Origin of the sequence: Paraburkholderia sp. BL10I2N1 (genome assembly GCF_004361815.1) — a bacterium.
Classification (GTDB): domain Bacteria; phylum Pseudomonadota; class Gammaproteobacteria; order Burkholderiales; family Burkholderiaceae; genus Paraburkholderia.
The window spans coordinates 1713162-1768242 of the sequence record NZ_SNWA01000001.1; the positions used below are offsets into that span (position 1 = coordinate 1713162).

57 protein-coding genes (2 of these 57 only partly in view) are annotated in these 55081 nt (G+C 63.4%); 38 read left to right on the forward strand and 19 right to left on the reverse strand.

Going from position 1 to position 55081, the window contains the following annotated elements:
- The 6 genes from metH to B0G77_RS08015 all read right to left on the reverse strand — a co-directional run.
- Window positions 1-509 carry the 5' portion of a methionine synthase gene (gene metH / locus B0G77_RS07990; protein ID WP_279571346.1) on the reverse strand. 2248 nt of this gene lie to the left of the window's left edge, so the window shows 509 of its 2757 coding nt (coding positions 1-509); its start codon is at window positions 507-509; the stop codon falls past the left edge of the window.
- Between the two features lie 24 nt (window positions 510-533).
- The gene (locus B0G77_RS07995) at window positions 534-1604 is read right to left on the reverse strand and encodes a homocysteine S-methyltransferase family protein (protein WP_133661639.1); all 1071 of its coding nucleotides are present in this window, start codon (window positions 1602-1604) and stop codon (window positions 534-536) included.
- Between the two features lie 182 nt (window positions 1605-1786).
- Window positions 1787-2044, reverse strand: a complete 258-nt coding sequence (locus tag B0G77_RS08000; RefSeq protein WP_090527467.1) for a DUF3567 domain-containing protein — start codon at window positions 2042-2044, stop codon at window positions 1787-1789.
- Between the two features lie 123 nt (window positions 2045-2167).
- The gene (pcaD, locus tag B0G77_RS08005; RefSeq protein ID WP_133661640.1) at window positions 2168-2956 is read right to left on the reverse strand and encodes a 3-oxoadipate enol-lactonase; all 789 of its coding nucleotides are present in this window, start codon (window positions 2954-2956) and stop codon (window positions 2168-2170) included.
- A 146-nt stretch (window positions 2957-3102) separates the two neighbouring features.
- Window positions 3103-4275, reverse strand: coding sequence for a DUF3108 domain-containing protein (locus tag B0G77_RS08010; RefSeq protein WP_133661641.1), 1173 nt, complete (start codon window positions 4273-4275; stop codon window positions 3103-3105).
- Between the two features lie 177 nt (window positions 4276-4452).
- Window positions 4453-5355, reverse strand: a complete 903-nt coding sequence (locus B0G77_RS08015; protein ID WP_133661642.1) for an IclR family transcriptional regulator — start codon at window positions 5353-5355, stop codon at window positions 4453-4455.
- A 280-nt stretch (window positions 5356-5635) separates the two neighbouring features.
- On the opposite strand from B0G77_RS08015, the gene B0G77_RS08020 reads away from it, so the two are divergent.
- The 6 genes from B0G77_RS08020 (at window position 5636) to rfaE2 (ending at window position 12093) form a co-directional block, all read left to right on the forward strand.
- The gene (locus B0G77_RS08020) at window positions 5636-6628 is read left to right on the forward strand and encodes a fumarylacetoacetate hydrolase family protein (protein WP_133661643.1); all 993 of its coding nucleotides are present in this window, start codon (window positions 5636-5638) and stop codon (window positions 6626-6628) included.
- 186 nt (window positions 6629-6814) lie between these two features.
- Window positions 6815-8035, forward strand: coding sequence for an ABC transporter substrate-binding protein (locus B0G77_RS08025; protein ID WP_133661644.1), 1221 nt, complete (start codon window positions 6815-6817; stop codon window positions 8033-8035).
- A gap of 89 nt (window positions 8036-8124) precedes the next feature.
- Window positions 8125-8970, forward strand: coding sequence for an enoyl-CoA hydratase/isomerase family protein (locus tag B0G77_RS08030; RefSeq protein WP_133661645.1), 846 nt, complete (start codon window positions 8125-8127; stop codon window positions 8968-8970).
- Between the two features lie 82 nt (window positions 8971-9052).
- Entirely contained in the window at window positions 9053-9859 is an 807-nt protein-coding gene (locus B0G77_RS08035; protein ID WP_133661646.1) for a PhaM family polyhydroxyalkanoate granule multifunctional regulatory protein, read from the forward strand.
- 687 nt (window positions 9860-10546) lie between these two features.
- Window positions 10547-11425: a ferritin-like domain-containing protein gene (locus B0G77_RS08040; RefSeq protein WP_133661647.1), complete on the forward strand. Its 879-nt coding sequence runs from the start codon at window positions 10547-10549 to the stop codon at window positions 11423-11425.
- 185 nt (window positions 11426-11610) lie between these two features.
- Entirely contained in the window at window positions 11611-12093 is a 483-nt protein-coding gene (rfaE2, locus tag B0G77_RS08045) for a D-glycero-beta-D-manno-heptose 1-phosphate adenylyltransferase (RefSeq protein ID WP_133661648.1), read from the forward strand.
- A gap of 6 nt (window positions 12094-12099) precedes the next feature.
- Here rfaE2 and B0G77_RS08050 read toward each other — a convergent pair whose 3' ends face one another.
- From B0G77_RS08050 to B0G77_RS08060, 4 genes are read right to left on the reverse strand one after another with little or no spacing between them, the layout of a single operon-like run.
- The gene (locus tag B0G77_RS08050; RefSeq protein ID WP_133661649.1) at window positions 12100-12339 is read right to left on the reverse strand and encodes a hypothetical protein; all 240 of its coding nucleotides are present in this window, start codon (window positions 12337-12339) and stop codon (window positions 12100-12102) included.
- Window positions 12340-12370: 31 nt separating this feature from the next.
- Window positions 12371-12508: a hypothetical protein gene (locus tag B0G77_RS43095; RefSeq protein ID WP_166656124.1), complete on the reverse strand. Its 138-nt coding sequence runs from the start codon at window positions 12506-12508 to the stop codon at window positions 12371-12373.
- An 11-nt stretch (window positions 12509-12519) separates the two neighbouring features.
- Complete coding sequence (locus B0G77_RS08055) at window positions 12520-13353, reverse strand: type III pantothenate kinase (RefSeq protein WP_133661650.1); 834 nt, start codon at window positions 13351-13353, stop codon at window positions 12520-12522.
- The gene (locus B0G77_RS08060) at window positions 13350-14255 is read right to left on the reverse strand and encodes a biotin--[acetyl-CoA-carboxylase] ligase (RefSeq protein ID WP_133661651.1); all 906 of its coding nucleotides are present in this window, start codon (window positions 14253-14255) and stop codon (window positions 13350-13352) included. Before B0G77_RS08060 ends, B0G77_RS08055 begins: the two co-directional genes overlap by 4 nt.
- A 213-nt stretch (window positions 14256-14468) precedes the next feature.
- On the opposite strand from B0G77_RS08060, the gene B0G77_RS08065 reads away from it, so the two are divergent.
- From B0G77_RS08065 to B0G77_RS08105, 9 genes are all read left to right on the forward strand, one after another.
- A complete protein-coding gene (locus tag B0G77_RS08065) occupies window positions 14469-15602 on the forward strand; it encodes an ABC transporter permease (RefSeq protein WP_133661652.1) in 1134 nt (377 codons plus the stop codon).
- Complete coding sequence (locus B0G77_RS08070; RefSeq protein ID WP_133661653.1) at window positions 15602-16480, forward strand: ATP-binding cassette domain-containing protein; 879 nt, start codon at window positions 15602-15604, stop codon at window positions 16478-16480. Before B0G77_RS08065 ends, B0G77_RS08070 begins: the two co-directional genes overlap by 1 nt.
- A gap of 19 nt (window positions 16481-16499) precedes the next feature.
- Complete coding sequence (locus tag B0G77_RS08075; RefSeq protein WP_133661654.1) at window positions 16500-17462, forward strand: MlaD family protein; 963 nt, start codon at window positions 16500-16502, stop codon at window positions 17460-17462.
- Between the two features lie 19 nt (window positions 17463-17481).
- The gene (locus tag B0G77_RS08080; protein ID WP_133661655.1) at window positions 17482-18105 is read left to right on the forward strand and encodes an ABC-type transport auxiliary lipoprotein family protein; all 624 of its coding nucleotides are present in this window, start codon (window positions 17482-17484) and stop codon (window positions 18103-18105) included.
- A gap of 32 nt (window positions 18106-18137) precedes the next feature.
- Window positions 18138-19295, forward strand: a complete 1158-nt coding sequence (locus tag B0G77_RS08085) for a VanZ family protein (RefSeq protein WP_133661656.1) — start codon at window positions 18138-18140, stop codon at window positions 19293-19295.
- A 100-nt stretch (window positions 19296-19395) separates the two neighbouring features.
- Window positions 19396-19713 carry a (2Fe-2S) ferredoxin domain-containing protein gene (locus tag B0G77_RS08090; protein ID WP_133661657.1) on the forward strand — a complete coding sequence of 106 codons (318 nt, stop codon included), beginning with the start codon at window positions 19396-19398 and terminating at the stop codon, window positions 19711-19713.
- Window positions 19714-19720: 7 nt separating this feature from the next.
- On the forward strand, window positions 19721-20365 hold the full coding sequence (locus tag B0G77_RS08095) for an alpha/beta hydrolase (protein ID WP_133661658.1): 645 nt from the start codon (window positions 19721-19723) through the stop codon (window positions 20363-20365).
- Between the two features lie 311 nt (window positions 20366-20676).
- Window positions 20677-21894 carry a D-alanyl-D-alanine carboxypeptidase family protein gene (locus tag B0G77_RS08100; RefSeq protein ID WP_133661659.1) on the forward strand — a complete coding sequence of 406 codons (1218 nt, stop codon included), beginning with the start codon at window positions 20677-20679 and terminating at the stop codon, window positions 21892-21894.
- Window positions 21895-22079: 185 nt separating this feature from the next.
- Window positions 22080-22349, forward strand: coding sequence for a DUF493 family protein (locus B0G77_RS08105; protein WP_133661660.1), 270 nt, complete (start codon window positions 22080-22082; stop codon window positions 22347-22349).
- Window positions 22350-22382: 33 nt separating this feature from the next.
- Here the strand turns inward: B0G77_RS08105 and B0G77_RS08110 are convergent, their stop codons facing one another.
- Window positions 22383-23345, reverse strand: coding sequence for a transcriptional regulator GcvA (locus B0G77_RS08110; RefSeq protein WP_133661661.1), 963 nt, complete (start codon window positions 23343-23345; stop codon window positions 22383-22385).
- Window positions 23346-23445: 100 nt separating this feature from the next.
- On the opposite strand from B0G77_RS08110, the gene B0G77_RS08115 reads away from it, so the two are divergent.
- The 6 genes from B0G77_RS08115 to B0G77_RS08140 all read left to right on the forward strand — a co-directional run bounded on the left by B0G77_RS08115 (window position 23446) and on the right by B0G77_RS08140 (window position 30932).
- The gene (locus tag B0G77_RS08115) at window positions 23446-23772 is read left to right on the forward strand and encodes a DUF2917 domain-containing protein (RefSeq protein ID WP_133661662.1); all 327 of its coding nucleotides are present in this window, start codon (window positions 23446-23448) and stop codon (window positions 23770-23772) included.
- Between the two features lie 174 nt (window positions 23773-23946).
- On the forward strand, window positions 23947-24642 hold the full coding sequence (lipB, locus tag B0G77_RS08120; RefSeq protein WP_243750954.1) for a lipoyl(octanoyl) transferase LipB: 696 nt from the start codon (window positions 23947-23949) through the stop codon (window positions 24640-24642).
- Window positions 24643-24655: 13 nt separating this feature from the next.
- A complete protein-coding gene (lipA, locus tag B0G77_RS08125; RefSeq protein ID WP_133661664.1) occupies window positions 24656-25669 on the forward strand; it encodes a lipoyl synthase in 1014 nt (337 codons plus the stop codon).
- A gap of 628 nt (window positions 25670-26297) precedes the next feature.
- Window positions 26298-27581, forward strand: coding sequence for a dicarboxylate/amino acid:cation symporter (locus B0G77_RS08130; protein ID WP_208116455.1), 1284 nt, complete (start codon window positions 26298-26300; stop codon window positions 27579-27581).
- Window positions 27582-27585: 4 nt separating this feature from the next.
- Window positions 27586-29565: a sensor histidine kinase gene (locus tag B0G77_RS08135; protein ID WP_133661666.1), complete on the forward strand. Its 1980-nt coding sequence runs from the start codon at window positions 27586-27588 to the stop codon at window positions 29563-29565.
- A gap of 17 nt (window positions 29566-29582) precedes the next feature.
- Entirely contained in the window at window positions 29583-30932 is a 1350-nt protein-coding gene (locus tag B0G77_RS08140) for a sigma-54 dependent transcriptional regulator (RefSeq protein ID WP_133661667.1), read from the forward strand.
- A gap of 96 nt (window positions 30933-31028) precedes the next feature.
- Here the strand turns inward: B0G77_RS08140 and B0G77_RS08145 are convergent, their stop codons facing one another.
- Window positions 31029-31550: a TlpA disulfide reductase family protein gene (locus B0G77_RS08145; protein WP_133661668.1), complete on the reverse strand. Its 522-nt coding sequence runs from the start codon at window positions 31548-31550 to the stop codon at window positions 31029-31031.
- Between the two features lie 307 nt (window positions 31551-31857).
- Here B0G77_RS08145 and B0G77_RS08150 point away from each other — a divergent pair, with 307 nt between their 5' ends.
- On the forward strand, window positions 31858-32307 hold the full coding sequence (locus B0G77_RS08150; RefSeq protein ID WP_243750955.1) for a hypothetical protein: 450 nt from the start codon (window positions 31858-31860) through the stop codon (window positions 32305-32307).
- Between the two features lie 330 nt (window positions 32308-32637).
- On the opposite strand, the gene B0G77_RS08155 is transcribed toward B0G77_RS08150, so the two are convergent.
- Both B0G77_RS08155 and B0G77_RS08160 read right to left on the reverse strand, forming a co-directional pair.
- Window positions 32638-34173 carry a YifB family Mg chelatase-like AAA ATPase gene (locus B0G77_RS08155; protein ID WP_133661669.1) on the reverse strand — a complete coding sequence of 512 codons (1536 nt, stop codon included), beginning with the start codon at window positions 34171-34173 and terminating at the stop codon, window positions 32638-32640.
- Window positions 34174-34293: 120 nt separating this feature from the next.
- On the reverse strand, window positions 34294-34548 hold the full coding sequence (locus B0G77_RS08160) for an accessory factor UbiK family protein (RefSeq protein ID WP_133661670.1): 255 nt from the start codon (window positions 34546-34548) through the stop codon (window positions 34294-34296).
- 403 nt (window positions 34549-34951) lie between these two features.
- On the opposite strand from B0G77_RS08160, the gene B0G77_RS08165 reads away from it, so the two are divergent.
- The 7 genes from B0G77_RS08165 (at window position 34952) to ptsP (ending at window position 42407) form a co-directional block, all read left to right on the forward strand.
- A complete protein-coding gene (locus tag B0G77_RS08165; RefSeq protein ID WP_006048089.1) occupies window positions 34952-35290 on the forward strand; it encodes a P-II family nitrogen regulator in 339 nt (112 codons plus the stop codon).
- 28 nt (window positions 35291-35318) lie between these two features.
- Complete coding sequence (locus B0G77_RS08170) at window positions 35319-36812, forward strand: ammonium transporter (RefSeq protein ID WP_133661671.1); 1494 nt, start codon at window positions 35319-35321, stop codon at window positions 36810-36812.
- 231 nt (window positions 36813-37043) lie between these two features.
- A complete protein-coding gene (gshA, locus tag B0G77_RS08175; protein WP_133661672.1) occupies window positions 37044-38333 on the forward strand; it encodes a glutamate--cysteine ligase in 1290 nt (429 codons plus the stop codon).
- Window positions 38334-38448: 115 nt separating this feature from the next.
- A complete protein-coding gene (gene gshB, locus B0G77_RS08180) occupies window positions 38449-39405 on the forward strand; it encodes a glutathione synthase (RefSeq protein ID WP_133661673.1) in 957 nt (318 codons plus the stop codon).
- A 159-nt stretch (window positions 39406-39564) separates the two neighbouring features.
- Window positions 39565-40029 (forward strand): PTS mannose transporter subunit IIA, encoded by a 465-nt coding sequence (locus tag B0G77_RS08185; protein ID WP_133661674.1) that lies wholly within the window; start codon window positions 39565-39567, stop codon window positions 40027-40029.
- A gap of 41 nt (window positions 40030-40070) precedes the next feature.
- Window positions 40071-40340 carry an HPr family phosphocarrier protein gene (locus tag B0G77_RS08190; protein WP_133661675.1) on the forward strand — a complete coding sequence of 90 codons (270 nt, stop codon included), beginning with the start codon at window positions 40071-40073 and terminating at the stop codon, window positions 40338-40340.
- Between the two features lie 315 nt (window positions 40341-40655).
- Entirely contained in the window at window positions 40656-42407 is a 1752-nt protein-coding gene (ptsP, locus tag B0G77_RS08195) for a phosphoenolpyruvate--protein phosphotransferase (RefSeq protein ID WP_133661676.1), read from the forward strand.
- On the opposite strand, the gene moeB is transcribed toward ptsP, so the two are convergent.
- The 3 genes from moeB to gpmA form a co-directional block, all read right to left on the reverse strand.
- Window positions 42404-43168 (reverse strand): molybdopterin-synthase adenylyltransferase MoeB, encoded by a 765-nt coding sequence (gene moeB, locus B0G77_RS08200; RefSeq protein WP_133661677.1) that lies wholly within the window; start codon window positions 43166-43168, stop codon window positions 42404-42406. The two genes, ptsP and moeB, sit on opposite strands and share 4 nt — an antisense overlap.
- A gap of 136 nt (window positions 43169-43304) precedes the next feature.
- The gene (locus B0G77_RS08205; protein ID WP_133661678.1) at window positions 43305-44894 is read right to left on the reverse strand and encodes a S41 family peptidase; all 1590 of its coding nucleotides are present in this window, start codon (window positions 44892-44894) and stop codon (window positions 43305-43307) included.
- 284 nt (window positions 44895-45178) lie between these two features.
- Window positions 45179-45925 carry a 2,3-diphosphoglycerate-dependent phosphoglycerate mutase gene (gene gpmA / locus B0G77_RS08210; RefSeq protein WP_133661679.1) on the reverse strand — a complete coding sequence of 249 codons (747 nt, stop codon included), beginning with the start codon at window positions 45923-45925 and terminating at the stop codon, window positions 45179-45181.
- A 137-nt stretch (window positions 45926-46062) separates the two neighbouring features.
- Here gpmA and B0G77_RS08215 point away from each other — a divergent pair, with 137 nt between their 5' ends.
- The 5 genes from B0G77_RS08215 (at window position 46063) to B0G77_RS08235 (ending at window position 49053) form a co-directional block, all read left to right on the forward strand.
- A complete protein-coding gene (locus B0G77_RS08215) occupies window positions 46063-46488 on the forward strand; it encodes a rhodanese-like domain-containing protein (protein WP_133664073.1) in 426 nt (141 codons plus the stop codon).
- Window positions 46485-46748 (forward strand): glutaredoxin 3, encoded by a 264-nt coding sequence (gene grxC / locus B0G77_RS08220; protein WP_133661680.1) that lies wholly within the window; start codon window positions 46485-46487, stop codon window positions 46746-46748. The genes B0G77_RS08215 and grxC overlap by 4 nt, the downstream gene beginning before the upstream one ends.
- Window positions 46749-46875: 127 nt before the next feature.
- On the forward strand, window positions 46876-47346 hold the full coding sequence (gene secB / locus B0G77_RS08225) for a protein-export chaperone SecB (protein ID WP_133661681.1): 471 nt from the start codon (window positions 46876-46878) through the stop codon (window positions 47344-47346).
- 21 nt (window positions 47347-47367) lie between these two features.
- Window positions 47368-48366 carry an NAD(P)H-dependent glycerol-3-phosphate dehydrogenase gene (locus B0G77_RS08230; protein WP_133661682.1) on the forward strand — a complete coding sequence of 333 codons (999 nt, stop codon included), beginning with the start codon at window positions 47368-47370 and terminating at the stop codon, window positions 48364-48366.
- Between the two features lie 138 nt (window positions 48367-48504).
- Window positions 48505-49053 carry an O-acetyl-ADP-ribose deacetylase gene (locus tag B0G77_RS08235; protein ID WP_133661683.1) on the forward strand — a complete coding sequence of 183 codons (549 nt, stop codon included), beginning with the start codon at window positions 48505-48507 and terminating at the stop codon, window positions 49051-49053.
- On the opposite strand, the gene trmL is transcribed toward B0G77_RS08235, so the two are convergent.
- Together trmL and B0G77_RS08245 are read right to left on the reverse strand one after the other, a co-directional pair.
- A complete protein-coding gene (trmL, locus tag B0G77_RS08240; RefSeq protein WP_133661684.1) occupies window positions 49026-49496 on the reverse strand; it encodes a tRNA (uridine(34)/cytosine(34)/5-carboxymethylaminomethyluridine(34)-2'-O)-methyltransferase TrmL in 471 nt (156 codons plus the stop codon). The genes B0G77_RS08235 and trmL overlap by 28 nt on opposite strands.
- Before the next feature lie 19 nt (window positions 49497-49515).
- Window positions 49516-50298, reverse strand: a complete 783-nt coding sequence (locus tag B0G77_RS08245; RefSeq protein WP_133661685.1) for a ComF family protein — start codon at window positions 50296-50298, stop codon at window positions 49516-49518.
- A gap of 84 nt (window positions 50299-50382) precedes the next feature.
- Here B0G77_RS08245 and B0G77_RS08250 point away from each other — a divergent pair, with 84 nt between their 5' ends.
- The 4 genes from B0G77_RS08250 to ctaD form a co-directional block, all read left to right on the forward strand.
- Entirely contained in the window at window positions 50383-51348 is a 966-nt protein-coding gene (locus B0G77_RS08250; RefSeq protein WP_133661686.1) for a methyltransferase domain-containing protein, read from the forward strand.
- 234 nt (window positions 51349-51582) lie between these two features.
- Window positions 51583-52059: a DUF2244 domain-containing protein gene (locus B0G77_RS08255; protein WP_133661687.1), complete on the forward strand. Its 477-nt coding sequence runs from the start codon at window positions 51583-51585 to the stop codon at window positions 52057-52059.
- A gap of 66 nt (window positions 52060-52125) precedes the next feature.
- The gene (gene coxB, locus B0G77_RS08260; RefSeq protein ID WP_133661688.1) at window positions 52126-53760 is read left to right on the forward strand and encodes a cytochrome c oxidase subunit II; all 1635 of its coding nucleotides are present in this window, start codon (window positions 52126-52128) and stop codon (window positions 53758-53760) included.
- Between the two features lie 43 nt (window positions 53761-53803).
- Window positions 53804-55081: the 5' portion of a cytochrome c oxidase subunit I gene (gene ctaD / locus B0G77_RS08265; RefSeq protein ID WP_133661689.1), read on the forward strand. 336 nt of this gene lie beyond the right edge of the window; the window shows 1278 of its 1614 coding nt (coding positions 1-1278); its start codon is at window positions 53804-53806; its stop codon lies beyond the right edge, outside the window.

Genomic DNA, 55081 nt, shown 5'->3' on the forward strand with positions numbered 1-55081 from the left:
GCCTGCCCCTGTTCGTCGAAGGCCATCACGACGGCGGCCGCGCCATAGCGGCGGATCAGGTTCGCGTGATGACGGAATGCCTCTTCGCCTTCCTTCAGCGAGATCGAGTTGACGATCGCCTTGCCCTGCACGCACTTCAAACCCGCTTCGATCACTTCCCATTTCGACGAGTCGATCATGATCGGCACGCGCGCGATGTCCGGCTCCGACGCGATCAGATTCATGAAGCGCACCATGGCCGCTTTCGAATCGAGCATCGCTTCGTCCATGTTGACGTCGATGACCTGCGCGCCGTTCTCGACCTGCTGACGTGCAACCGCAAGCGCTTCGTCGAACTGGCCGTTGAGAATCATGCGGGCAAACGCCTTCGAGCCGGTCACGTTGGTCCGTTCGCCGACGTTGATGAAGAGCGCGCCAGAGGTGACGTTGAACGGCTCGAGGCCGGAGAGGCGCATGGTGTGATCGGTCATGTCTTGTGCCTGATTCGGTTGTGTGCGTCGGTGCGGTATTGAGGGTAAGGCGTGAAGCGCTCGTCAGGCGGCGTCGCGGTATTGGGTTGGCCATTTGCGCGGCTTGATGTCCGCCAGCGCCTGCGCGATTGCGGCGATGTGCTCCGGCGTCGTGCCGCAGCAGCCGCCCGCGATGTTCACCAGTCCCGCTTCGGCGAATTCCTTAAGCAAGCCGGACGTATCGGCGGGCAGCTCGTCGAAACCGGTGTCGCTCATCGGATTCGGCAGGCCAGCGTTCGGATAGCACGATACGTACGTGTCGCACAGCTTCGACAGTTCCGCGATGTACGGGCGCATCAGCGCCGCACCCAATGCGCAGTTCAGACCAAAGGTGAGCGGTCTCGCGTGGCGCAGCGAATTCCAGAACGCTTCGACCGTCTGCCCTGACAGGATCCGGCCCGACGCGTCGGTTACCGTGCCCGAGATCATGATCGGCAGACGCTCGCCTGTGTTTTCGAACAGTTCGTCAAGAGCGAACAGGGCAGCTTTGGCGTTCAGCGTATCGAAGATCGTTTCGACGAGGAACAGATCGACGCCGCCGTCTAGCAGCGCCTTCGCCTGCTCGTAATACGCGGTGCGCAGTTCGTCGAACGTCACGTTGCGAGCTGCCGGATCGTTCACGTCTGGAGAAATGCTCGCGGTCTTCGGCGTCGGTCCGATTGCGCCCGCAACGAAGCGCGGCTTGTCGGCTGTCGAGTATTTGTCACAGGCTGCGCGCGCGAGCCTTGCCGACTCGAGATTCATCTCGGCCGCAAGGCTCTCCATCCCGTAGTCGGCCTGCGCGACGGTCGTTGCACCGAACGTATTTGTTTCGACGATATCGGCGCCCGCCGCGAGATATTGTTCGTGGATCTCGCTGATGATCTGCGGCTGGGTGATCGATAGCAGTTCGTTGTTGCCCTTGATGTCGCGTGAAGAGTCTTTGAAACGCTCGCCGCGATAGCGCGCCTCGTCGAGCTTGTAGCGCTGGATCATCGTGCCCATCGCGCCGTCCAGGATCAGGATGCGCGACTTCAGAAGCGCGGGCAGCGTCGCGCCGCGTGTATAAGCGGCGCCGGGTCCGGCTGGAACAACGGATGGAGCAGGCTGGTTCATGGCTGGCAAGGGCTTGCGCCGAAATATGCGGGAAACTCGTCATTGTAGCCGCAGCACGGCGGCTCCGCCCCGCCCGTGCCCGCATGGCGGGCGGGCACGGGGTGTCGTTTGCGGGAATGCAATAAAAACCCCCCGTCCGGCGTGCCGAACGGGGGTTCAGGGGGTGTCGCCAGGGCGACGTGTCAATGAAGGATGACCGGCTGATGCATCAGGCTGTCGAACTGTCCGAGGAATTCGTCTACTTCGTCGAGTGACGGCTCGTCTTCGATCAGCTTTTGCACATGTTCACGAAAACGCGCCGCCATTGCGCCGTCGATGTAGATTTCGCGCTGCATGGTCTTGTCAACAATCTCGTAGCCACCGGAACGCATGGCGAGATGCCCGTCTTCGGGCGGAAACTCGACAACACAATAGTTGGGGCTGTTATAGATCATCTGCATGGCGACACTCCTTATATTTCCGTTGGCTCCTTGGCCGTTCCTGTGCCGTATATGGAGCATAGGGTTTGGAATTCAAGGGGTGGACCCGGAGTAACGCGCATAGAAGAGGTCCGAATCTACAGTTTAGACCCCAGTTGCAAGAAACGTTTCAAGTAATGCGGCAAAACGATGCGATTGTTCGATCGGCGCCAGGTGGGCGGCGTCGAGCAGTTCGAAACGGCTTCCGGGAATGGCATTTGCGATGGCTTCCGTGACGGAGGGCGGTATGCCTGTGTCGTGGCGGCCTGCAACCACGAGAGCGGGCACCCGGATGGCATTGGCCATCTCGCGTACGTCGAAATCGCGCAGGGCCTCGCAGGCGAGTGCATACCCCTGCGGCGATGTGCGCAGCAGGACATCGCGGATCTGTTCGACCGCTTCCGGATGCGATGTCTGAAAATCGGACGTGAGCCAGCGGTCAAGCGTCGCGGGCGCAAGCGCGGTCATGCCGTCGCAGCGCGCCGCGGCCGCGCGCTGATCCCATATCGCGCGGCCTTCGGGTGGTGTGCCGCTTGATGTGTCAGCGAGCGTCAGGGTGTCGACGCGCGCCGGGTAATCGAGCGCGAACTGCTGCCCGATCATGCCGCCCATCGACATGCCGACGAGATGGGTATGCGGCGCGCCAAGTGCGTCGAGTAGCGCGGCGAGATCGCGGGACAGATCGGCAACGCTAAACGGCCGGTCGGGAACCGCTGTTGCGCCGTGTCCACGCACATCGTAGCGAAGCACGGTGAAATCGTCGCGGAAGTAGCCCGCGAGCTGGTCCCAGATCGACAGGTCGCCGCCGAGCTGGTGAATGAAAGTCAGCCAGGGGCCGCCGCCCTCGTTGCTCAGCACATATCGGGTCTCGATGCCGTTGATGTCTAGTTGCATGCTGGCTCCATCAGAAATGACACGGTGGAAGAGCCGTTTGCGGCTCGCAGGCGAGCTCGGCCGTGAAGCTGCAAACGGGTGCTGCTCATCGTGCGAGTGACGGATTGCGCAGAAGTTTCGGCACTCGAATGAAGCGCCGGTTCTGTTCAGGGCTTTTCGGGCGCGTTGTCGGGCTGAGTGGCGCTGTCGTCAGTGGCGCTGTCCGTGTTGCCGCTTGAATCCGCCGGCGCAAGCTTTCCGCGCCAGACAAGCTCGACCTGCGTACCGTTCGGTTCGGTTTGCAGGATCCGCGCCGGCAACCAGCCGAGCGACGGCGCGAGCCATACGTCGATACGCCGGCGGTCGCCTTCGTGGCGCGGCAGGCGCATGAAATGGCGCGCATCGACAAAGCCTCCCGGGATGCGAAGCGTTTCATCGCCAACTGTCTCGATCGGCCAGATTTCGCCGCTGTCGTTGTCGGCGACATAGAACTCGCGCGTGACGCCCGGCTTGTATGCGCCCGGATCGCCGCGCACCAGACTGGCGAGCTGCATGACCATACTGAAGCGGTCCTGCGCACCGTCGGGCAGCGCGAGCGTGGCAGGTGTGCGCGTGAACGCGATCTGCTTTGCGGTGCGGTTGAAGATCGTCACGTCTTCCGCGCGATGCCCGCGCTTTTCAATGTACTGATCAGGCGCGATGCCGAAAGCGTCGACATGGCCATGACTCGAATAGCTGAAGGTGCCGACGAACGGCAGAGGGACGGAAACGATCATCTCGTAGGTCTGTCCGTCGCTCGTCCAGTGGATCGTACCCGGCTGGTTACGGACGCCGTTGTAGAACGTGTCGTACTGCAGATCGCCTGAGGGCGGTACGGAAAGTTTCACCCCGGGCGATGCCTGTGCAGCCTTCACGTCTTCACCCGCGTTCGAGGCCGCAGCAGGTGTGGCGGCGGCTTCAGGTGCGGAAGCTGCCGCAGATGCCGCGTCCACAGCCGCTCTTGCGGATTGTGGGGCGTCCGGGCGCGTAGCCGTGAGCACGTGTTCGCTGCGTGGGCGCACGGCTCTCGCGTGCGTCGCTGTGTGTGGGCGCGGCGCCTCGCTGGCGAGCGTCTGCTCGACGCGTTCGGGCTTCAGAAGCGCTACCTGCACCGGCGCGTGTTCGGCGTCGAGCGGTTGAGCAGCGTCGCGGTGACGCTCGACCCATTGCGCCGCGACCCAGTGTAGCGCGACCACGACGGCGAGTACGACGCCCCAGCGCCACGCGCGCACGCCTCGGCGCGCGCGCGGATTGACGCGGAGCGTGAGGTCGGAACGACGGGCGACAGACTGGGACGACATCGGAAAGACGTAGCGCCTGTTACGAGGAAAGCGGTGAATGAGTGAAGTGGCACATGGGGCGGAGCTTTTGTCGACTATCGTGGTTCAGCGAACCGTTTCGACAGCAACGCAACTGACGATGTTCCGTCATGTGACTGTCAAGTGTTAACGGTGCGCCGCTTTGCTCCGTGACATCCGTCACATAGGCTCACGCGGCGTTGCACTGTAACCCAGTTCATATGAAAGCTTCTGCGCGCACTCACGCATCGCCGTGTCGATCGTGCCGTCCCAACGGATATCGAACGAACCCTCATGCCCTAGCGCAATCAGCCCCAGCGCAAGGTCGCCCGTCGAATCGAAAACAGGCATGCAGAACGCGTGAATAGTGGGCAGCAGCATGCCTTCGACGCGCGCGGCCTCGTGGACCCGCACGTTCGCGAGCAGCGTTTCGACTTCTTCCGGCGTGCGCGGGGCGTTGGCATAAGACGCCTGGTGCGAATCGGCGAGCTCGCGTTCGATCATCGCGCCTGTCTTGCTACGTGGCAGGTACGCAGCGAACAGCAGGCCGGTAGCCGAGCTGAGCAACGGCATGACGTCGCCGAGCTTGAGCGATGCCTTCGCCGGATGGCTCGATTCCATCCAGTGAACCACCGTCGGCCCCTGATTGCCCCACACCGCGATGCCGACAGTGAGATCGAGCCGGTCGCGCAGTTCGGCAAGTGCGATACGGGCGAGCTTCACGCCATCGACGCGTGCCAGTCGCGCAAGGCCAAGCTGGAGCGCGAAGCCGCCGAGTTCATAACGTCCCGAGAGCGGATCCTGCGACACCACACCGAGCCGCAGGAAACTGACCAGATAGCGGTGCGCCTTCGCCGGGCTCATACCCGCGCGTTGGGCAAGGTCGCGCAACATCATGGCACGCGGTTCGTTCGTCAGCACTTCGAGCAGGCGAAAGCCGACTTCGATCGACTGGATGCCGGAGCGCAGTTTTTCTTCGCCGGCTTCCTCGCGCTCGTCGTCAGAGGGTTCGATGGCGTCGACTTCGGCCGGTTCAGGTGAGCTGGGGTCGGGGTGGGTGCCGGAGCGTGCAAGTGAAGGCATGGACAAGGCGCGTCATGCGCGAGCGATGAAACGTGAACGGGGCAACGATCTGGCAGCGTCGGGACGACCCAGGTGCCCGATAAATGGGCAACTAAGCGGGCAACTAAGCGGGCAACTAAGCGGGCACCCAGGCGGGCACCCGAAGTCGCAACGACGGCGCAACCAGTACGGCAACTAACGGGGCAGCACCATCGCTCCAGAAGGGACAGGTTTGGGCCGCACCGATTCACCATCGTAGAATAGATTCCTTCTAACGTCATCCACACCGCTTACTTCCCCTATGAAACTTGCCACGCTGAAGGACGGCACACGCGACGGTCAGCTGATCGTCGTGTCCCGCGACCTGCACATTGCGGCGATCGCCGATGCGATCGCGCCGACGCTGCAGCGCGTCCTCGACGACTGGACGTTCTACGCGCCGCAACTGATCGATCTGTACGACGCGCTCAACCAGGGGCGTGCCCGCAATGCCTTCGCGTTTGACGCGAAGGCCTGCATGGCACCGCTGCCGCGGGCGTTCCAGTGGGCCGACAGCTCGTCGTATGTGAACCACGTCGAACTGGTGCGCCGCGCGCGCGGCGCGGAGATGCCGCCTGAATTCTGGACCGACCCGCTGATGTACCAGGGCGGCAGCGACGACTTCATGGGACCGAAGGACGACATTGTCTGCGCGTCCGAGGCGTTCGGCATCGACTTCGAAGCGGAGGTCGCCGTCATCACCGGCGATATACGAATGGGCGCAACGCCCGACCAGGCCTTGAAGGGCGTGCGTCTCGTGACACTCGCAAACGACGTCTCGCTGCGCAATCTGATTCCCGCCGAACTTGCGAAGGGCTTTGGATTTTTCCAGAGCAAGCCGGCCACGTCGTTCGCGCCGGTTGCGGTGACGCCCGACGAGCTCGCCGGGCACTGGCGCGAAGGCCGCGTGCACCGGCCGATGATCGTGCACTGGAACGGCAAAAAGGTCGGCCAACCGGATGCCGGCACCGACATGGTGTTCCACTTCGGCCAGCTCATCGCGCACGCAGTGAAGACGCGCAATGTGCGGGCCGGGACGATCGTCGGTTCGGGCACGGTTTCGAACAAGGACGCAAAGCGCGGCTACTGCTGTATCGCCGAGAAGCGCTGCCTCGAGACGATCGAGCACGGTGCGCCGCAGACGGAGTTCATGAAGTACGGCGATACGGTGAAGATCGAAATGTTCGATGAAGCGGGCAAGTCGATCTTCGGCTCGATCGAGCAGGCTGTCGCGCCGCTCGACGGCGCGCATTGAGGTCGGACCGGGCGGACCCTCCGATTGCCGGACGGCGCCTGCCAGGAGGGTTTCGCCCGATTCCGCAGCGCGCCCGCGCGTCTAAACTGACGGACGCGTGGCACGTACGGGCCGCGCAGGCATCGAGTCCCCAGCGGGAAGGGGGCAGCAGGAAAAAGAACAGATTGCCACGGAGAGGAGCCTTGCATGCTGCGATTCCGGTCGTCCATTCCCGAGCCTGGGCGTCCCAGAACATTGACGCTCCACGCACTCACACCGCAGCGGCTGGTGGCGCTCGTGGCCTTTGCATTCTGCGCTGCGCTGCCGGGCGTCTCGCTCGCGCAGGTGAAGATCGGGCTGGTGCTGTCGCTGACCGGTCCGGCTGCTTCGCTCGGCATTCCCGCGCGCGACACGGTCGCGCTTCTGCCAAAGGAAATGGCGGGCCAGAAAATCGAGTACCTCGTGCTCGACGACGCTTCGGACACCACCCAGGCCGTCCAGAATACGAAGAAGCTGATCTCCGAGGAGCACGTCGACGCAATCATCGGTTCGTCGACCACGCCGAACACGCTCGCGATGATCGACGTCGTTGCCGAAGGCCAGACGCCGACGATTTCGCTGGCATCGTCGGCGAAGATCATCGAACCGGTCGACGCAAAACGCCACTGGATGTTCAAGACTCCACAGACCGACGCGATGATGGCCTCGGCGATAGCCGAGCACGCGAGCGAACACGGCGTGAAGACGATGGCCTACATTGGCCAGGCCGACGCGCTCGGCGACACGTTCTACGCCGAAGTCGCGAAGTTCGCGCAGCTGCGTGGCATCAACCTGGTGGCGAACGAGCGCTTCAATCGCACCGACCCGAGCGTCACCGGGCAGATCCTGAAGATCATGTCGGCCAATCCCGATGCGGTCGTCGTGGGCGCCGCGGGCACGCCTGCCGCGTTGCCGCCGAAGACGCTGAAGTCGCGCGGCTATAAAGGCTTGATCTATCACAACCACGGCGTGGGCAATAACGACTTCCTGCGCGTCTGTGGCGCGGACTGCAACGGCACGTTCCTGCCAGCGAGCCCGGTGCTGGTTGCCGCCCAGCTGCCCGAGGATCACCCGGCAAAGCGCCTCGCGCTCGACTACATCTCGCGCTTCGAGGCGTTGCACGGTGCGGGCAGCGTATCGGCGTTCGGCTCCTACACCTGGGATGCTGGCCTGCTGCTCGGCACCGCGGTGCCGATCGCGCTCATGGCCGCCGCGCCGGGTACGTCTGAATTCCGTCAGGCTCTGCGCGATGCGCTCGAGGCGACACGCGGTCTGGCGACCTCCAACGGCATCGTCAACATGAGCATGACGGATCACCTCGGACTCGATCAGCGTGCCCGTGTGATGGTGCAGATTCGCGAAGGGAAATGGGTTTATCAGGCGCGCTAAAGTGTGCAATCAAGCGCGCCGCCGTTTGCAGCATGCCGCGGGCCGCGGCGTTACTTTGAGTCACGAATCGTTCTACCGGATCGACTGCCATGTCTCACGAATCACCCACCACTAACCCTGCCTTTTACGCCGGCTATCACGCGCTGCGTCTCAGGCATCATCCGCACGGCATTCTTGAAATCGTCATGAGCGGGGAGGGCGCGAACAGGAGCGGCCTCGCCACCGCCGACGCGCGAATGCACCGCGAACTGGCCGATATCTGGCGCGACATCGATCGCGACCCGCACACGCGCGTCGCGGTGATTCGCGGGGAAGGCAAGGGCTTTTCGGCGGGCGGCGATCTGCATCTGGTCGAGCAGATGGCCACCGATTTCGACGTGCGCACGCGCGTCTGGCGCGAGGCGCGCGATCTCGTCTACAACGTGATCAACTGCAGCAAGCCGGTGGTGTCGGCGATCCACGGCCCGGCGGTCGGCGCGGGTCTCGTCGCCGGACTGCTCGCGGATATCTCGATCGCGGCGAAAACGGCGCGGATCATCGACGGCCATACCCGCCTCGGCGTCGCCGCCGGCGATCACGCAGCGATCGTCTGGCCGCTCCTGTGCGGGATGGCGAAGGCCAAGTACTACCTGATGCTGTGCGAGCCGGTGAGCGGCGAAGAGGCGGAGCGCATCGGGCTGGTGTCGCTTGCCGTCGACGAAAACGATCTGCTGCCGAAGGCCTTCGAAGTGGCCCAGAAGTTGGCGGGCGGTTCGCAGACGGCGATCCGCTGGACCAAGTACGCGTTGAACAACTGGCTGCGCTCGGCGGGGCCGACGTTCGACACATCGCTCGCGCTCGAATTCATGGGCTTCGCCGGACCTGACGTGCGCGAAGGCGTGAGTTCGCTGCGCGAGCGGCGCGCGCCCGACTTCAAGGGCGGTGATCCGTTCTGATGCGTGCGCGGTATGATCAGATGAAACGGATGGCGAGTGCTGTCGCGCGTCGTCCAAACCCTACCGGTGCGAGGAGAAAACCATGACCGATACACCCGGCACGACGCCGCCTTTTCCCGGCTTTGCTGGTTTCCCGCCAGCCGAATTGCTTGACCGCATGTGGGACATGATGCGGCTCACGCCTTTCGGTTCGGCGTTTCCCGGCGCGCAGCCGGGTGGTGCGCAAGGCCTTGGGCCATCGCTGTCGATGATGTCCGACATGATGGCGCCGCTCACGAACGTCGAGGAGCTCGACAAGCGCATCACCGACATGCGCGCCGTCGAGCAGTGGCTCAAGCTGAATCTGAACATGCTGCAGTCGGCGATCCAGGCGCTGGAAGTACAGCGTGCGACGCTGGCCACGCTGCGCGCGTTCGGCGCCTTTGCGCAGACGTCGATGAGCGCGCCTGCGGCAGCGTCGGCAGCAACATCGACGCCTTCGTGGATGTCGCGCACAGAAGCGCCCGCAGCGCCTGCCGCCGGGCAGGCTGCGCCTGAGGCCGAGCCGGGCGAGACCAACGAAACGGGCAGTGCGACGGAAGTGCCCACCTTCGATACTTCGGCGTGGTGGAGTCTTTTGCAGTCGCAGTTCAACCAGCTGGCGCAGTTCGCGATGGCCCAGACCCCGGCACCTGGTGCGACCGCCACGGCCGAAGACATTGCCGAAGCCGCAGAAGGGCCGGACGGTCCCGAGGCATCTGGGGCGGCTAAAGCGCCCCGCGCAGCGGACGCTTCCGTCGCGAAAAAGTCTGCTGCCGCGAAACGCCCTGCTACGAAGCGCGCACCATCGGCAAAGAGTAGTACCGGCACGAGCGCCGTGAAGAAAGCAGTCCCATCCTCCGGGGCATGACGAGCCGCCGCTCCGCACGCGATCGACTTCGGCACTGACGGACCGCACAGCGCGCGGCTGGCTTTTCAGCCTGCCAGGTTCGCGCGCAGCTACCGGCAATCAGCGCACGATTTCCGCCGGATGCGACTAAAAAAATCACCGCACAATGCGTAACGGTCAGCGGAAATTCATCACCTTGACTTCATTTTGACGGATGGTAATGCATGGTGGCTCGATAATGGACTGTAGCGGCGGCTGTCAACCGGCGGCGGCCTGCGCGTGTGGCGCGCCGCGCCGTGTCGGGAGTGGCAAAAGGCGCGGCAGGCAAGAGGCCGAATCGCGGGAACCGTAAGGCTCGCGTGCTATCATCCTGTAAGCTTTTTTGGCCCGTTGGCATGCACTGAAAACAACGACTCAAGCAGCCCGAACGGTTGCCGGCATGATGGCTGCGCGGTTTGACCGCGTGGCGCCGGCCCAGTCCGGTTCGACTCCAGGCACGGGTACTCCTTACCCAAAGTCGGCCGGAACAACCAGTACTCTGGTTTTCGCAAGTGCACCGATGCCGCAGGTGGTTCTTTGCCACGCGGCGCGTTTGGGCGCCCGATTACCGCGTAAAATTGAATACTCAGGTCGCGAAAGCGCGCTTTGGCTCGCTCGCAGCAAACAGATACGAACAGACGTCGCAATGCGCAGAACAGGGGTGGGACTATGAACACCATGCTTTATCCGGAACTTTACAAATCGCTCGAATCCGTTCGATGGGACATGGAGAAAGACATTCCCTGGGATAAATTCGACGCATCGCTGCTCACCGACGAGCAGGCGGCAACGATCAAGATGAACGCAATCACCGAATGGTCCGCGTTGCCCGCCACGGAAATGTTCCTGCGCGATAACCACCATGACAGCGATTTCTCGGCATTCATGAGCGTGTGGTTTTTCGAAGAACAGAAGCACTCTCTGGTGTTGATGGAATACCTGCGCCGCTTCAAACCGGAACTCTGCCCGACCGAGGAAGAACTGCACGCGGTGCGCTTTGAATTCGATCCGGCGCCGCCGCTTGAAACGCTGATGTTGCATTTCTGCGGTGAAATCCGCCTGAATCACTGGTATCGCCGCGCGGCCGAATGGCACACCGAGCCGGTCATCAAGGCCATCTACGAAACGATTTCGCGCGACGAAGCGCGTCATGGCGGCGCCTACCTGCGCTACATGAAGAAGGCGATGGCGCAGACGGGCGATATCGCCCGCGCGGCATTCGCGAAGATCGGCGTGTTGATGGCGTCGGCGCGCCGCACCGAAAAGCCGCTGCATCCGACCAACCTGCACGTCAATCAGGCGCTGTTCCCGCGTGACACGATCCAGTCGCGTCTGCCGGATCCGGAATGGCTGGAACGCTGGCTCGACGAACAGATCCGTTTCGACGACGGCTGGGAAAAGAAGGTGGTCGAACGCATCCTGCACAACCTGTCGATCCTGTTCGAGCGCACGTTCAATACGGCGCAGGAACTGAACCGCTATCGCAAGGAAGTAGTCGCACGTCTGCAGGCATCGCAGGGTGTGACCGAGCAGCAACAACCTGCCTGATGCGCAGGGCGCGTCGCCGGTGCGTCTGACAGGCGCTATACCGGGCAACGGACACGCAGTACCTCAGGCGAAAACACGGCCCGGCAGGCATTAGCTTCCCGGGTCGTTTTCTTTTCTGTTTCAATTTCCACACCAGGCGCACCGCAGGTGCCTGCGCCGCCATTTCACCTTTTTCGGTCTTTTCCATGCCTGCTACATTCGAACGCAAGATCACGACCCGCGAAGCGCTCACCCAGATCCGTTCCTCGCTGCCCGGCCCGGTGGTCTTCACCAACGGCGTGTTTGACATCCTGCATCGCGGCCATGTCACGTATCTCGCGGACGCCAAAGCGCTGGGTGCGTGTCTGGTCGTCGGTGTGAACAGCGATGCTTCGGTGCGTATGCTCGGCAAGGGCGACGATCGCCCGATCAACAACGACGCTGACCGGATGGCGCTGCTTGCGGCGCTGGAGAGTGTCGACTGGGTTGTGCGCTTCGAAGAGCGGACGCCGATCGCGCTGATCGAAGCCGTGCACCCTGACATCCTCGTCAAGGGCGGCGACTACGACATGGATACGCTACCCGAATCCGCTCTGGTGCGCGGCTGGGGCGGCCGCGCGCTAGCGATTCCATTCGAGCACGACCGCTCGACGACCGCTTTGCTCAGCAAGGTTCGCGCGCAGGGCTGAGCGCGCTTATTGCGTCAGCGTCGACGACTGGATCGGCGGGGTAGGTGCGGGTGCGCCGACCACCGCCTGATCGGCTGCCTCGGCTGCAGAAAGCGGGCGCACCTTCAGCGTTTCCGGATGAATCTGCCGGCTTACGCGATTCGGCTCATGCGAGTCGAACGTCGGGAGTGGTCCGAGCATGCCGCGCAGCGCGGCGAATGCGAGCCCGTTGACAAGAATCAGGATGGCGATCAGCCAGCGTAGCATCGTCGGGATCTCCGTCGAATGAATGAGGCAGTCATGGGAAGGCGTTGGCGCTGCCGGAATTGCGCGCTTCGCGGCAGGCTGCGGCTGTGACGCGTGACGGCGCGCATGCCAGTTCGGTGGAAAGCGTACTTTCCATGCCCGCCAGCGCGGCAACCATATCAGATTGCATGCACGCACTCGTCACGCGGGCTGTGCACCGCTGTCTTCGGCGGCGATCAATGCAAGGCCGGATAGCACGAGCGAGTCGTGGCGGGTATGCGGGACCTTGAGCGCGGCGGTCACTTCATCGGCCGCACCGCCGCCGATTACGAGCCGTACCGGCACCTGCCACGTTTCCGTCAGGTCGTGCCACATCCGTTCAATCAAGCCGGCCTGTGCCAGCGCGCAACCTGCGGACAGCGAACTGTGTGTATCCGTCGCGAACGTCGGGCCACGGCGCGTGCCGCTCGCCAGCAGGTCGCGGGCGGATGTTGCGTCGAGCGTCGGCAGTTGTGCAGTGTGTTCGCCGAGTGAGCGCATCATCAGCGACCAGCCGGGGGCGATCAGGCCGCCGACAAACGTGCCGTCCGCACGCAGTGCTTCGAGTGTGGTTGCCGTGCCGAATGTCGCGATCAGCAAGGGCTCGCCAGGAAACGCCGCATGCGCGCCGATCAATCCGGCCCAACGGTCGCTACCGAGCGCCGACGGTGCCGTATAACCGTTCGTGACCCCGCATTGCTGGGCGACGGCGCGGATCGTCGTGCGCGGCAGGGAAGGCCAGCGCGCGCTGAGCAGCGCGTCGATGCGGCGCGCGACCGCATCGCCGGCGACGTTCGAAATCCACGCGCTGCCAGGCGTCGGCAATGGCGACCAGTCGGGTTCGTCCGCCGAACGTGCGATATCGGGGGCATCGTCCGTCGTGCGGGTGCCGTGTTCAAATGCGCCGGCATGCGTACGGGTGCCGTGCGCGTCGACAAGCGCCCACTTGACCCGGCTGTTGCCGGCGTCGATCAGCAGAAAGGGTGCACCGCTCATGCGTGGCCGTCGGCGAGACGTAGCGACACGTCGCCGGTGGAGATGGCCTCGCGGCCGGAGGCGGTATCGAGTAGCAACTGGCCGCTTTCGTCGACGCCCGCCGCAATGCCGCGCGAAACTTCGACGCCCTGTTCGATCAGCACGACTTCGCGCCCCGCGTAACCGTGGCACGCATTCCAGCGCTGACGGAACGGCGCGAAACCGCCTGACGCGAAGCGCTGCAACGCGGGTTCGAGCGCATTCAACTCGGCGGCAAGGGTATCGGTGAGATTGGCGTTCGGCAGTGCGCGCGATAGTGCGGTCGGCGTCGTGCCACGGGCTTGTGGTGGCGCGTCGGCGTTCAGTGCACCGACCTTCGCGGCGAGTTCGTCGGCGCCTTTCACGTTCGTACCGATGCCGATCACCACCGCGCTCGCATCGGCTGTGCTCCATGCCGTTTCGATGAGGATGCCGGCGAGCTTGTCGCCTTCGAAGAGCACGTCGTTGGGCCACTTCAGCGAGATCTGACCCGGCGCGTTAAGCGGCAGCGAGCGCAGGCCATCGACCAGCGCGACGCCCACCGCGAGGCTGAGCCCCGCCAGCCCTTCGAGCGGACGCGGCAGCACGCAGCCGACGGAAAACAGCAGTGCGTTGCCGGGTTCGGCATACCAGGGGCGTCCGCGTCGTCCGCGGCCGGCGGTCTGGAGATAGGCGACGCGGACCATCGGCCGGGGCAGGGCACTGGCCTTGCGCGGTAACGACTTGAGGTGAGCCATCAGATCGGCGTTGGTAGAGCCGGTTTCTTCGACGATTTCGATCGGCCAGGCAAGCGCGGCGGGACCGAACAGCGTGACCGCGCGTTCGCGGTCGATGCGCCATTCGCCGGGCGGAGCGGCGTCGGTAGGGGTGGTCCTTGGATTCATGAGACGTATTGTAGTAGCCAGTGGCGACGAACGGGCCGACAGGGGCCGACAGATCGCGGGGCAACCCCGCTGGCAGCGCCGCCCATAGCGCTGCCGACAACCGTGCCGATAGCCGCACAGACAAACGCGCCGGCAACCGGGCGTAGTTGTGCGGCCCAAACACGGCGCCTTCGTTACAATGGCCGCAGATTCCATCAAGCGAACCAGCGATCCTTGAACCACGATACTCCGCCCGGCCTCGAAGTCGCGGCTGGCAGCCAGGGAAAGGTCGTCCGTCTATCCGGTCAGTGGACGGCGCTCGCGCTCGCGCGTGACAAGGCGCGTCGCGGCGGTGCGGTGCTCAAGCTGGGCGCGCTCGCCAGCGAGAAGGTCAGCCAGTGGGACCTGTCGCACGTGGCCCGGATGGATCACGTCGGCGGCCAGGCGCTATGGCGCGTCTGGGGCCGCCGGATGCCGGCCGAGCTGGTCGCGCTCAACGACACGCAGCGCGAGATCTTCGAGCGCATCGCGCTGCTCGACGCGGCGCGCGACAACCCGGAGCCGGTGCTGCGCATCGATCCGTTCACGCGCCTCGGCCTGACGATCTTCTCCTTCTTCGAGCACCTGTACGGCGGCATCGCGATGTTCGGCCGCGTCGTGATCGATCTGCTCCTGGTGGCGCGCAACCCGAAAGTCACCCCGTGGACCGAGATCTCGGCGAACGTCTACAACGCGGGCGCCCGGGCCATGCCGATCACCGCGCTGGTCGGCTTCCTGATCGGCATCGTGCTGAGCTACCTGTCGGCGCAGCAGCTGCGGCAGTTCGGCGCGAACCAGTTCATCGTCAACCTGCTGGGGCTCGCGATCATCCGCGAGCTCGGGCCGGTGCTCGCGGCGATCCTGGTGGCGGGGCGCTCGGGCTCGGCGATCACCGCGCAGATCGGCGTGATGCGCGTCACCGAGGAGCTCGACGCGATGCGCGTGATGGGCATCCCGCACGGTCTGCGGCTGATCCTGCCGCGCGTGCTGGCGCTGGCGATTGCGATGCCGCTGCTCGTGATGTGGACCAACATCATCGCGCTGACGGGCGGCGCGGTGGCCGCGAAGATCGTGCTGGGCATCGACATGTCGTTTTTCGCGCGGGCGCTGCCGGGCGTGGTGCCGATCGCGAACCTGTGGCTCGGGCTCGGCAAGGGCATGGCGTTCGGCGTGCTGATCGCGATCGTCGGCTGTCACTTCGGGTTTCGCATCAAGGCCAATTCGCAGAGCCTGGGTGAAGGCACGACGGCGTCGGTGGTGACGTCGATCACGGTCGTGATTCTCGCGGACGCGGTGTTCGCGATTCTCTTCCAGCGCGTGGGGATCTGATGACAGCGCCGCTCGCCCCGGCCGTGCGCGGCCATCCGATGCCCGAGATCGCCGAGCCGGTGATCGAGGTGCGCGAGCTCACCAAGCGCTATGGACGCACGATCATCCATCAGCACCTGAACTTCGAGGTGCGGCGCGGGGAGATCGTGTCGGTTGTGGGCGGCTCGGGTTCGGGCAAGACGACGCTGGTGCGGCAGATTCTCGGGCTCGAGCGTCAGAGCGCGGGCACCATCAAGCTGTTCGGCGAGGATACGTCGACGATGTCGCCGGAGAACGCGCGCCTGCTGCGCAGCCGTTCGGGGATGCTGTTTCAGCGTGGCGCGCTGTTCTCGTCGCTGTCGGTGTTCGACAACGTCGCGCAGCCGCTCCGCGAACTGGGCAAGGTGCCGGAGGACCTGCTGCGCGACATCGTGATGCTGAAGCTGGAAATGGTGGGGCTGCCGTGCAGGCATGCGTCGAAGATGCCGGCGGCGCTGTCGGGTGGGATGGTCAAGCGGGTGGGCATTGCGCGGGCGATTGCGCTGGAGCCGGAGCTGCTGTTTCTCGACGAACCGACGGCGGGGCTCGATCCGCAGGCGTCGGACGAGTTCGTCGAGCTGATCAGCACGCTGCACCGGGCGCTGGGGCTCACGGTCGTGATGGTGACGCACGACCTGGATACGATGATCGCGCTGTCCACGCGGGTGGCGGTGCTGGCCGAGCGCAAGGTGCTGGTGGCCGCCCCGGTCGAGGAAGTGGCGGGTGTGGATGATCCGTTCATCCGCGAGTATTTCCTCGGCCTGCGTGGCCGCCGCGCCTTGCAGGCGCTGCCGCCGGAGCGCCGCGCGAAGCTGCCGCCGGCGGCGCTCGAACCGGCATCGGCCGACGTGCCGCTGTGAGAATCCTGGGGACCTGACGATGGAAAACAAATCACATGCGTTCTGGGCCGGGCTCTTCACAGTCTTGCTGGCGCTGGCGATCGGCATAGGGGCGTTCCTGCTCAACGTCGACCGGTCGGTGCGCGAACCGTACGACCTGATTGCGCGGACCAGTGTGACCGGGCTTTCCCCAGATGCCGCCGTGCGCTTTCGCGGGCTGGGTGTCGGCAGGGTGCAGTCGATCAAGTTCGATCCGGATCATCCGGGCCAGATCGTGATCCGGATCATGGTCGACCAGCGCGCGCCGATCACGCATTCGACCTTCGGTAGTCTCAGCTTCCAGGGGGTCACCGGGATCGCGTTCATCCAGCTCGACGACACGGGCAAGGATCCGACGCCGCTACCGTCATCGGCGAAGCAGGTCGCGCAGTTGCCGATGCGTCCGGGCCTGTTCGACCAGTTGCAGCTGCGCGGCGATATCCTGCTGCACAAGCTGGAAAAAGTGGCAGACGACGTCGACGACATGCTGTCGCCCGAGATGCGAGCTCAGTTGCAGGCGACGGTCGCGAGCATGCAGCATGCCGCCGATGGCGTCGCCACGCTTTCGCAGCAGATGGCGCCGGTCGCCGGCAAACTGCCGGCCACGTTGCACGAACTGGATCAGACGCTCGCGTCGACGAACCAGTTGATCACCAGCCTGAACCGGCCCGACGGTCCGTTCGAAATGAACCTGAACAAGGTGGGCACGGCCGCGCAGCAGTCGGGTGCGGCCCTGACGTCGATCCAATCGACAGTGCAGGAACTGTCGGCGCGTGTAGGTTACGACACGCTGCCGCGCGTCAATTCGCTTTCCGACGACGTGCGCAGCGCCGCGCGCTCGATCGATCGTGCCGCCGATACGTTCAGCACCAATCCGCGTGGCGTGCTGTTCGGCGCTACGCCTGCCGCCCCGGGACCGCGCGAGCCAGGTTTCTCCTGGCCCGCGGACCGTACAGCACAATGACTTGAAGAGGAAGATTGCAATGCCACGCTCGACCAGACGTTTCGGCTTCTCAGGCACCGCGCCTGCGCTACTGCTCGCGCTTGGCGTGCTGTCGGGCTGTGCCGGGACGCCAGCGGCGCTCTCCGATATCCGCTACGACTTCGGGCCCGCGACGCCGCCCGCGGCAAGCGGCACGATGCCGGCGGTCAAGGTGCTGGACGTGACCGCGCCCGACCCGCTCAATTCGGACAACCTGAACTACCGGCTGAACTATGCCGATGCGCACCAACTCGCGTCGTATGCGAATAGCCACTGGACCATGCCGCCGTCGCAATTGCTGACGCAGCGTCTGCGCACCGCGCTCAGCTCACGCGGCACCGTATTGACCGGCGCCGATGGCGTGCGCGCGCCGGTCCTGCGGATCGATCTGCAGGAGTTCGAACAGGTCTTCGATGGCCGGGACGAGAGTCATGGTGCCGTCACCGCGCGCGTCACGCTTTTGCAGGATGGCAAGGTGCTCGGCCAGCGCACGTTCATCGCGCGCGCGCCGGCCAGTTCTTCCGATGCCGCGGGCGGTGCCCGCGCACTGGCCGCCGCCAGCGATGACCTCGTCGCCCAGGTCGCGGCCTGGCTCGGCGTGCAGGCGCTCGTCGCCGCGCAATGAAGTGCCCGCAGCGCACGCTTCGAGGCCGCTGCATGAGCGATAAACCCTGGCAGCGCCGCTCGTCGGCACTAGCAAGACAGGCGCTCGCGCTGTATGCGGCGCTGATCGTCTACGGTTCGCTGTATCCGTTCACTGGCTGGCGCTCGCTCGGGCTCGGGCCGTTCGACTATCTGTTCGATCCGCTGCCGCAGTACCTGACCGCGTTCGATGTCGTGACCAACGTGCTTGGCTACATGCCGTTCGGCGCGCTCGTCGTGCTGGCGGCGTACCCGCGCTGGAGAGGCGCGCTGGCTGTCGGGCTGGCGTTCGCGCTCGGCACCTTGCTGTCGGGCACGATGGAAGCGATCCAGACCTGGCTGCCGACGCGCGTCGCGTCCAATCTCGACCTGGCCGCCAACGTGCTGGGCGCCCTGCTCGGCGCTACGCTGATGTCGCCGGCAACCGGCATGCTGCTCGATCGCGGCGCGCTGCGGCGGCTGCGTTTCCTGTGGTTCGAGGACGATGCCGCGGAGCTGCTCGGGCTCACGCTGCTGTGGCCGTTCGCGACGATGCATCCCGCACCGCGCCTCTTCACCATCGGCGACTGGCCGCGCGAGCTGTGGCTGCGCTTCGATTCGACCATGCAGGACGCGCTGCTCGCATGGACGCCCGATCGGTGGCATGTGTCGTCGTGGCCTGCGCTCGTCGCGGGCTGGCTGCCCGACGAGGTCTGGGAAGCGGTACTGACCGCGCTGAGCCTCTTCGCTGCCTGCACGCTGGCGTCGCTGCCGATGCGTTCGCATGCGCCGCGTGTCAGACTGCTGTTCACCTTTATCGGCTTCACCCTGTTAGTGAAGGCCGGCGCGACGTTTCTGCAATCGCAAAGCGGCCTCGCGTTCGACTGGGCCACGCCGGGCGCGCTTGCCGGCCTTGTCGGCGGCACGCTAGCTGCGTTGCTTGCGCTCGCATTGCCGGCCACATGGCGCGTGATGCTCGCGGCTTGCGCGATGATTCTTGCGCTCGTGTTCGGCAATGTGCTGCCGGTGAATCCGTATTTCGATGTCGTGCTCGCTGACTGGCGTCAGGGGCGGTATCTGCATTTCAACGGTCTGGCGCGCTGGCTGGCCTGGATGTGGCCGTACGCGGCGCTTGTCTGGCTCGCATTTTCGGTGGAGCGTGCGTGGCTCACGCGGCGGCGCGGGAGCGGCTGACGGGCCTGCTCGCTATAATCGACCGGACTCGGCAGGCCAGCGGACACAAGTGGATTCCCCCGAGCCTTCCAACTCTCTCAGTTTTCTCTCGCTGGACATCATGGATTCCTTCTACAAGTACCACGTGTTTTTCTGCCTCAACCAGCGTGAACCTGGCGCGGAGCGCCCGTGCTGCGCGAACTGCAACGCGCAGGAGATGCAGGAGTACGCGAAGAAACGGGTGAAGAAGCTGGGGCTCGCGGGTCCCGGCCAGGTGCGCATCAACAAGGCCGGCTGCCTTGACCGGTGCGAGGAAGGGCCCACGTTGGTGGTATATCCCGAAGGCACCTGGTACACCTACATCGACGAGACGGATATCGACGAGATCGTCGATTCGCACCTCGTGAACGGAAAGGTCGTCGAACGTCTCAAAATCTGATCCCCCCATGAACGTCCATACCAGAAAATTCCTGATCGACGGGCCTGTCGGCAAGATCGAGGTCGCCGTCGACCTGCCCGACGACGTGCGCGAGAACGGTGCCGCGCCGCGTGGCATCGCGCTGGTTGCGCATCCGCATCCGCTTTTCGGCGGCACGATGGACAACAAGGTCGCGCAGACGCTCGCGCGCACGCTGGTGCAGTTGAACTACGTGACATACCGCTCGAATTTTCGCGGTGTCGGCGAGACCCAGGGCGAGCACGACAAAGGCATCGGCGAGCGCGATGACCTGCGCGCCGTGCTCGACTACATGCGTGCGCAACCGGGGCAACGCGATCTTCCCCTCGTGCTGGCGGGCTTTTCGTTCGGGACGTTCGTGTTGTCGCATGTGGCCGCGCGGTTGCGCGAGGAGGGCAGCGCGATCGAACGCATGGTGTTCGTCGGTACGGCCGCAAGCAACTGGGAAGTTGCACCGGTTCCGGAAAACACGCTCGTGATTCACGGCGAAACCGACGAAACGGTGCCGATTGCCTCGGTCTACGAGTGGGCGCGGCCGCAGGAATTGCCGGTTGTCGTGATTCCCGGCGCCGAACATTTCCTGCATCGCAAGCTGCATATCCTCAAGCGCATCGTCAGCGACGCCTGGCGGTGAATCGCCCGCACCCACGATTTCGGGGTACAGGTACGCACGAAATGCAGATTTATCGACGTGGCTGCCGGCGGATTGTGAGGTTGCGGCGCGTATAATGAGCGCTCTTTTTTGGGCGCAGCGCCGCCCGCCCGGCTGATCGCGACGCTCGCATCGCCGGATGTCGGGCGCGCTGCGCGAACCGATCGCGTGGCCGGGAGTCCAATGGGCGCCGTACCGTCGAACCATGTTTCAGGCGCGATGCGCTCGCCGACCGGCTCTTCCAAACTGCGTGCCCCCGCGCGCGAAGCCTATTTTCTGCCCGAACCCATCCTATGCGTTTTTCCTCCGGCTTTCCGTCACTGACATCGTTTATCCCTTCTTCCCTCAGCCGCGCGGTGACGCTTGGCGCTGTGCTGCCCGCGACGCTGGTGGCAAGCACCGCGTTCGCGCAGGTGCCGCCGCCGGGCGTGAACGCACGCTCGTGGGTGCTGGTCGATGCCACCAGCAACCAGGTGCTCGCGTCGGCTAATGCCGATGAGCGCGTCGAACCGGCGTCGCTCACGAAGCTGATGACCGCCTATCTCGTTTTCGAAGCGCTGCAGACGAAGAAGATCTCGATGGATCAGACGATCAATCCGAGTGAAGCCGTGCGTCGCGTGCGTACCGACGAGTCGCGCATGTTCATCGAAGCGAACAAGCCCGTCACGGTTCACGACCTGGTGTACGGGATGATCGTGCAGTCCGGCAACGACGCGGCAATCGCGCTGGCAGAACTGGTCGGCGGCAGCGAGTCACAGTTCGTCACCTTGATGAACGCCGAAGCGCAGCGCCTCGGCATGAAGCACACGCATTTCGCCGACGTGAACGGCATGCCCGATCCGCAGCACTACACGACGGCAGGTGACCTCGCGATCCTCTCCGCGCGCCTGATTCGCGATTTCCCGGACTACTACAACATCTTCTCGGTCCGCGATTTCACGTACAACAAGATCAAGCAGCCTAACCGCAACCGTCTGTTGTGGATCGATCCGACCGTCGACGGTCTGAAGACCGGCCACACGCAGGCGGCCGGCTACTGCCTGATCGCGTCCGCGAAGCGCTCGCTGCCCGGTACGCCCGACGCGTCGCGCCGTCTCGTCTCGGTGATGATGGGCGAGCAGAAGGAGCATGACCGCGTGCAGGACAGCCTGAAGATGCTGAACTACGGCTACACCGCGTACGACGCGTTGCGCCTGTACAAGGCAGGTCAGGTGATCGAGACGCCGCGCGTCTACAAGGGCATGCAGGACACCGTGAAGATCGGCGTGAAGGGCGACCAGTACATCACCGTGCCGAAGGGCCTGGGCGACAAGGTCAAGCCGCAGATCGACCGCATGGATCCGTTGATTGCGCCGATCGCCGACGGTCAGCAGGTGGGCACCGTGAAGCTCGTCGCCGATGGCAACACGCTCGCGCAATTCCCGATTGTCGCGCTGCAGGCGGTGCCGCAGGCCGGCGTTGTCGGTCGCGTGTGGGATTCGCTCGTGCTGATGTTCAACAAGAAGAAGTAAGCTTGGGGCTCGTGATCCCGCGTGCGGCGCGTTGCTGCGATGGACGCGGGATTGCAGCAGCCAATTCGCGTATCGACGCGGGTTGAAGACGCTGCCGGTTGCAGGTGCGGGCTGGCGGCCTGCTGCTCACAGGCAGTCAGGGCACATGGATGAGTTGCAGGTTGCCGCGCTGGAAGGAGTGAAAGATGAGTCCGGTGAACGAATCACTGATTGAGTATCCCTGCGATTTCCCGATCAAGGTGATGGGTAAATCGCATCCCGATTTCGCCGACACGATCGTGACGGTGATCCGGCAGTTCGACAACGGTTTCGACGCGACGCGTATCGAAACGCGCCCGTCGAGTGGCGGCAACTACACGGGACTGACCGTGACGGTGCGCGCGCTGAATCGTGAGCATCTCGACGACATTTATCGGGCGCTGACCGGGCATCCGATGGTCAAGGTCGTGCTCTGACGAACCGGTGCGGTGCGCTCGCAGCGCCGCCCCTCACGGCTGGACGTGCAACGTGTCCGCCGTTCTACTCGTGCCCGGTCGCTCCGAGCAGGCACGTTCGAACAGCAGCCTGAAGCGGGCCACTTCGTCGAAAACCCAGCTCCGGAATGCCTGCACGCGCGCCGTCTCCAACATCTGCGGCGCGCAGATGAAGTAGTACTGCCATGGGCTCGGGCCATCGACGTCGAACAGTCGCACAAGTCGGCCCGCCGCGATCTCGTGCATGGCGAGTGAGCGGCGAGTGAGCGCGACGCCCTGGCCGTCGATGGCCGCCTGCAGCAGATTCGACGAGTCCTGATACAGCACGCCGCGCTTCGGTTCCGGCCATTCGTTGAGTCCAGCGGCATCGAACCAGGGCCGCCAGAGTTCGTCGTCCGAGCGCAACAGCGGAACACTTGCCAGATCGGCGGGTGTTTTTGGCAGGTTGCCGCCGTTGAAGTTCGGCGAGCAGGCCGGGAAGAAAATCTCTTCGAGCAGCAGTTCGACGTGCAGACCCGGGTATCGTCCGAATCCAAAACGGATTGCAACGTCGACGTCATCGCGCGCGAAATCGGTCAGCGCGTTCGTCGACAGGAGTTCCAGATCCCATTGCGGGTTCGCCTCGATGAAGCTGCCGAGCCGCGGCGTCACCCAGCGTGCCGCGAACGACGTCAGCATCGACACCACGAGCCGCCGCTCGCGATCGCCGGCGCGAATCTGGCGGGTGGCGTCGGCGATTGCCGTCAGAGCGGAGCGTATCTGCGTCGCATAGCGCCGCCCGACGTCCGTCAACTGCACGCGCTTGCCGTCGCGGGCAAACAGCCGGACCCCCAGTTCCTCTTCCAGCGCACGGATCTGGTGGCTGACCGCGCCGTGAGTGACGAAGAGTTCGTCGGCCGCGCGCGAAAAGCTCTCGTGGCGGGCAGCGGCCTCGAAGGCCTTGATCGCGTTCAACGCAGGGAGTTGTCGAAGGTCCATCGCAATATTTCTCACATGGCCGTGAAAATTGATCGTTTTACCGAAACCCTTGCCACGCCTACGATTGTAGCCATCAAAGCGATTTTTGGCGGAGCGGATCATGCGAGAAATTTCCTCTAGCATCACATTCGAAATCAAGGCCGGCGAAACAGTGCCGATGGTCGTGACGCGCAGCACGCAATTGAGGGCGTACGGCGGCTCGGTGTGGGTGACGCGCAGCGACGACGTCGAGGACTACTTCCTTGAAACGGGGCATACATTGCGGTTGCGGCGCGGGGAGCGGCTCTGGCTGAGTGTCGAGGGCAGCCCGCAGGCGCAACTGGCGTTCTCGGTGCCGATGCGGGCAGACGAGCGGTGCATGAACTGGTTTGCGCGGGTGGGCGAACGCTTCGGGACCTGGCTGCGCCAGGGCTGGCGGACGGTCTAAGCGGGCCGCTATCCACGCGGGGCCCGATAGCGGGTGGGCAGGTGTTCGGCGAGGCACGCCGGATTTCGGTAAACTGGCGAAATCATGTGTGCCACGCCGGTTTCCCCGCCCTTGTTGTCTCCCGGTTCGACCGGGTCCGATCTGGCTGCCCAGGCCGTCGCTGACGCGCTTTCAATGGCTTCGAAGCCTCCAGTCAAGCTGCTCAGGCGCGGCGTCGAGCCTTATCAGGTCAGCTTCGACGCAATGCGCGCGTTTACGGACGCCCGCAACGCCGACACGCCTGACGAAATCTGGCTCGTCGAACACCCCCCTGTCTTCACGCTTGGCCAGGCTGGCGATCCCGCGCATCTGCTCGCCGTCGACAGCGGCATCCCGCTCGTCAAGGTCGATCGCGGGGGGCAGATCACGTATCACGGTCCAGGGCAGGTCGTCGCCTATCTGCTGCTCGATTTGCGTCGTCGCAAGCTGATGGTGCGTGAACTGGTCACGCGGATCGAGGAGGCAGTGATCGAGACGCTCGCGGCGTATAATCTCGCCGGAGAACGCAAGGCAGGCGCCCCAGGAATCTATGTGGCGCCGGGTCCGGACGCGGGGCTGCATGCAGGCGCGAAGATCGCGGCGCTCGGCCTGAAAATCCGCAACGGATGCAGCTATCACGGTGTAAGCCTGAATGTGAACATGGACTTGCAGCCGTTTCTGGCGATCAACCCATGTGGCTATGCAGGGCTTGAAACAGTCGATATGGCGACGCTCGGCGTTGCCGCCGGCTGTGAAGATGTAGCCCGCACGCTTGCAGCGCGCCTCACCGCAAACATCGACGGCACACCCGCGGCCGTCGCCCAACCACGGGCCGGTGCGCTCACCGCCTGACTGGATCGAACGAATGACTGACGTTACCGCGAACCTTGCAGGCACACCCTCTACCGATGCCGTCCCGGCTCCCGCCGCCTCGACCGTCTACGACGCCACTGCAAAACAGAAGGCGCAGGCCAAGACCGCGCGTATCCCGATCAAGATCGTTCCGATCGAAAAGCTGAAGAAGCCAGACTGGATCCGCGTGAAAGCGGCGACCGGCAGTTCGCGCTTTTACGAGATCAAGCAGATCCTGCGCGAGCACAATCTGCACACCGTCTGCGAAGAGGCGAGCTGTCCGAACATTGGCGAATGCTTTGGCAAGGGCACCGCGACGTTCATGATCATGGGCGACAAGTGCACGCGTCGCTGCCCGTTCTGCGATGTCGGTCACGGCCGTCCCGACCCCCTCGATGCGGAAGAACCGGGCAACCTCGCGCGCACGATCGCCGCGCTCAAGCTGAAGTACGTGGTGATCACGAGCGTCGACCGCGACGATCTGCGCGACGGTGGCGCCGCCCACTTTGTCGAATGCATCCGTCAGACGCGCGAATTGTCGCCGGAAACCCGCATCGAAATCCTGACGCCGGACTTCCGCGGCCGTCTCGATCGCGCGATCGGCATTCTGAACGCCGCGCCGCCCGACGTGATGAATCACAATCTCGAAACGGTGCCGCGCCTGTACAAGGAAGCGCGTCCCGGTTCGGACTACGCGCATTCGCTGAAGCTGCTGAAGGACTTCAAGGCGCTGCATCCGGACGTCGCCACTAAATCCGGTCTGATGGTCGGCCTCGGCGAGACGGAAGAGGAAATCCTGCAGGTGATGCGCGACCTGCGCGCGCACGACGTCGACATGCTGACGATCGGCCAGTATCTGCAGCCGTCGGAACATCACCTGCCGGTGCGCGCCTATGTGCATCCGGACACGTTCAAAATGTATGAGGAAGAGGCCTACAAGATGGGTTTCACGCATGCGGCTGTTGGCGCAATGGTGCGCTCTAGCTACCACGCCGACCTGCAGGCGCATGGAGCAGGCGTGGTCTGATCCTGCTGCTGTGTTTCCCTGATGGAAGACAAAGCCCGCACTTCGAAGCCCGCACTTGTGCGGGCTTCGTCGCTTGGACGGGCATAAGGTTCGCCAGCGCAGCGAGCCTTACGGATGGATTTCACCCCGGAGAGTTTTCCGCCGACGCACCGATTTAACAATCGTTGACTTTGATCCGCACGACGTCGCCCGTAATATCGACGTGTGGGTTTTGCGACAGGACCGACCGACCTCAGGGAGCCCACTGCCAGAAAGTCTCCAACGTCTCCTTGAAGAGCCTTCCCACCGCGAGGAAGGCTTTTTTTTGCCCGCTTCCGTCTGGAATCTCCGACGCCCGGATTCCGGATTTCCGGAAACCCGGACGCGCCCGCGCTTGTCCCGCAGAGAAACCCATAAAAATCAAGGGTAAACGGCCCGCTCGAAGCTGGCATCGACCTTGCAGAGTAGAATTCGCGGCCGCAACGGCCCCACAACTACAGCAAGGAGACAACCGATGTCCGAATTCCCTTCCCGGCACGTCTGAACTCATCGTCTTGTCGCGGCCCGCTGCCGTGCACAGGCGACGTCCATTCGTCCCCCTGATGCGCGCCGTCGCAGGTCACTGGCTCACACCCATACCGCAGGAACCATCGTGAAAAAACCTATCCATAAAGTGCTTTACGTCCAGGTGATCGTCGCGATCATCATCGGCATCATCCTGGGACACTACTGGCCCAACCTCGCCGTCGAAATGAAACCGCTCGGCGACGGCTTCATCAAGCTGATCAAGATGGTGATCGGGCCGATCATCTTCTGTACGGTGGTGACCGGCATCGCCGGCATGGAAGACATGAAGAAGGTCGGGCGCGTCGGCGGCAAGGCGCTGTTGTACTTCGAAATCGTCTCGACTTTCGCGCTGGTGCTTGGCCTGATCGCGACGCACGTGTTGCGACCGGGTGCCGGCTTCAACATCGATCCGTCCACGCTCGACAGCTCGGCAGTCGCATCGTACGCCGCGAAGGCGCACGGTCAGTCGACGGTCGACTTTCTGATGCACATCATCCCCGACACGATTTCGTCGGCATTCGCGCAAGGCGAAATCCTGCAGATCCTGCTGGTTGCGCTGCTGTTCGGCGCGGTGCTCGCGACGGCTGGTGAGAGGGGCAAGGTCGTCACAAACTTCATTGATGGTCTCGCGCACATCCTGTTCGGCATCGTGCGCATCATCACGAAGCTCGCGCCGATCGGCGCGTTCGGCGCGATGGCGTTCACGATTGGCAAGTACGGCATCGGCTCGCTGATTCCGATGCTCAAGCTGATCGGCACGTTCTATCTGACCTCGATCGTGTTCGTGATCGTCGTGCTCGGCGCGATTGCGCGCATGGTCGGCTTCAACATCTTCCGCTTCGTGGCGTACATCAAGGAAGAGATGCTGATCGTGCTCGGCACGAGCTCGTCGGAAGCCGCACTGCCGCAACTGATGCTGAAGCTCGAAAAGCTCGGCTGCTCGCGTTCCGTGGTGGGGCTTGTGGTGCCGACCGGCTATTCGTTCAACCTCGACGGCACCAACATCTATATGACGATGGCCGTGCTGTTCATCGCCCAGGCGACCAACACCGATCTCACGTGGACGCAGCAGTTGACGCTGCTCGCGGTCACCATGCTGACGTCGAAGGGCGCGAGCGGCGTGACGGGCGCGGGCTTCATCACGCTCGCTGCAACGCTCGCGGTCGTGCCGACGATTCCGTTGTCGGGCATGGTGCTGATTCTCGGCATCGACCGCTTCATGAGCGAATGCCGCGCGTTGACGAACATCGTCGGTAACGGCGTGGCGACGGTGGTCGTGGCGGCGTGGGAAAAAGAACTGGACCGCGTGAAGCTGGGCTCGGTGATCCGCGGCGAAACGCCGGTCACCGAAACGGCTGGAGCCTGATGCCATGAAGGCGGCGGGGCGCGTCGCGCCGCCGTCCGCCCAACAGGTAGACGGTGCGGCGCGATATGCCACAATAGTCGAACCCCATCGACTGGACTTTCCTACCGTGACGCGCCGCCTGCTGATCCTCTTTGCGCTCGTCGCAGGGCTCGTGGCGGCGTGCGGGCTCACGTGGACCATCACCTGGCAGCACGGCATCGACAATCTTCGGCGCAACGCCGCGGCCCGTGTCGATCGCACGACGAGCGCGCTCAAGAGCACGCTCGATCGCTACGAATCGCTGCCGTATCTGCTGGCTGGACATCCGTTCGTGCAAGAAGTGCTCGATGCGCCGACGCCAGCTGGCGTCGAGCGAGCCAATCGCTATCTCGAAGATCTCAACCGGCGCGCACGGGCGACCTCCACCTACATCATCCGTGCCGACGGCATCTGTGTTGCGGCCAGCAACTGGAACGCTCCGGACACCTTTGTCGGCGCCGAATACCGCTTCCGGCCGTATTTCGTCGATGCGATGAAAGGTGGCGTCGGGCGCTTCTTCGGCATAGGGACGATCTCGCAGGCGCCAGGCTACTACATTTCGCAACCTGTACTGCACGATGGACGGATCGTCGGCGTCGCGGTCGTGAAACTCAATCTCGAATGGTTTCCGGGCGCGGATGCGCCCGAGTCGCTGATCGTCACCGACGACCACGGCGTGATTTTTCTGTCGTCAGTGCCGGCGTGGAAATATCATACGGTCCGCCCGTTGTCGGGCGCGATCACCGATACGATCTGGCAGACACGCCAGTACGCGCAGCAGCCGATCGCGCCGCTACCGGTGACGATCGAACGCATGCTGGAGGGCGGCGCGCAGATCGTGCGCGTGGGCGGCGGGCGAATGGCGCCGCGCTATCTGGCAACGCGTCGCGCATTGGGTGAGCCGGACTGGCATCTCATCACGATGGCGTCGGTGGATCCGGTCAATCGGGATGCGCGCAACGCGACGATCGTGACCGGTTTCGGCTACGTGTCGCTGTGCCTGCTCGCGTTCTACTGGCGTATGCGCCGCGCGCGCGTGCGCGAGATGATCCGCAGCCGCGCGCTGCTGCAAAAGGCCTATGCCGAACTGAACCGGCGCGTGGCCGAACGTACGGCGGACCTGTCCCAGGCCAACGAGCAGCTGAAGAAGGAAGTGAGCGAACGCACGCGCGCCGAGCAGGAGCTTCGTGCGGCGCACGACGAACTGATCCAGGCGAGCAAGCTCGCGGCGCTCGGACAGATGGCCGCCGGCATCACGCACGAACTGAACCAGCCGCTTGCGGCACTCCGCAGTTTCTCCGACAACACGCGCGTCTTCCTTGAGCGGGGCGATGAGGCGTCGGCGCGCGAGAATCTCGAAGCGATTGCCGCGCTCACTGAACGGATGGGCAAGATCACGAACCAGCTGAAGCTGTTCGTGGGCCGCGCGCGGCCGCGCAGCGCGCGCGCGCCGATCGCGCGGGCGCTGCGCAATGTGCTGGCGTTGTTGCAAAAGCGCTTGCAGGACGTCACGGTCGATCTGTCGCTGTTCGATGCGCAGACGGGGCACCGCGAAACCTTTGACGTCAGCGCCGATCATCCCGCCCTTGTCGCGCACTGCGACGAACTGCGTCTCGAACAGGTGCTGATCAACCTGCTCGGCAACGCACTCGATGTGATCGTCGGCACGCCCTCACCGCGCATCGCGATCGATATCGAAGTGTCCGATGCGACGCTCCTGATCTCTGTGCGCGACAACGGTCCCGGCATCGCGGACGAGGTCCTGCCGCGCCTCTTCGAACCGTTCTTTACGACGAAGGAAATGGGGCAGGGACTAGGACTCGGGCTGGCGATTTCATCGTCGATCGCGCGCGACTGCGGCGGCTCGCTGGTTGCGCGAAACGCGCCGGAAGGTGGGGCAGTCTTCATCCTGACGCTGCGCCGCGCGCACGTGCACGCGCCGGATATCCTTACATCGGGCTCCTGAATTCAGGTGGCAAAAACATGAGCAACAATGGCTTGCAGGTGCTGTATATCGAGGATGACGAACTTGTGCGGCGCGCGAGTGTTCAGAGTCTGCAGCTTGCCGGCTTCGAGGTCACCGGGCACGCATCGGTCGAATCCGCCGGGCGGGCGATCAGCGCGGATTTTCCGGGCGTGATCGTCAGCGATATCCGGCTGCCGGGGGCAAGCGGGCTCGATCTGCTTGCGCAATGCCGCGAGCGTGCGCCTGATGTGCCGATCATTCTCGTCACCGGCCACGGCGACATATCGATGGCCGTGCAGGCGATGCGCGACGGTGCATACGACTTCATCGAAAAGCCGTTTGCGTCGGAAAGGCTGATCGAAACTGTTCGGCGCGGACTCGAACGGCGCAAGCTCGTGCTGGAAAACCTCGCGCTGCGGCGCGAGCTTGCGGGACAGAACGCGGTGGCGCCCGGCATCATCGGACGCAGTCCGGCGATCGAACAGATCCGCCGTCTGATCGCGAATGTGGCGCCGACGGACGCGTCCGTGCTGATCAATGGCGACACCGGCGCCGGCAAGGAACTGATCGCACGCAGCCTGCATGAGCTGTCGCCGAGGCGCAACAAGCCTTTCATCGCGGTGAATTGCGGCGCGCTGCCGGAGCCGATGTTCGAGTCGGAGATGTTCGGCTACGAGCCAGGCGCGTTCACGGGTGCGGCAAAACGTCGCATCGGCAAGCTCGAACATGCATCGGGTGGCACGCTGTTTCTCGACGAAATTGAAAGCATGCCCCTCGCGTTGCAGGTGAAGCTGTTGCGCGTGCTGCAGGATGGCGTGCTGGAGCGGCTAGGTTCGAATCAGCCGATACGTGTGGATTGTCGGGTGGTCGCGGCGGCGAAGGGTGAGATGACGGAGCATGTCGCGGCTGGCACCTTCCGTCGCGATCTGCTGTACAGGCTGAACGTGGTGACGATCGCGCTACCGCCGCTGTCTGAGCGTCGAGAGGACATCCTGCCGCTCTTCGAGCATTTTCTGCTGGACGCCGCCGTGCGTTATCAACGACCGGCTCCGATCCTGACCGACCGGCAACGCTCCAGCCTGATGCAGCGCGAATGGCCGGGCAACGTGCGCGAACTGCGCAACGCCGCCGACCGCTTCGTGCTTGGGGTGGCGGACGATCCGGTCGCCACGTCGGCCGACGATGCTGAAGCGCAATCGCTCAAGGAGCGCGTCGAGCAGTTCGAACGGGCAGTGATTGCGGAGGCGCTGGAGCAGACAGGCGGTGCAGTAGCAGTCGCGGCGGACCGGTTGCACCTGGGAAAAGCGACGCTCTACGAAAAGATCAAGCGGTACGGCCTGGCGGCGCGAGGTGAAGGCGAGAGGTGAGACGAAGGAGAGGCGGGTGAAAACCCGGTCGCGGTGGCGGAACTCGTGCCGCCGCGCCGGTTTGATTTCTACTGGTGAATTGCGATGGCCGCGAACTCAGGTGGCCAGTGCCTTTTCAAGCAACTGGTCGAGTTCGCCGAACTCTGGCTCACCGACATAACGCTTCAGGATCTTGCCGTTGCGGTCGATCACAAACGTGGTTGGCGTCAACTGGACATTGCCGAACTGCTTTGCCGCTGAGCCGTCGTCCATTGCGACCTTGAACGGCAGTTGACGCGTTTGCGTGTAGTTGGTTACGTACATCGGCGCGTCGTAATTCATCGCTACCGCGACGAATTCAAGGCCTTTGCCCTTGAAGCGGTTATACGTGTTGACCATCTGCGGCATTTCTTTCATGCAGGTATCGCAGCTCGTCGCCCAGAAGTTGACGAGATAGACCTTGCCTTTCAGGTCGGCCGTCGACACTTTCTGACCGGACAGCAGCGTAAACGTGGCATCGGGCACGTGCTGCTGGCTGCCGAACGCGAAATAGCCGGCGATCGCGATCGCACCGGCGACAACCGCCATTGCAATGTAGCGGATCGGGCTGGTACGCCTGGAAACGGGGGTGGGGCTCATGGACAGACCTCTTGGAGCGCGGAAAACACGCGAAATGCAGCGTTCGTATTGTAGCGTTAAACCCGCCCTGCGGCAGGGCGCGGCCTGACGGCGGATAATAGGGTTTTAATCCTGTCGTTCGCCCGTCTTAAGTCTCATGCGCCGATCCGCTTTCCGTTTGTTTTTTCCGTTTTCCTGTCGCCTTGTCTCTCTTTTCCATCCCTGTGCCTCTCTCCGTCTGCCAGCCGCGTTGCGGGCGGCCGTTGGCGCGTGCGTCGCCGGCGCGGTGTTGATCGCCTGCACGCCGACCTTCGACTGGCGCACGATCATGAACGACGATCAGGGTTACACCGTGGATTTGCCGGCAAAACCGTCGGTCGACGAACGGCAGATCGACATTGGCGGCACGCCGATGAAGATGAGCATGCAAACGGCCGAAGCGGGCGAAGTGGTGTTTGCGGTCGGCACCATCACGCTGCCGGGCGACGATCCGCAGGCTCAGCGCACCGCGCTCGAATTCCTGCGCACGGGGCTCGCGCGAAACCTGGGGGCTGCACCGGATTCGCATGCGACCCAGATTCCCCTTGCTGCGGGCGGGCAGGTTTCCGGCATCGAAATGACATTCGCCGGCAAGGTGGGCCCCAGGCTGGAACCGCGGACGATGCACGCACGGATTGTCGCGCGTGGCCGGCATGTCTACCAGGCGGTGGTGATCGCCGGCAAGGAACCGCCGCAGGAACAGCTCGACCAGTTTTTCGAGTCGTTCAAACTGTTCTAAAGGCGCCTCTTCGGCGTCGCCGAAGACTGCATGAGCGCAAATCGCAGTGAAAGTTCCTTCGCAGGATATGGCGCTAATCACCGGATTTCATGGCGCTTTTTTGGTTACCCACAGGACCTGTGGATAACATTGTTGAAAACTATGTGCGTTACCCCGCAAAAGCCCGTCCCGTGGGCATTCTGTTAGTTTGCACGCGATCTCGGCAAATTGAATAAGTCAATTAAATCAATGGCTTTTCTCTAAAGCCTCACATGTACCTTTCAGATGTATCAGGATTTGTCTGGGGCGTGCATATGTGAATAAGTCAAGTCTTGACAGCCGTTTTTTTCTTCACACCAATGAAAATACGCGCCGGTACTGGATGGCCTCTGCGATCTGAGCCGCATCCGGAATGTCGCTGCCGGCCAGATCGGCGATCGAGCGCGCCACTTTCAGCACCCGGTAGTAAGCACGCGCTGACCAGCCAAAACGCTCGCCAGCTTCCCGTAACAGGGTTTCGCCGGCCGGGACGGGGCGGCAGACCTCGTCGGCTTCGCGTCCACTTAGCTCGCGATTGGTTTTGCCCTGGCGGTGCAACTGCCGTTCGCGTGCGGCGCTGACGCGATCGGCGATGGCAGCGCTCGGCTCGCCGGGTTCTGCTGCACGTGCGGACAATTCGGCAGGCGTTAGAGCGGGAATCTCGATTTGAATGTCGATGCGGTCGAGTAGCGGCCCCGACAGCTTGCGCAGATAGCGCGCCGCGACTTCTGGCGTGCAACGGCAGCGGCCATTGGGGTCGCCTCGCCAGCCGCACGGGCAGGGGTTCATGGCCGCGATCAGCTGGCACGCCGCGGGAAAGTCCGCCTGCAAGGCCGCGCGGGAGATGGTGATGCGCCCGGCTTCGAGCGGCTCGCGCAGTGTTTCGAGTACGTGGCGGTCGAATTCAGGGAGCTCGTCGAGGAACAAGACTCCCAGATGCGACAGCGTGATTTCCCCCGGCTGCGGCGGATTGCGACCACCGACGAGCGCCGCGGCACTTGAAGAGTGATGAGGTGCCCGGAACGGACGCTGGCGCCATTGCACTGGAGAAAAGCCGGACATGCTCGCCGACAGTAGCGCAGCGGAGGTGAGCGCTTCGTCATCGGTCATCGGCGGCAGCAGGCCCGGCAGGCGCGCTGCGAGCATCGATTTGCCGGCACCGGGCGGGCCGACCATCAACATGTGATGGCCGCCTGCCGCTGCAACCTCCAGCGCCCGGCGCGCACCGCGCTGGCCGATCACTTCCGCCATATCAGGTTGCGCGGTAGCGGCCACCGAAGGGCAATCAGGCGGACGACTCGGCAAGAGCCGCGCATCCGGCTCGCCGGCGAGGTGGGCGCACAACGATGGCAGATCGTCTGCGCCATAGACGTCGACGCCCGGCACGAGCGCGGCCTCGGCGGCACTGCCCGCAGGCAGATAGAGTTCAGGTATCGGCTGCCCTTGCTGGCCGGCGCGCGCCGTGCCGCACGCCATGGCGAATGCCCCGCGCATTGGCCGCAGCGCGCCCGTCAACGAGAGTTCGCCGGCGAACTCTCGCTGGTTCAGCGATTCGACGGGAAGCTGTCCGCTCGCCGCCAGAATGCCGAGCGCGATCGGCAGATCGAAACGACCGGATTCCTTCGGCAGGTCGGCTGGCGCCAGATTGACTGTGATGCGCCGGACAGGAAAATCGAAGCTGCAGTTCTGCAGCGCGGCGCGTACGCGCTCGCGGCTTTCCCGGACTTCGAGGTCCGGTAGCCCGACAATCGAAAACGAGGGTAATCCGTTGGCGAGGTGTACTTCGACCGTAACTTCCGGCGCGCGGCCAGAGGCCGGCGCGCGACTGCGCACCACCGCAAGCGACATGTTTTCTCCCCGTCGGACGTTGCGCTTTCGCGCGCAGTCCCTTAAACCCTGGAACGCAGATAACGCTGAAAACGTCGCGGCTCGCTTGCCGTGATGCCCAGTTCTTCGGTCAGTGCGTGTTCAGGATGTTTGCGTCACCGGCAGCTTCTGCTCGAGTTCGGCGACCCGCCGTTCGAGTTCTTCCAGACGCGTGCGGGTCCGTACGAGCACCTGGGTCTGGGTATCGAACTCCTCACGCGTGACGAGATCGAGCTTCGAGAAGCCTTGCGAGAGCATCGCCTTGACGTTGCGTTCGACATCCTTCGCCGGCGAGTTCTTGAGCAGATCGCTTACGCGTGCCTGCAGGTCGTTGAAGACCTCATTCGGTTGTTTCATTGCTTCCCCTTGTTTGCACAAAAAATGTGCATGAGTCGTTAGGTCTGTGCTCCGCGCCAGACAATGAGCGAATCTGGTGCATGGGTGGCTGCGCTTCCAGCCCTGATGAGCGCGTTTGGTGCGCTTTCCCGCCCGTAGAGCCTGCGGACACTCTAGCAACGATCCACGCCGCGCGCCACCGTGCCCCGCCGACGTTGGCCATCCGGCCAAGGCTATGCGCAAACGTTAAGCCGCCTTTCTGTTCGCTTGCACGTACGCGACATGGCATGCGAGTTGCTGTTACTGCCGCGCGCGCTCTGCCGGGCAACGTTGCCGACAGCGCATCGATGCGGTTCCGGGTGTAGCCGCATATCGAAGCAGAGGCACACGCACACAAGGTTTACGCAACCACAGCGAGGATTTCATGAAACTCATTACCGCAATCATCAAGCCGTTCAAGCTCGATGAGGCGCGCGAAGCCTTGTCGGCCATCGGCGTCTCAGGCATCACGGTGACGGAAGTGAAAGGCTTTGGGCGTCAGAAAGGCCATACCGAGCTGTACCGGGGTGCCGAGTATGTCGTCGATTTCCTGCCGAAGGTGAAGATCGAGGCAGCCGTCTCGGACGACATCGTCGACCAGGCGATCGAGGCTCTCGAACGTGCCGCGCGCACCGGGAAGATCGGCGACGGGAAGATTTTCGTCACGCCGATCGAACAAGTGATTCGGATTCGCACCGGGGAGACCGGCGCGGACGCTCTGTAATAAAAAACAGCGACAAGAGGAAATAGAGATGCGCAAATTATTGATGTCCCTGTTGATGGCCGGTTCGCTGATGGCGGGCGGTATCGGCGCCGCCCTTGCGGACGATGCGTCCGCGCCCGCAGCTGCCTCGGCAGCCGCTTCCGACACGGCGGCCAGCGCGCCGGCGCCGGATGCTTCGGCGGCAGCACCAGCCGCAGCTGCGGCTTCGGCACCGGCGGCCGATGCCGCGGCCGCGAGCGGCGCCGCTCCGGCTTCCGAAGCTGCTCCGGCAGCACCGACCGCGCCGTTCTCGGTCGATTCGTCGAAGATCAACTCGGGCGACACTGCCTGGATGCTGACCTCCACCGCACTCGTGCTGTTCATGACGATCCCGGGCCTCGCGCTCTTCTACGGCGGCATGGTCCGCAAGAAGAACGTGCTCGCGACGCTGATGCAAAGCTTCGCGATCACCTGTCTCGTCACGGTCGTCTGGACGGTGGTGGGCTACAGCCTCGCGTTCACGCCGGGCGGCTCATTCCTGGGCGGCTTCTCGCGGGTGTTCCTCGCGGGCATGAACTACATCCACGGCGACAAGGCTACGACGCTGACCGTCAGCCATCTGGCTCCGACGATCCCGGAAACGGTCTACTTCGTCTACCAGATGACGTTTGCGATCATCACGCCGGCCCTGATCACGGGTGCGTTCGCTGACCGCATGAAGTTCTCGTCGATGCTGGTGTTCATGACGCTGTGGTCGATCATCGTCTACTCGCCGATCGCTCACATGGTCTGGGAACCGAGCGGCTGGCTGGCTGCCGCGGGCATCCTCGACTTCGCAGGCGGCACGGTGGTGCACATCAACGCCGGTATCGCGGGTCTGGTCTGCTGCCTCGTGCTCGGCAAGCGTGTCGGCTACGGCCGGGACACCATGGCTCCGCACAACCTCACGCTAACGCTGATCGGTGGCGCGATGCTGTGGGTGGGCTGGTTCGGCTTCAACGCGGGCTCGGCCGTGGCGGCTGATGGCCGTGCCGGTTTCGCGATGCTGGCAACGCAGGTTGCGACGGCTACGGCGGCTCTCGGCTGGATGTTCGCTGAATGGATCGCGAAGGGTAAGCCTTCGGTGCTCGGTATCGTGTCGGGTGCGGTGGCGGGTCTCGTGGCGATCACGCCGGCATCGGGCTTTGTCGGTGTGGCAGGGTCTCTCGTGATCGGTGTGGTGGCAGGCGTGGTCTGCTTCTGGTCGGCTTCGTGGCTCAAGCACAAGCTCGGTTACGACGACTCGCTCGACGCGTTCGGCGTGCACTGCATCGGCGGTATCGTGGGTGCGCTCCTGACGGGTGTGTTCGCGGTCAAGGACATCGGTGGCGCGGACGGCAGCATCGTCCTGCAGGCCAAGGGCGTCCTGACAACGCTGATCTACAGCGGCGTGGTGAGCTTCATCCTGCTGAAGGTCATCGACATGGTCATGGGTCTGCGCGTGACGGAAGAAGAAGAACGCGAAGGCCTCGATGTGGTTCTGCATGGCGAAAGCGTGGAATAACGCAAGAGGTGATTCGACACGCACTGGTATGTAAGGTATCAGCACAGCGACTTTGGCCCGCCTCACGGCGGGCTTTTTTCTTTGCAGTCCGCGTCGTAAACGGTGAGAATTTAAGACTATCGCTGTTATAGCGAGAACGTGTCCGCGTCCGGGCTTGCGATCGGAGAAACCGTCCCCAGATGGCCAGAGCGTTTGCTCTACAATCTTTTTTCTCCAGTCTGCGAGTGATCAATGGTTCCGCACCTAGTTACGGCGTTAAACGGCCCGCTGCTCGACCTCGAGCGGAAGATCCTCGACGCTACGCCTGCCATCGAACGCTGGTTCCGCCTCGAATGGCAGGAACACACGCCGCCGTTTTATTGCTCCGTCGATCTGCGTAACGCCGGCTTCAAGCTGGCGCCGGTCGACACCAATCTTTTTCCCGGCGCGTTCAACAACCTGCCGCAGGAAGTGCTGCCGCTCGCCGTGCAGGCCGCGATGGCATCGATCGAAAAGATCTGCCCCGACGCGAAGAACCTGCTGGTGATCCCGGAACGTCATACGCGCAACGCCTTTTATCTGGAGAACGTCGCGCGACTCGCGACGATCATGCGTCAGGCCGGTCTAAACGTCCGCTTCGGCACGCTCGATGAAAATGTCGCCGGGCCAGTTACGATTGCCCTGTCGGACGGGCAAAAGCTTGTCCTCGAGCCGCTCGAGCGCTCGCAGCGCCGGCTCGGGTTGAAGAATTTCGATCCGTGCTCGATTCTGCTGAACAATGATCTTTCGGGAGGCATTCCGCCGATCCTCGAAAATCTCCACGAGCAGTACCTGCTTCCGCCGCTGCACGCGGCCTGGGCGGTGCGCCGCAAGTCGACGCACTTCTCCTGTTACGACGACGTCGCGAAGAAATTCGCGAAAATGGTCGAGATCGATCCGTGGATGATCAATCCGTACTTCGCGCACGTCGAAGGCGTCGATTTCCAGGCGCGCACGGGCGAAGAGGCGCTGGCCGACGCGATCGACGGCGTGCTCAAGAAAATCGCCAGGAAGTATCGCGAGTACGGTATTTCCGAGCGGCCGTACGTCGTGATCAAGTCGGATGCCGGGACTTACGGCATGAGCGTGATGACCGTACACGATGCGTCGGAAGTTGCCGCGCTCACGAAGCGCGAACGCGCGAAGATGGCTGCAACCAAGGATGGCCTCGAAGTGCACGACGTGATCGTCCAGGAAGGTGTATATACGTTCGAACGTATCGGTGACGAAGTCGCGGAGCCGGTCGTGTACATGATCGACCGGTACGTGGTTGGCGGTTTCTACCGCGTCCACGGCAGCCGTGAACGCGACCAGAACCTGAACGCGCCCGGTATGCATTTCGTGCCGCTTGGTTTCGAACACACGGCGCTGCCGGACGCGCACGCGAAGCCGGGTGCGGCGCCGCCGAACCGCTTCTACATGTACGGCGTGGTGGCGCGGCTTGGTCTGCTGGCCGCGTCGGTGGAACTCGAAAAGACGGATCCGGAAGCCATCCAGGTCTGAGTACGCCCTTTGGCAACACGGGCGCGCGGGTTGGCGGGCGGGCGAGACGCCGTCCGGCGCGCCGTTCAACGATCAACGTTCAACCCGAGGCCCGCACGGGCGCATCAGGACCTTCATGGACATTCTTTTTATCGCCGACCCGCTGAAGCGCTTCAAGATCTATAAGGATTCGACGTACGCGATGATGGCCGAAGCCGCGCGGCGCGGCCACACGCTGTACGCGTGCGAGCCGCAGCATCTGGCGTGGACGGGCGGCGATGTCGAGTCGAACGCGCAGCGCTTTGCAATCGTCGGAGATCAGGCGGAATTGAAGCGCGAAACGTGGTTCGCCGTGGAGCCGGCCAGCGCCCGCTCGCTGAAAAGCTTCGGCGCTGTCGTGATGCGCAAGGATCCGCCGTTCGACATGGAATACGTGACGTCGACGTGGCTCCTCGAGATGGCCGAACGCGGCGGCGCACGCATCTTCAACAAGCCACAGGCGATCCGCGATCACTCGGAGAAACTCGCGATCGGCGAATTCCCGCAGTTTGTCGCGCCGACGCTCGTTACGCGTGACCCGGCCCGTCTGCGCACATTTCACGCCGAGCATGGCGACGTGATCCTGAAACCGCTCGACGGCATGGGCGGCATGGGCGTGTTCCGTGTGAAGGCGGACGGCATGAACCTCGGCTCGATCGTCGAAATGCTGAGCCACGACGGCGCGCGCTCCGTGATGGCGCAGAAGTTCATCCCGGAAATCAAGACCGGCGACAAGCGTATTCTGCTGATCGGTGGGCAGCCGGTGCCGTACTCGCTCGCGCGGATTCCGCAGGGTAATGAAGTGCGCGGCAATCTGGCGGCAGGCGGACTGGGCGTTGCGCAGCCGCTTACCACGCGTGATCGTGAGATCGCTGAAACGCTTGCGCCGGTGCTGGCGGCGCGCGGTCTGCTACTGGTTGGACTGGACGCCATCGGCGACTGGCTTACTGAGGTGAACGTCACGAGCCCGACGTGTTTCCGCGAGATCATGGATCAGACTGGCTTCGATGTCGCCGCGATGTTTATCGATGCGCTGGAGCGCGCCGCGGCCTGACCGCCCGAAAGGGGCGCCGCAGGCATTTCCGGTGAGTTCGCGGCGTGCTAAACGGCCACTCTTTGGCGGCCATGCGCGAACGTTCCGAAAGCAGGAAAATGGTGCTGTTACAATGCCCGGTCTACCGATTTCCAGCCGTTTTTTCGCTGTATTACTGACATGGCAGGCATTCTGATCATTGCACATGCCCCGCTCGCGACCGCGCTCCGGGAGTGTATCGCCCACATTTATGGCGGCTTGCCCGCGCGCATCGGCGCGATCGACGTGATGCCCGACTGCGATCCTGCCGAAGTCATCGCGTTCGCGCACGCCGAAATCGAGCGTCTGAAGGAAGAGAACGGCGCACTCGTGCTGACCGACATGTTCGGCGCAACACCGGCGAATATCGCCGGGCGGCTGTCGTCGCTACCTGACGTGCGTGTGCTTGCCGGGGTCAATCTGCCGATGCTCGTGCGCGCTGTCTGTTACCGGGCGACGCCGCTCGATACACTCGTCGACAAGGCGCTTGCAGGTGCGACCAAGGGTATCCACGCCGTAGGTCCCACGACGCCTGCACCCGTCGCACCGCCTGCCTGCTCAACCGACTGTCGGCCCGCGCTGCCGCCTGGCGCGAATCCTGGCTAGCTCCTTTCTCTCACCTATCAACCCGCGCTTCGGAACATCAGATGCTGCAAAAAGAAACGACCATCGTGAACAAACTGGGGCTGCACGCGCGCGCCTCGGCGAAACTGACGCAACTCGCGGGAAACTATCAGGCGGAAATCTGGATGAGCCGCAACGGTCGCCGAATTAATGCGAAGAGCATCATGGGGGTGATGATGCTGGCCGCGGGCATCGGCAGCACGGTGACGATCGAAACCGAAGGGCCGGACGAAACCGAAGCGATGGACGCCCTGCTCAAATTGATCGCCGACAAATTCGGCGAAGGACAGTGACACATCCGTTGTACGCCAGTCGTATGGCGCACAAGTCCGAACGCCGCGCTCGACGCGGCGTTTTTTTTGTTCCACCACAATCGGGAGTCGCTTTGTGACGCATCAGTTTGACTGTCGTGTGGCACGATCGACCTACTCCGGCGGGCTGTGGGCATTGCGCGGCGTTGCGATTCGCGTGGGCTGAATCGTTTACACAGGATTCGGCGATGCTGCACTGCACGCAGTCACGCGAGGGCGCGGAATTTATAATGACCGTCGGGGTCTGAGAGCATTGCAGCGGTTTGCCGCGGCATTACACAACTAGAGGAGGTGCGCGTGTCGTTCACGCTGCATGGAATTCCCGTGTCACGCGGTATCGCCATCGGGCGGGCTTATCTGATCGCCCCGGCCGCACTCGACGTGGACCACTATCTGATCGAACACGCCCAGATCGAGAGCGAGATCGAGCGCTTTCGTACGGCCCAGCAACTCGTGCATCTCGAACTGGACGCATTGCGCGCCGACCTCGCCGCCGACGCGCCCAGCGAAATGGGCGCCTTCATCAACGTGCACACCATGATCCTGAACGACGCGATGCTCGTCCAGGAAGCGATCGACCTTATCCGCACCCGCCGCTACAACGTCGAATGGGCGCTCACGGAGCAACTCGAGCGCCTGTCGCGCCATTTCGACGATATCGAAGACGAATACCTGCGCGAGCGCAAGGCCGACATCCAGCAGGTGGTCGAGCGGGTGCTGAAGGCACTTGCGGGCGCTTCGACTTCGACGCTGCCGGTTGGCGCACACGGCGCCTGCAGCGAGATGATCGTCGTCGCGCACGACATTGCGCCCGCCGACATGCTGCAGTTCAAGACGCAAACGTTCCAGGGCTTCGTCACGGATCTGGGCGGCCGCACGTCGCACACGGCGATCGTCGCGCGCAGCCTCGGCATTCCGGCCGCGGTCGGCGTGCAGCAGGCGAGTGCGCTGATCCGCCAGGACGACCTGATCATCGTCGATGGCGACAACGGCATCGTGATCGTCGATCCGGCGCCGATCGTGCTCGAAGAGTATTCGTATCGTCAAAGCGAGAAGGCGCTTGAGCTGCGCAAGCTGCAGCGTCTCAAGTTTTCACCCACGCAAACCCTCTGCGGCACGAAGATCGAACTGTGCGCGAACATTGAATTGCCCGAAGACGCGCACAGCGCGCTGGAGGCAGGCGCGACGGGCGTTGGCCTGTTCCGCACGGAATTCCTGTTCATGAATCACAAGGACCATCTGCCGGAAGAAGAGGAGCAGTTCGAGGCCTACCGTCGTGCGGTCGAAGGGATGAACGGTCTGCCGGTGACGATCCGCACGATCGACGTCGGCGCCGACAAGCCACTGGATTCGGTCGGCAGTGGCGACGGCTATGAGGCGGCTGCGAACCCCGCACTGGGGCTGCGCGCGATCCGCTGGAGCCTCTCCGAGCCGCAGATGTTCCTCACGCAATTGCGCGCCATTCTGCGTGCGTCGGCATTCGGTTCGGTGAAGATCCTGATTCCGATGCTCGCTCATGCGCAGGAAATCGACCAGACGCTGGATCTGATCCGCGAAGCCAAGCGTCAGCTGGACGACGCAGGTCTCGCTTACGATCCGAACGTCCGCGTCGGCGCGATGATCGAGATTCCGGCTGCCGCGATTGCGCTGCCGCTGTTCCTGAAGCGTCTCGACTTCCTGTCGATCGGAACGAACGATCTGATCCAGTACACGCTTGCCATCGATCGCGCCGACAACTCCGTCGCGCACCTGTACGACCCACTGCACCCGGCCGTGCTTCATCTGATCGCGTTGACACTGCGCGAGGCCAGGCGCGCGGGCGTGCCGGTCTCGGTGTGCGGTGAAATGGCGGGCGATCCGGCGCTTACGCGTCTTCTGCTCGGCATGGGTCTCACCGAGTTCTCGATGCACCCGAGCCAACTGCTGGTCGTGAAGCAGGAAATCCTCCGCTCGCACCTGAAGACGCTGGAAAAGCCGGTGGCCGACGTGCTGGCTTCGTTTGAGCCGGAAGAAGTGCAGGCGGCGCTGAAGCGCGTCGCGGCTGCTTAAGAGGTCTTGCGATGCGCCTCGCCGCAGACCGGGCAATCCGGCTGGCGTGCGATGCGCATCGTGTTCCATTCCATGCGCAGCGAATCGAGCATCATCAGCCGTCCGACGAGGGGTGTGCCGACGCCTGCAATCACCCGCAGCGCCTCGCCGGCTTGCATGGCGCCGATGATGCCGACCGTCGGCGAGAAAACGCCCATCGTCGAACACGCGACTTCCTCGAACGGCTGATCTTCGGGGAACACGCACGCGTAGCAGGGCGACGCTTTGTCGCGAAAATCGAATGTGCTGATCTGCCCGTCGAAACGCAGTGCCGCCCCCGACACGAGCGGCACGCGATGCGCGACGCACGCGCGATTGATCGCATGGCGGGTGGCGAAATTGTCGGTGCAATCGAGCACGACGGTTGCGTGCGGCACGTTCGCGTCGAGCCATGCATCGTCGACCCGTTCGGCTACCGCGTTGACCTGCACGTCGGGATTCAGACGGGCGATGGCGTCGCGACCTGATTCAACCTTTTTACGGCCTACGGACGCGCTCACATGAAGGATCTGCCGTTGCAGATTGGTGAGATCGACCGTATCGGCATCAACGAGTGTCAGGCTGCCGACACCCGCTGCCGCCAGATACATCGCCGCCGGCGACCCGAGCCCTCCCGCGCCCACGACGATCGCGTGCGCATCGAGAAAACGCTGCTGCGCTTCGATGCCCAGTTCGTCGACAAGAATGTGGCGGGAATAGCGGAGGAGTTGATCGTCATTCATGGCGGAGCGCGTCGTTCTGTCGCGCGATGACAGGCGGGAGTGCCGCGTGTCGCGCGGGGTAGTAATCGTTATTCTAGTCGCGCTAACGGAAATGCCTTCGCAGCGGGCGCCGCGAAGGCATGTGAGGCGTGAAACGTTACTTGGCCTGCGAAGCCGGGACGGGGGCTGATGCAGGCGCGGGGTCCGCTACCGGGTCAGAGGCGCCCGGCGTGACGGACAGCGCCGGCTTCACCGCGACAGGCGCCGAAGCCGATTGCGGCGGCTTGTTCTGCGCGAGACGGCGCTCGGTCAGCGACTTCGATTCCTGCACTGGCTTGCCCTCCAGCTTATTGAGGCCTTGCTGCAGCATGAAGTCGTCGGTCGAACCGAACTCGACCGGCTTGCGATCGCGATCTTTCTGGCGTTGTTCCGGCGTCTTCTTGTCGTTCTGTTCTTCAAGCAGGCGCAACTGGTCCATGCGCTCCTGCTCGCGCTGTTCCTGTTCCTTCTTCTCGTTCGGATCCTGCGTGTTCGCGAGGTGGTTCGAATAGTCGACTTCGCGCGTCACAAGTGCGTCGTCCGGATCGCCTTCCGCGTATTGATCGACAGCGATATCCGGGCGGATGCCCTTGTTCTGGATCGAGCGCCCGCTCGGCGTGTAGTAGTACGCGGTGGTGAGGCGCAGCGCGGTGTCCGCCGTCATCGGACGCACCGTTTGCACCGAGCCCTTGCCGAACGTTGTTTTGCCGACAATCAGCGCGCGGTGCTGGTCTTGCAGCGCACCTGCAACAATTTCCGACGCCGACGCGGAGTACGCGTTCGTCAGCACGATCATCGGCACGGTCTTGAAGATGGCCGGCAGGTTCTTCAACGGATCGCCGTCGAACGATGGCAGGCGGTAGTTATCGTAAGTGTCACGATAGGCCTGCTTCGAGTCCGGAATCTGGCCGTTGGTTGACACGACAATTGAATCCGGCGGCAGGAACGCGCCCGCGACGCCCACCGCGCTTTGCAGCAAACCGCCGCCATTGTTGCGCAGATCGAGGATGAGACCCTTCAGGTTCGGCTGCTGGCGGGCGATGTCCTGCAGTTTCGCGGACAGATCCGGCACGGTGCGTTCCTGGAAGCTCGTGATGCGGATGTACGCGTAGCCCGGCGCGACGATCTTCGCCTTCACGCTCTGAACCTTGATGATCGCGCGCGTGACGGTGAGCGGGAACGTGCGGTCGTCCGTCTTGCGGAAGATCGTCAGCGTGACCTTCGTGCCCGGTTCGCCGCGCATCTGCTTGACGGCCTGGTCGAGCGTCATGCCGCGCACAGGCTTGTCGTTGATGCGTGTGATGAGGTCGCCCGGACGAATGCCAGCACGGAACGCCGGCGTGTCTTCGATCGGCGAAATCACCTTGATGAGCCCGTCTTCCGACGAGATTTCGATGCCAAGACCGGCGAAACGGCCCTTGGTCTGCTCCTGCAGTTCTTCGTAGTCGGTCTTGTCGAGATACGACGAGTGCGGATCGAGACTCGACACCATGCCCTTGATCGCGGCCGTGAGGAGCTTCTTGTCGTCGACCGGTTCGACGTACTCATGCTTGATCTGCCCGAAAACTTCTGCAAAAAGCCGAAGCTGGTCAAGCGGCAGCGGCACAGTCGCAGTCTGCTGGGCCGAGGCAGAAAGTTGCAGTGTGGCAAAAACGCCAGTAGCAAGGCCCGCGGCAATCAGGCCGATATTTTTCAGGTTCTTTCGCATAGAGTCTATTGCGGTCGGAAGCGCGTGGCAGCGTCAAAGAGAAGGGACGGACAAGTATAACTGCACAGGCGCGCGCCAAGTGCGCGAGTGCAGGCTGCAGATGATCGGGGTTCGACAGCGGTCGGCCCCGCAGGTTCTGGCAACCACGGCTTCGGTGTGGAAGTAATGTTCGGTAACAGGCACACGAGGTGTTCCTATCGAGGGACGTCGCCCACTCCGGTGGCGCTTACCGGTGCGGGCGACATCCGTCCTTTGCCTGTCGACGCAGGGTTTGGGGGCCGTGATCAGCCCGCCTTGCCCTGTTTGGCGACGGCTGCCTGAGCGGCGGCGATGGCGTCAGCGTCGCCAAGGTAGTAGTGCTTGATGGGCTTCAGGTTCTCGTCGAGTTCGTAGACGAGCGGCACGCCGTTCGGGATGTTCAGCCCGACGATATCCGTATCGGAGATGTCGTCGAGGTATTTGACCAGTGCGCGGATCGAGTTGCCGTGCGCAGCAATCAGTACCTTTTTGCCCGATTTCATGGCCGGTGCGATCGATTCGTTCCAGATCGGCAGCACGCGCGCGACCGTATCTTTCAGGCACTCGGTCAGCGGCAGCTGCTCGCGCGGGACCCTGGCGTAGCGCGGGTCATTGTAGGCGGTGCGCTTGTCGGACGGATCGAGTGCCGGAGGCGGGGTGTCGTAGCTGCGGCGCCAGACGAGGACCTGCTCGTCACCGTACTTCGCTGCCGTTTCGGCCTTGTTGAGTCCCGAAAGCGCGCCGTAGTGACGTTCATTCAGGCGCCACGAATGGACGACCGGCAGGTACATGAGGTCCATCTCGTCCTGCACGTGCCACAGCGTGCGGATCGCGCGCTTTAGCACCGAAGTGTAGGCGATGTCGAACGTGTAGCCCGACTCTTTCAGCAACTCGCCGGCCTGCCGGGCTTCGCGGTTGCCCTGTTCGGTGAGGTCGACATCGACCCAGCCGGTAAATCGGTTTTCCTTGTTCCACGTCGATTCGCCGTGGCGGATGAGAACGAGTTTGTACATGGTGCCGGTCGGTAGTTAGGAAGCGGTAAAGCGAGGACGGCTTCTGGGCCGCAGGGGACGCCGCCATCGCGTCAGAGGGTTATTTTATAATGGGCGGATCGCCCTTTCCGATTTCTCCTTTTTTCGGCGGATTTTCCGTGAAGTTTTTCACTGATTACACAAACCTTGTACTCGTTGCGGTTGCCCTCATTTCCGGTGGGTTGCTCCTGTGGCCGGCGATCAGCCGCCGTGGCCGCGGCGGCCTTTCCGCTGCCGAGGCTACCCAACTGATCAACCGGCGCAATGCCGTGGTCATCGACCTTCGTCCGTCGGCGGACTTCGCCAATGGTCATCTTCCTTCGGCACGCCATATCGAGTTCGCAGAGTTGCAGGCGAAAGTCGGCCAACTCGTGAAAAACAAGAGCAATCCGGTGCTGCTGGTGTGCCAGACCGGCCAGCAGTCGCACAAGGCGGTGCGCATCGTACAGGATGCGGGCTATGCCGAAGTCCATGTGCTGCAAGGCGGCCTGAACGCCTGGCAGCAAGCCGGCATGCCGGTCGTGAAACAAGGAGTTGCGAAGTGAACAAAGTGATCATGTACAGCACGCAGGTGTGTCCGTATTGCCAGATGGCCGAACGTCTTTTAAAGTCGCGCGGCGTCGTGCACGTTGAGAAAGTACTCATCGACAAAGACCCGGCGCGCCGCGAAGAAATGATGACGCGCACCGGTCGGCGGACTGTGCCGCAGGTGTACATCGGCGACACGCACGTTGGCGGTTATGACGACCTGTCCGCGCTCGATCGCGCGGGCGGTCTGATGCCGCTGCTCGAGGCTGCTGCGTAACGAAAGTTTGCAAAGCTTCGCTGCAACCTCCGCGTCGTATCGGCGCTGCGCGCCGCACAGATCCGGCGGGCTGTTCCCCAGTGAATCAGACCCGCCGTAACGAACTCATCCAGGAAACCACCCAATCATGTCTGACGAGAATACCCAGCCGTTCTTCAATATCCAGCGCATCTATCTGAAGGACATGTCGCTCGAGCAGCCGAACTCGCCGGCCATTTTCCTGGAACAGGAAATGCCGTCGGTCGAAGTCGAAGTCGACGTGAAGGCCGAGCGCCTCGCGGAGAGCGTGTTTGAAGTCCTCGTCACCGGCACGGTCACCGCCAAGGTCTCGGATAAGGTCGCGTTCCTGATCGAAGCCAAGCAGGCCGGCATTTTCGATATCCGCAACATTCCGGTGGAACAGATCGATCCGCTCGTCGGCATTGCCTGCCCGACGATTCTGTTCCCGTACCTGCGCTCGAACATCGCCGACGCAATCACCCGCGCAGGTTTCCCGCCGATCCACCTCGCCGAAATCAACTTCCAGGCGCTGTACGAGCAGCGTCTCGCGCAGCTTGGCGGCCAGGACGGCGTGCCCAACGGCAACGCGACCCACTAACGGTCGCGCTCGGTGCCGGGTATGAAGGTCGCCGTTCTCGGCGCTGGTGCATGGGGCACCGCTCTCGCAGGCCATCTGGCCAGGCGGCATGAGACGGTGCTCTGGGCGCGCGACAGCGCGCTCGTCACCGAACTTTCCTCGACGCACGAAAACACCTGCTATCTGGCGGGCGTTGCGTTGCCGCGCGCGCTGCGCTACGAAGCGGACCTGGCAGCGGCGCTTGCGCACTGCGCGGCCGACGATGCGCTGTGCGTTGTCGCGACGCCGGTCGCAGGCCTGCGCGGGCTGCTTCGCGCAATGCGCGATGCGGGCAGCGTGCCGGCCCACTTCGTGTGGCTCTGCAAGGGCTTCGAGGCCGATACGCAGTTGTTGCCGCATCAGGTTGTCGCTGCTGAACTGGCGGAACACACGAGCTATGGCGTGCTGTCCGGACCGAGCTTCTCCCGCGAAGTCGGGCAAGGATTGCCGGTCGCGCTGACGGTCGCCAGCACGTCGGCCAAGTGTCGCGAACGGACTGTCGCTGCGTTCCATCACGGAGCGATGCGCATCTATACGGGCGACGACGTCGTCGGTGTGGAAACCGGTGGCGCGGTGAAGAACGTGCTTGCCATCGCGACCGGAATTTCGGATGGTCTCGGGCTGGGTCTCAATGCCCGTGCTGCATTGATTACGCGTGGGCTTGCTGAAATGTCGCGTCTTGGCGTGACGCTCGGCGGTCGCGCGGAAACGTTCACCGGCCTGACCGGTCTCGGCGATCTGATTCTCACCGCCACGGGCGACCTGTCGCGCAACCGGACCGTGGGCGTGCAACTCGCGACTGGCCGTTCGCTAGACGATATCCTCGGCGCCCTGGGGCACGTTGCTGAAGGCGTGCGCTGTGCGCAGGCAGTGCTTGGCATCGCGCGCGAGCATGCGATCGAGATGCCGATCACGCAGGCGGTTTGCGCCGTGCTGTTCGACGGCGTCGCTCCCCGCGATGCCGTCAGTGCGCTGCTGCGCCGCGATTCAAAAGCGGAGTAATGGGCAACCCGGCGGTTCAGCGCCGGGCTGTTTCCGCCATCTGGCGCCGCGAACAGCGCTACGAATTCTTACCTGAACCGACGAAGCCTCCTGCTGTCCACCAGAATACGGCTGGCTGTACTGGACGCGGAGGTTTCCATGCTCAAAATCGGACACTGCAGGCTCGAAGCGCGAGCCGTCGATATCACGACGCTCGCCGTCGACGCGATCGTCAATGCGGCAAACACGTCACTGCTAGGCGGGGGTGGCGTCGATGGAGCGATCCATCGGGCGGCGGGCTCAGGTCTGCTGCGAGAATGCGAGAAGCTAGGCGGATGCTCGACTGGCGACGCCAAAATTACCGGTGGCTACAACCTGCCGGCAAAACAGGTCATTCATGCCGTGGGGCCCGTTTGGGGTGGCGGCAACCGTGGCGAGCAGGATCTGCTCGCGTCGTGCTACCAGCGGTCGCTGGAACTCGCGCAGCAATCGAACTGCCGGAGCATCGCGTTTCCGGCGATCAGCTGCGGCATCTACCATTTTCCCGCGGACGAGGCGGTGCGCATTGCCGTTGGCGCCGTGATCGACACGTTGCACCGCACTCCGGCAATTGGGCAGGTGATCTTTGCCTGCTTCGACGAAGCGATGTTCCGGCGCTATGAAGACGAACTGGCGAGCCGTCAGGCACCGCCTTCGAAACCCGCCTGACGCCAGGCTTCAAACACGACGACAGCTACCGTATTCGACAGATTCAGGCTCCGGTTGCCGGGTCGCATCGGCAGTCGCACGCGCTGTTCGCCGGCGAACCGGTTCAGTACCGCATCGGGCAGGCCGCGCGTCTCAGCGCCGAATACGAACCAGTCTCCCGGGAGAAACGCGTGATCATGAAAGCGTCCAGAACCGCGCGTCGTGAACGCGAACATGCGCGCGGGATCCGGCGCTTCAGCGGCGATCAAGGCATCCCAATCGGCATGCACATGCATTTGCGCGTACTCGTGATAGTCGAGTCCCGCGCGGCGCATTTTTGCATCGTCGAGCGGGAAACCGAGCGGTTCGATCAGGTGCAGCCGCGCACCGGTATTGGCGCACAGGCGGATCACATTGCCCGTGTTGGGCGGAATTTCGGGTTCGACGAGAACAACGTTGAACATGGTATGTACAGGTTGAATGCTAGTTTTTCGGCGTACGCAGCGCGACGAAGTTGGTGACACGCCGCGCGCCCGCCGCCTTCAGCGTACGCGCCAGCGCCTCGAGAGTGGCGCCGGACGTCATGACGTCATCGACGATCGCCACATGCAGGCCGCGTACCGGTTTTGCAGCAGCAAACGCACGGCCCACGTTATCGCGTCGCGCGTCGAGGTCGAGCCGCGACTGCGGTGCCGTATCGATGACGCGCCGGATCAGCGTCGGATCGCTTCGCACGCCCAACGCGACTGCGATCGGCCTCGCTATTTCCCACGCCTGGTTGTAGCCGCGTTCAATCAGCCGCTGCCGAGCGAGAGGCACGGGCGCAACCACATCGGGCCGCTGCGCCGGTGGGAGTGCACTGTCCGCCTCACGCGCCAGACGTTCGCCGAATTCGCGCGCGAGCATCAGTCGCGCCCGGAATTTCAGGCCAAGCGCCAGCGCGTCGAGCGGCGCGCGATAGTCGGCGAGCGCGAGTGTCGCGTCAAAGGCGGGTGGCATCGAAATGCAGTCACCGCACCGATAGGGTCCGTTTTTTGCGCGCCGGAATCCGGAAAGGGGAATCGCGCAGACGGTGCATCTGAGCTGCGCTTCGTTCCAGTAAGCCGCATCGCAAGCTTCACACAACCGGTTCTGCGACAAATTGCCGCAGAGCGCGCATTGAGGGGGCAGCGCGAACTGCACAGCGCGAAGCCATAGCGAGCGAAAGCGATCCGCGACGGGCACGGATTGTTGACCGGGTGATGAAGAAAAGGCCGGGAATGCCATGGCTGAAACGCCCGCGAAGGCCTCCTGCGCTGAACCGATAGGAGCGAGCGAGTATACTTCGCACTCTTCGCCAGTTCGACAGACATGCCCCCAACAACCGCAAAATCAAGCCGTCCGGCCTATGACTCGCGACGTCTGCGGCGGATTTTCGACCGCCGCGCCGCGACTTTCGACGATGTGGCCTTCCTGCCGCGCGAAATCGCGCAGCGCATGCGCGAGCGTCTCGACTACATCAAGGTCAGCCCGGCAAGCGTACTCGATGCCGGCTGCGGCGCCGGCGACGACCTCCCGCTTCTGCGCGAACGCTTCCCCGAGGCGCCGGTATACGGCGCGGACCTGTCACAGGCAATGCTCGCACGCGCGCTGCGTCACGACGCCGGCGACACGAGCTGGCGCCGCTTTCTGCCTGCGTCGATTGGCAAGGCGCTCGGCGCACGCGGCCCGCGCTTCGCTCAGGCCGATTTCTCGGCGCTGCCGTTCGCGCATGGCGCATTCGAATTCATCTGGTCCAATCTGGCGCTGCACTGGCATTCGCGCCCGGATCTCGTTTTCCCCGAATGGCAGCGCGTGCTGAAGGTGAACGGCCTGCTGATGTTCAGTACGCTCGGCCCCGATACGCTCAAGGAGTTGCGTGGCGCCTGGGCCGAAGTCGAGGCCGCCCACGGCGCGAACTCGCGCGCGCACGTGATCGATTTCGTCGACATGCACGATCTCGGCGACATGCTGATCGAAAGCGGCTTCGAGATCCCGGTCATGGACCAGGAAACGCTGACGATTACCTACAAATCGCCCGAGTCGCTGCTTGCGGATGTGCGCCGCTGGGGCGCGTATCCATTCGAGCGCGAAGCCGCCTCCGGTGCATCCTCCCGGCGTCTGCACAGAGCGCTGCTGACGGCGCTGGAAGCGCGCCGGTGTGGGGACGGCACGATCCCGCTCACCTTCGAAGTCATCTACGGACACGCGTGGAAAGCCGTGCCCCGGACCACGGCCGAAGGGCATGGCATCGTGCGTATTGAAGATATTGGAAGAGGTTCATCGAAGAATCGGTGATGCGGTAAAGAGGACATCTGTTATGTCTGAAATTACCGGGCCAAAAGCCGTCGAAGGGGTGCGTCAAAACGGCGCAGAGGCTTGTCGCGCCTGGCTTGCAAGCCGATAGAGCGTTGCTTGTGGATGCCATAGAACGCGCCTATAATGCGTCAGTTTGTCGCTCGGGGTTCCCACATTTGGGGCGACAGGCCCGAGGCGCGAAGTGGCGGTGACTGGCGGTTCAGGGAGGCAGCGATGGAAGCGACTGATCTGCTGACGGATTCAGAAACGGTCCTGAAGGACTGGACGATGAAACGCAACTGCTCAGCATCGCCCCGGCAGTTCGTATGTTTCTATGTGTCGCTCGCCTTGTTCTCGCTGGCAATTGTTTTCATGCCGGTTTTGTACGGCGCCTGGCTGGTGTTGCCGTTCACGGGTGTGGAATTGCTGGCGGTCGGCGTCGCCTTTGCAATATATGCGCGTCATGCTGTCGATTACGAACGCATCCGGCTGTTTCCGAGCCGGCTGGTGATCGAGCAGGTAAGTGCCGAGCAGATCACGCAGTTCGAATTCAATCCGCGCTGGGTGCGGGTCGAAGCCGGGGCAAGGTCGCGTGACCGGATTGCACTGGTTTCACGCGGTCAGACGGTCATGGTCGGGCAGCACCTGGCGCAGCACCGGCGTGCGCAGTTCGCCGGCGAATTGCGCATGTGGCTCAGGCGCTGTGATTAGACGCACTGAATCGCGAGCCGTTCCCAGGTAGCGCGGGAAAGCCTTCCAGCGGGGTCGAGGGTTTGAATGGAAATTTTGGGTAAGGAAGCTATGAAAACAATCAAGCGAGCCCTCATGGGCGTGCTGGCGTTAAGCGGGTTGCTGTTCGCCGGCGCCGCCCTGGCAGTCGGCGATAGTCCGGGCGGCCCTGCCGTCAACGCGATCAATCTCCAGCCGCCGGCGACAAGAATCGCTGAGGAGCTCTACAGCCTCCACACGTTCATGCTGATCCTGTGCACGGTGATCTTCGTCGCTGTGTTCGGCGTGATGTTCTATTCGGTCTTTGCCCACCGCAAGTCGAAAGGCCACAAGGCTGCCAATTTCCACGAAAGCACCACCGTCGAAATCATCTGGACGATCGTCCCGTTCGTGATCGTCGTGTTGATGGCGCTTCCCGCCACGAGGACTGTCGTGGCGATGAAGGACACCTCCAACGCCGATCTCACCGTCAAGGTCACCGGCTATCAGTGGAAGTGGGGCTACACGTACGTGAAGGGGCCGGGCGAGGGCATCAACTTCCTGTCCACGCTCAGCACGCCGCGTGCCCAGACCGATGGCCGCGAGCCGATTTCGGATACGTATCTGCAGGAAGTCGACAACCCGCTCGTCGTGCCGGTCGACAAGAAAGTCCGCATCATCACCACCGCGGACGACGTCGTCCACTCGTGGTACGTGCCGGCATTCGGCGTGAAGCAGGATGCGATTCCGGGCTTCGTGCGCGATACGTGGTTCAAGGCTAACCGGGTCGGCACGTTCCGCGGCTTCTGTACCGAGCTGTGCGGCAAGGAGCACGCGTTCATGCCGGTCGTCGTGAAGGTGCTCTCCGCTGAAGACTACGCGAAGTGGGTCGACGACGAGCAGAAGAAAATGGCTGCCAGCGCCGACGATCCCAACAGGACCTACACGCTTGCCGAACTGACGGAGCGTGGCGGCAAGGTCTACGCAGCGAACTGCGCAGTCTGCCACCAGCCGAACGGCAAGGGCGCAGGCGCATTCCCGGCGCTCGACGGCAGCAAGATCGCCAACGGTCCGCTTGCGCAACACGTGAGCATCGTGCTGAAAGGCAAGAACGCGATGCCGTCGTGGGCGCCGACGTTGAATGACGTCGAGATCGCTTCGGTCGTCACGTTCGAGCGCAACTCGTGGGGCAACCACACGGGCGACATTCTCCAGCCGAAGCAAATCGCCGATGCGCGCAACGGCCGGCTTCCGGAAGGCGGCGACCATCTGGCCGGCGCAGCGGCAGCGAGCGCGAGCGATGCTGCAGCAGCAAGCGGCGCGGAAGCAGCTTCCGCTGCAGCGCCAGCGTCGGCCGGTTCGGACGGCGCCGCTTCGCAGCCGCAGGCAGGTTTGCCGGCGAGCGTCTATTTCGCCACGGGCGAGAGCACGCTGCCGGACGACGCGAAGGCCGCGATCGATGCCGCGGCCGCCTACGCAAAGGCGCACCCTGATGCGAAGTTCACACTGTCTGGCTTCACTGACAAGACGGGTTCGGCCGATGCCAACGCGAAGCTCGCAAAGAGCCGTGCAGAAGCCGTGCGCGACGCGCTGAAGGCAGCGGGCATCGCCGAAGACCACATTATTCTGAAGAAGCCGGAAACGATCACGGGCGGCACCGACGCGAAAGAGGCCCGGCGTGTTGAGATCAGCCCGGCGGCCTGACGTGTCACGGTCAGCAGAGCAGCATTCGTTTTAGGAGATTGTCATGTCTAGCATCGGACACGATGTAGTCGCGGGCCACGAGCACGTGCACGGCGACCATGCCCATGAGACGCCGCATGGCTGGCGTCGCTGGCTGTTCGCCACCAACCACAAGGATATCGGGACGCTGTACCTGATCTTCTCGTTCGTCATGTTCCTGTCCGGGGGCGTGATGGCGCTGATGATCCGTGCCGAGCTGTTCGAGCCCGGTCTGCAGATCATGCGGCCTGAGTTCTTCAACCAGTTGACCACCATGCACGGCCTGATCATGGTGTTCGGCGCGATCATGCCGGCGTTCGTCGGCTTCGCGAACTGGATGGTTCCGTTGCAGATCGGCGCATCCGACATGGCCTTCGCGCGGATGAACAACTTCAGCTTCTGGCTGCTGCCCGTGGCCGCTGTGCTGCTGGTCGGTTCGTTCTTCTCGCCGGGGGGCGCGACCGCTGCGGGATGGACGCTCTACGCACCGCTGTCGACGCAGATGGGCCCGGGCATGGACTTCGCGATTTTCGCAGTCCACTTGATGGGTGCGTCGTCGATCATGGGCGGGATCAACATTGTCGTGACGATCCTGAACATGCGCGCGCCGGGCATGACGCTGATGAAGATGCCGATGTTCGCATGGACGTGGCTCATTACGGCGTACCTGCTGATCGCCGTGATGCCGGTTCTGGCAGGTGCGATCACGATGGTGCTGTTCGACCGTCACTTCGGCACGTCGTTCTTCAACGCGGCAGGTGGCGGCGACCCGGTGATGTACCAGCATATCTTCTGGTTCTTCGGTCACCCCGAGGTGTACATCATGATCTTGCCGGCGTTCGGGATCGTGTCGCAGGTGATTCCGGCATTTTCGCGCAAGCCGCTGTTCGGCTATAGCTCGATGGTGTACGCAACGGCCTCGATCGCGATCCTGTCGTTCATGGTCTGGGCGCACCACATGTTCGTGACCGGTATGCCGGTGACGGGCCAGCTGTTCTTCATGTACGCGACGATGCTGATCGCCGTACCGACGGGCGTGAAAGTGTTCAACTGGGTAGCGACGATGTGGCGCGGTTCGTTGACGTTCGAAACCCCGATGCTCTTCGCAGTCGGCTTCCTGTTCGTGTTCACGTTTGGCGGTCTCACGGGCCTGATGCTCGCAATGGCGCCGCTCGACATCCAGTACCACGGCACTTATTTCGTGGTGGCTCACTTCCACTATGTGCTGGTGGCGGGGTCGCTCTTCGGGCTGTTCTCCGGCTGGTATTACTGGTCGCCGAAGTGGACCGGCTGGATGTACAAC

What these genes read in the sequence shown, in the direction of transcription:
- B0G77_RS07995 (WP_133661639.1), bottom strand. Translation starts at nt 1,604, where the DNA reads ATGAACCAGCCTGCTCCATCCGTTGTTCCAGCCGGACCCGGCGCCGCT.
- B0G77_RS08000 (WP_090527467.1), bottom strand. Translation starts at nt 2,044, where the DNA reads ATGCAGATGATCTATAACAGCCCCAACTATTGTGTTGTCGAGTTTCCG.
- pcaD (WP_133661640.1), bottom strand. Translation starts at nt 2,956, where the DNA reads ATGCAACTAGACATCAACGGCATCGAGACCCGATATGTGCTGAGCAAC.
- B0G77_RS08010 (WP_133661641.1), bottom strand. Translation starts at nt 4,275, where the DNA reads ATGTCGTCCCAGTCTGTCGCCCGTCGTTCCGACCTCACGCTCCGCGTC.
- B0G77_RS08015 (WP_133661642.1), bottom strand. Translation starts at nt 5,355, where the DNA reads ATGCCTTCACTTGCACGCTCCGGCACCCACCCCGACCCCAGCTCACCT.
- B0G77_RS08020 (WP_133661643.1), top strand. Translation starts at nt 5,636, where the DNA reads ATGAAACTTGCCACGCTGAAGGACGGCACACGCGACGGTCAGCTGATC.
- B0G77_RS08025 (WP_133661644.1), top strand. Translation starts at nt 6,815, where the DNA reads ATGCTGCGATTCCGGTCGTCCATTCCCGAGCCTGGGCGTCCCAGAACA.
- B0G77_RS08030 (WP_133661645.1), top strand. Translation starts at nt 8,125, where the DNA reads ATGTCTCACGAATCACCCACCACTAACCCTGCCTTTTACGCCGGCTAT.
- B0G77_RS08035 (WP_133661646.1), top strand. Translation starts at nt 9,053, where the DNA reads ATGACCGATACACCCGGCACGACGCCGCCTTTTCCCGGCTTTGCTGGT.
- B0G77_RS08040 (WP_133661647.1), top strand. Translation starts at nt 10,547, where the DNA reads ATGAACACCATGCTTTATCCGGAACTTTACAAATCGCTCGAATCCGTT.
- rfaE2 (WP_133661648.1), top strand. Translation starts at nt 11,611, where the DNA reads ATGCCTGCTACATTCGAACGCAAGATCACGACCCGCGAAGCGCTCACC.
- B0G77_RS08050 (WP_133661649.1), bottom strand. Translation starts at nt 12,339, where the DNA reads ATGCTACGCTGGCTGATCGCCATCCTGATTCTTGTCAACGGGCTCGCA.
- B0G77_RS43095 (WP_166656124.1), bottom strand. Translation starts at nt 12,508, where the DNA reads ATGCAATCTGATATGGTTGCCGCGCTGGCGGGCATGGAAAGTACGCTT.
- B0G77_RS08055 (WP_133661650.1), bottom strand. Translation starts at nt 13,353, where the DNA reads ATGAGCGGTGCACCCTTTCTGCTGATCGACGCCGGCAACAGCCGGGTC.
- B0G77_RS08060 (WP_133661651.1), bottom strand. Translation starts at nt 14,255, where the DNA reads ATGAATCCAAGGACCACCCCTACCGACGCCGCTCCGCCCGGCGAATGG.
- B0G77_RS08070 (WP_133661653.1), top strand. Translation starts at nt 15,602, where the DNA reads ATGACAGCGCCGCTCGCCCCGGCCGTGCGCGGCCATCCGATGCCCGAG.
- B0G77_RS08075 (WP_133661654.1), top strand. Translation starts at nt 16,500, where the DNA reads ATGGAAAACAAATCACATGCGTTCTGGGCCGGGCTCTTCACAGTCTTG.
- B0G77_RS08080 (WP_133661655.1), top strand. Translation starts at nt 17,482, where the DNA reads ATGCCACGCTCGACCAGACGTTTCGGCTTCTCAGGCACCGCGCCTGCG.
- B0G77_RS08085 (WP_133661656.1), top strand. Translation starts at nt 18,138, where the DNA reads ATGAGCGATAAACCCTGGCAGCGCCGCTCGTCGGCACTAGCAAGACAG.
- B0G77_RS08090 (WP_133661657.1), top strand. Translation starts at nt 19,396, where the DNA reads ATGGATTCCTTCTACAAGTACCACGTGTTTTTCTGCCTCAACCAGCGT.
- B0G77_RS08095 (WP_133661658.1), top strand. Translation starts at nt 19,721, where the DNA reads ATGAACGTCCATACCAGAAAATTCCTGATCGACGGGCCTGTCGGCAAG.
- B0G77_RS08100 (WP_133661659.1), top strand. Translation starts at nt 20,677, where the DNA reads ATGCGTTTTTCCTCCGGCTTTCCGTCACTGACATCGTTTATCCCTTCT.
- B0G77_RS08105 (WP_133661660.1), top strand. Translation starts at nt 22,080, where the DNA reads ATGAGTCCGGTGAACGAATCACTGATTGAGTATCCCTGCGATTTCCCG.
- B0G77_RS08110 (WP_133661661.1), bottom strand. Translation starts at nt 23,345, where the DNA reads ATGGACCTTCGACAACTCCCTGCGTTGAACGCGATCAAGGCCTTCGAG.
- B0G77_RS08115 (WP_133661662.1), top strand. Translation starts at nt 23,446, where the DNA reads ATGCGAGAAATTTCCTCTAGCATCACATTCGAAATCAAGGCCGGCGAA.
- lipB (WP_243750954.1), top strand. Translation starts at nt 23,947, where the DNA reads ATGGCTTCGAAGCCTCCAGTCAAGCTGCTCAGGCGCGGCGTCGAGCCT.
- lipA (WP_133661664.1), top strand. Translation starts at nt 24,656, where the DNA reads ATGACTGACGTTACCGCGAACCTTGCAGGCACACCCTCTACCGATGCC.
- B0G77_RS08135 (WP_133661666.1), top strand. Translation starts at nt 27,586, where the DNA reads ATGAAGGCGGCGGGGCGCGTCGCGCCGCCGTCCGCCCAACAGGTAGAC.
- B0G77_RS08140 (WP_133661667.1), top strand. Translation starts at nt 29,583, where the DNA reads ATGAGCAACAATGGCTTGCAGGTGCTGTATATCGAGGATGACGAACTT.
- B0G77_RS08145 (WP_133661668.1), bottom strand. Translation starts at nt 31,550, where the DNA reads ATGAGCCCCACCCCCGTTTCCAGGCGTACCAGCCCGATCCGCTACATT.
- B0G77_RS08150 (WP_243750955.1), top strand. Translation starts at nt 31,858, where the DNA reads ATGAACGACGATCAGGGTTACACCGTGGATTTGCCGGCAAAACCGTCG.
- B0G77_RS08155 (WP_133661669.1), bottom strand. Translation starts at nt 34,173, where the DNA reads ATGTCGCTTGCGGTGGTGCGCAGTCGCGCGCCGGCCTCTGGCCGCGCG.
- B0G77_RS08160 (WP_133661670.1), bottom strand. Translation starts at nt 34,548, where the DNA reads ATGAAACAACCGAATGAGGTCTTCAACGACCTGCAGGCACGCGTAAGC.
- B0G77_RS08165 (WP_006048089.1), top strand. Translation starts at nt 34,952, where the DNA reads ATGAAACTCATTACCGCAATCATCAAGCCGTTCAAGCTCGATGAGGCG.
- B0G77_RS08170 (WP_133661671.1), top strand. Translation starts at nt 35,319, where the DNA reads ATGCGCAAATTATTGATGTCCCTGTTGATGGCCGGTTCGCTGATGGCG.
- gshA (WP_133661672.1), top strand. Translation starts at nt 37,044, where the DNA reads ATGGTTCCGCACCTAGTTACGGCGTTAAACGGCCCGCTGCTCGACCTC.
- gshB (WP_133661673.1), top strand. Translation starts at nt 38,449, where the DNA reads ATGGACATTCTTTTTATCGCCGACCCGCTGAAGCGCTTCAAGATCTAT.
- B0G77_RS08185 (WP_133661674.1), top strand. Translation starts at nt 39,565, where the DNA reads ATGGCAGGCATTCTGATCATTGCACATGCCCCGCTCGCGACCGCGCTC.
- B0G77_RS08190 (WP_133661675.1), top strand. Translation starts at nt 40,071, where the DNA reads ATGCTGCAAAAAGAAACGACCATCGTGAACAAACTGGGGCTGCACGCG.
- moeB (WP_133661677.1), bottom strand. Translation starts at nt 43,168, where the DNA reads ATGAATGACGATCAACTCCTCCGCTATTCCCGCCACATTCTTGTCGAC.
- B0G77_RS08205 (WP_133661678.1), bottom strand. Translation starts at nt 44,894, where the DNA reads ATGCGAAAGAACCTGAAAAATATCGGCCTGATTGCCGCGGGCCTTGCT.
- gpmA (WP_133661679.1), bottom strand. Translation starts at nt 45,925, where the DNA reads ATGTACAAACTCGTTCTCATCCGCCACGGCGAATCGACGTGGAACAAG.
- secB (WP_133661681.1), top strand. Translation starts at nt 46,876, where the DNA reads ATGTCTGACGAGAATACCCAGCCGTTCTTCAATATCCAGCGCATCTAT.
- B0G77_RS08230 (WP_133661682.1), top strand. Translation starts at nt 47,368, where the DNA reads ATGAAGGTCGCCGTTCTCGGCGCTGGTGCATGGGGCACCGCTCTCGCA.
- B0G77_RS08235 (WP_133661683.1), top strand. Translation starts at nt 48,505, where the DNA reads ATGCTCAAAATCGGACACTGCAGGCTCGAAGCGCGAGCCGTCGATATC.
- trmL (WP_133661684.1), bottom strand. Translation starts at nt 49,496, where the DNA reads ATGTTCAACGTTGTTCTCGTCGAACCCGAAATTCCGCCCAACACGGGC.
- B0G77_RS08245 (WP_133661685.1), bottom strand. Translation starts at nt 50,298, where the DNA reads ATGGCATTCCCGGCCTTTTCTTCATCACCCGGTCAACAATCCGTGCCC.
- B0G77_RS08250 (WP_133661686.1), top strand. Translation starts at nt 50,383, where the DNA reads ATGCCCCCAACAACCGCAAAATCAAGCCGTCCGGCCTATGACTCGCGA.
- B0G77_RS08255 (WP_133661687.1), top strand. Translation starts at nt 51,583, where the DNA reads ATGGAAGCGACTGATCTGCTGACGGATTCAGAAACGGTCCTGAAGGAC.
- coxB (WP_133661688.1), top strand. Translation starts at nt 52,126, where the DNA reads ATGGAAATTTTGGGTAAGGAAGCTATGAAAACAATCAAGCGAGCCCTC.